Here is a 56,262-nt window from a genome sequence, read left to right as displayed (position 1 = left end):
CCGTAGGCATCTGTGCCGGTGCCGGCGCGCTGTGCCTGCATTCACCCTGGGCGGTGGCGCTGTCGCCGGAAGTTGGCGCCGGCATGGCCCTGGCCTATACCGCCTTCGGCCTCAAGCGCCTCAATGAGGCCCGCATTGTTTTGCGTTATCGACGCAACATCCGCCGCCTACCCCGCTACTCGCTGACCAGCCGACAGATCCCTATCAGCAGCAAGCGCCTGTTCATGGGCCGTGGTTTTCGCTGGAGCCGCCTGCACACCCAGCGTTTGCTCGAAGCGCAGGATCCCGCGCTGGCCCGCTACGTCAACCAGTCGGCCGCCTACCAGTGGGCCCGCCGCCTGGAGCATCTCCTGGAAAAAGCACCGCCAGGGCTCTCCATCTTGCCTTGGATAACCGCCTGGGACAGCCCACTCAACCCGGTACGACCACTGCCGCCCGTGGGTGGCTCCCCGCTGCTGCACGGCGTCGAGCCCAACGAACAGGAAGCCTCCTTGCCTTTGGGCGAGCGCGTGGGCCATACCCTGGTCCTGGGCACTACCCGGGTCGGCAAGACGCGCCTGGCCGAGGTCTACATCACCCAGGACATCCACCGGCCGAGCCAGGAAGTGGTGATCGTCTTCGACCCCAAAGGCGATGCCGACCTGCTCAAGCGCATGTACGTGGAAGCGCGACGCGCCGGCCGTGAGCACGAGTTCTACGTCTTCCATTTGGGCTGGCCGGAGATTTCCGCACGCTACAACGCCATCGGCCGTTTCGGTCGCATCTCGGAAGTCGCCACTCGGATTGCCGGCCAACTCAGCGGCGAAGGCAACTCGGCGGCGTTTCGCGAGTTCGCCTGGCGCTTCGTGAATATCATCGCCCGGGCGCTGATCGAGCTCGGCCGGCGCCCCGACTACCTGCAGATCCAGCGCCATGTGGTGAACATCGACGCGCTGTTCATTGAATATGCCCAGCACTTCTTCGCCCGCCATGACCCGCAGGCGTGGGAGACCATTGTGGATCTCGAAGCTCGGCTCAACGAGAAGAACGTGCCGCGGCACATGATTGGCCGCGAGAAACGCGTGGTCGCCATCGAGCAGTACCTGACTGCCAAGCGCCTTTTCGATCCAGTGATGGATGGCCTGCGCTCGGCGGTGCGCTACGACCGCACCTACTTCGACAAGATCGTCGCTTCGCTGCTGCCGCTGCTGGAAAAGCTCACCAGCGGCAAGACGGCGCAGTTGCTGGCCCCCAACTATGCCGACCTCGACGATCCACGGCCAATCTTCGACTGGCTGCAGGTCATCCGTAAACGCGGCATCGTCTACGTCGGCCTGGATGCACTGTCCGATGCCGAGGTCGCTGCCGCGGTCGGCAACTCGATGTTTGCCGACCTGGTCTCCGTGGCCGGGCATATCTACAAACACGGCATCGACCATGGCCTGCCGAGCTCCTCCAGAGCGGCCGAAAAGGTGCCCATCAACCTGCACGCCGACGAGTTCAACGAGCTGATGGGCGACGAGTTCATTCCGCTGATCAACAAGGGCGGTGGTGCCGGTATCCAGGTTACCGCGTACACCCAGACCTTGAGCGACATCGAGGCACGCATCGGCAGCCGGGCCAAAGCTGGCCAGGTGATCGGTAACTTCAACACCCTGCAGATACTCCGCGTGCGGGAAACCGCGACTGCCGAACTCCTGACCAATCAACTGCCCAGGGTCAATGTGCAGACGCGTACGCTGGTCTCCGGCGCTACCGACACGGCCGATCCCGATGCCCGTACCGACTTCACGTCGTCCTCGCAGGACCGGGTCACCACCACGGCCGTGCCGCTGATCGAACCCGCGCACATCATCGCCCTACCCAAGGGCCAGATGTTCTCGTTCCAAGAAGGCGGGCAGCTGTGGAAGGTTCGGATACCGCTGCCCAAACCCGCCAGCGACGACGCGATGCCAGCAGATCTGCAAGCGCTGGCTGCGCGCATGCGCGAGTCCTACAACGCCAATGCAGGGAGTTGGTGGAGCAGTGCCGGTGGCGCACCGACGGTCGATTTTGATCCAGAGATGCCACCACCCGGGCGTAAATACTCCTCGTGATCACCTGGCAGCCCACGACCACCTGGGAGCCTTCCATGCCTACTGCCCCAACCAACCCGACTCAAACACAACGACGACCGAGTCTGATCCTCGGCACGCTTGAGCTGTGCCTGCGATTGCTCGGCCTGCTGCTTGCTTCCCTGCTGTTCTCCATCCTGCTGGAGTTCGTAGGCATGCTATGGTTTTGGCCCGACCAAGGCTGGCATCACAGCCATGCCATGTGGCTCAGTGAACTTGGCTGGCTCAGCAGCCACTTTAGGAGCTCGCTCCTGGTGCAAGAGCCAGCACAAGCGGCCACGAAAATCCTCGAACGCCTAAACGATTGGGTTGTAGTCCGCTCAGGCTGGGCACAATCCGACATCCAGCTGAAATTGCTCAGTCGCGAGTCGTCGCTGCAAGGACAACTTGCTCAGGCGTATGTCGCTGGCCAGGATTACCTGCTGGCGGCTCTATTCACAGTTTTCACGTTCGTGGTGCGCTTGACTGTGCTCACTCTCGCAACGCCCCTTTTCTTACTCGCGGTAGTCACCGGACTGGTTGACGGGTTGATGCGTCGCGACCTCCGCAAGTTCGGGGCGGACAGGGAAAGCAGCTTCGTCTATCACCGAGCCAAGCGAACATTGCTGCCGTTGATGGTCAGCCCTTGGGTAATCTATCTATCGCTCCCTTGGTCGCTGAGCCCCAATTGGGTATTACTTCCATGTTCTGCGTTGCTGGGTTTTATGGTGGCCCTCACCGTTAGCACGTTCAAAAAATATCTTTGAATGCGAGCAATCGAAATCGCGCAGACACCCATACCACCGTTCTTATCATAACCCCTACGGCCAAAGAGCTCGCGGTACCATTGATAGCCGGGACTGGATATTAAACGACCTCACTACAACATCGAAGATCCTGTACGCAAAGTGGGGATCGTTCTTCAGGACTAAAGCTCTCTCTGCTCAGCTTTGCGCGTGCAGCCTCTGCAAGAGCTTTGGTCGGATAGGTTGGAACCAGTCTTATTTTTCTTAATTGTCATAAATATCGAAGCCGACCGAAATAGTTGCAGTATAACGCCAAACTGCTGAAAGAGCTTGCCCACTCTTTATTGGCATTGCGACAAACAATAACAAATTTGTTTGCATGCTCTGCACCTCTTCAGGCAGATAACTAAGTATTAGCCTGAGGATGGACAAGCGTCCATTCCTCGACTCAAGTCACTGACACGAAGACTCTCTACTGCAGATTATCTTCCTACTGAAATATCACTGCCGTTACAGGGTGGTTAATTATCCACACAATCTATTTAGAAATAGTTCTCACATCTCAGCTCTCATTAATTTGATCTGTAAGCCGACATCCCTCTACAAATTAAAGACTTACCCCCAAGCCTATGAGCTTGACTTTACATGTCATAACTGATGCTGCCATCAGGCTTCTGGCATCGCCGCCGTGGAAGGGAGAAGCCAGCCAATCGGTAGAAATTATCAGTTGCCTATGATAATAATTATATTTTCAAGCTAGTGCTCATTCATCATGTCAACGACTGACGGTGCTACCTCAACGGAATTTCACACCCTATATGTCAATCACCATGGTTGGTTGCAAGGGTGGCTGAGACGCAAGCTGGGCTGCTGCGCCAGCGCCGCAGACCTTACGCAGGACACGTTCGTACGCCTGCTGGCCAAGCATGAACCGATACAGATTCGCGATTCGCGCGCCGTTTTGGTGACCGTTGCGCGCAGCGTCTTAAGCAACCACTTCCGCCGGCAGAAGCTGGAGCGCGCCTACCTTGAAGTGCTTGCCAGCGTCCCTGAGCAATTGATGCCTTCGCTGGAAGAGCAGGCGATCCTGTTGCAGACCTTGCAGGAACTCGACCGTCTGATGGACGGGCTGGAAGTCCCGGTGCGTCAGGCCTTCCTCTGGTCCCAGCTTGACGGCATGGCGCATGCCGAGATTGCCGAGCGGCTCGGCGTATCGGTAACCACCGTCAAGCGCTACATCATCAAGGCCGGTGTGCAATGTTGCTTCGCCGAATGAGCAGGTGCCAGCCATGACCGCCAGAATCGCCCCGGCCATCGCTGAGCAGGCCGTGGAGTGGATGATCGAACTGCAGGCACCGTCGGTCTCGGCCGGTACGGTCGAGCAGTGGCAGCGTTGGTTGCATCAGCACCCTGAACACGCCCGTGCCTGGCAGCGCGTCGAGTCGTTTGCCGAGCGGCTGTCGGGTCTGGCCAATCATGCCCCCATCGCGCATGCCGCGCTGACCGCCACGCCCACGAGCAACCTGGACCGGCGCAGCGCACTCAAGGTACTGGTGCTCGCGGTGGCCAGCGGAACGCTGGCGTGGAATGGTCGTAATACTGCGCTGTGGCAGAACCTGAACGCTGACTATCACAGCGGTGTAGGCGAGCAGCGCAATGTCGTGTTGGCCGATGGCAGCCAGTTGCTGCTCAACACCGATAGCGCGGTCGACGTCAGATTTGACCAGGCCGGGCGCGATTTGCGGCTGCTGCGTGGTGAAATTCAAGTGAACGTGGTCGCGGCTCCTGCGCTGCGACCGTTCCGGGCGCAGACCGGGCAGGGCTGGGTTGAAGCTGCACAGGGGCGTTTTCTGCTGCGTCAGGAGTCGGGCTACAGCCGACTCGCGGTACGCGATGGCGTCGTCAGGTTGTACCCCGAACGCCTGGCCGGCATCAGCGTGCAGGCCGGGCAACAGCTAATGTTCACGCGCGACCAGGTCGGTCCGTTGCGCACGCTGAGCGAGGCTGACAGGGCCTGGACCGACGGCATGCTGATGGCCAGTGACATGCCGTTGGAGCAGTTCCTCCAGGAGCTTGGGCGTTATCGTCGTGGCCATCTGGGCTGCGCCCGCAGTCTTGCCGGCGTGCGCGTCGCGGGCACTTACCCGCTGGCCGACACGGACCGGATTCTGCAGACACTTGGGGTTTCGCTGGGTGCCGAGGTTCGCCGTTTCACCCCTTACTGGGTGACGCTGGAGCCGAAAAACATCCAGGTTTGAAAATAAATCGCGAAAAGGGTGGTCTGTTTGCCGCACTCGCGAGACTCCACCAGAAAGACCTCGATCATTCTTGTGGAGCACGGCATGAATCACCCCCTTCGCCTTCGGGCGCTGACCTTCGCCATGGCCAGCAGCCTGGTCCCCTCGCTTGCTGGTGTCGGCTTGCTGTCGGGTGCCGGTATCGTCAGTGCGGCGTCTACCAACCGCAGCTACGACATACCCGCTGGCACCTTGCGCGATGTGCTCAATCGCTTTGGTCACGAAAGCAAACTGCTGCTGTCGTACCCTGCCGATCAGGTGGCGGGCCTGCACAGCCAAGGCCTTCGCGGTGACTACAGTGTCGAGGCCGGTCTGGCCGTGCTGCTTTCGGGTACTGGCTTGACGGCGATAGCGCTGCCCAATGGCAGCTACACCCTGCAGCACCAAGCAGGCGTGGAGGGCGGTATGACGCTTCCGGTCTCGACCATCAGCGGCCGCGCCGAGCAGAGTATTACCGGCCCCATCGACGGTATCGTCGCCAACCGCTCCTCGGTCGGCACCAAGACCAATGCCGCCATCAGTGAAGTGCCGCAGTCGATCTCGGTGATCACCCGCGACGAGATGAACAAGCGCGGCGTGCAGGACTTCAACAGCGCCGTCGCCTACACCCCGGGCATTCGCGCGATCGATTACGTGGGCGGACAGGGCGCGCCGGATATCTACATGCGCGGTTTCCGTTCGTTCAACCTGTTCGGGGTGTACAGGGACGGCCTGCGCAGCGGCTTCAACCAGTACGACACCGACTTCGAAACCTACGGCCTGGAACGCATCGATGTGATCAAGGGCCCGGCGTCGGTGCTGTACGGCCAAATGGCGCCTGGCGGCATGGTCAACCTGACCAGCAAGCGGCCCACCGACGAAGCCATTCACGAAATCCAGGTTCAGGGCGGCAGCTTCGATCGCCAGCAGACGGCGCTGGATCTCGGTGGTCGACTGGATGACGAGGGCAAATTCAGCTATCGCCTGGTGGCGCTCAAGCGTGACAGCGGTACCCAGGTCGATCATTCGCCGGACGACCGTACCTATATCGCTCCGTCGCTGACCTGGAAGCCTGACGAGGACACCAGCGTCACGCTCCTGGCCAGCTACCTGAAGACCCGCAAGGGTGGCGCCGAACAGAGCTTCCCGGTGAACGGTACGCTGACCAACACGCCCTTCGGCCACATCCCGTCGAGTACTTACCTGGGCGATCCGCACGTGAGCAAGAACGAGGTGGGGAACACCTCGCTCGGCTACCTCTTCGAGCGCCAGCTGAACGACGACTGGAAATTCACCCAGAACGCCCGCTACATGAAGGTCGACGTCGACTACATCAGCAACGGTGCTCGCAACAGCGGCCAACTGGGTGCCGACGGCCGGACTTACACCTTCGGCTACCAGAAACGCCCGAAGAAAACCGATACGTTCCTGCTCGACAATAACCTGGGCGGCCACTTCGACACCGGCGCCATTGGCCACGATGTGCTGGTGGGCTTCGACTACGGCCATTATTCGGGCCGTGAATCGCGCCGGGGCGTTGCCGCCAACCAGACCGTCGATATCTTCGACCCGGTCTACAATGCCAGCCCGACCTGGAACAGCACGTTGCAGACTGACGGCAAGAGCGTCGTGTCGCAAAAAGGCCTGTACGCCCAGGACATGCTCAGCCTGAACCAGTGGCGCCTGACCTTGGGCGGGCGCAAGGACTGGGTCGAGGGGCGCGAGTACAGCTACCTGAACGACACCCGCAGCGTACAGAAGGACCACAAGTTCACCGGTCGCGTGGGCCTGGCCTATCTGTTCGACAACGGCATCACCCCCTACGCCAGCTACAGCACCTCCTTCCAGCCGACCTCGGGTACGGCTCAGGATGGCAGCTACTTCAAGCCCACCGAGGGGGAGCAGTACGAAGTCGGTATCAAGTACGAGCCGCCTGGCTACAACAGCTTCATCACCCTCTCGGCTTATGACTTGACCCAGAAGAATGTCACCACCACCGACCCGACCAACCCCAGCTTTCAGGTGCAGACCGGCGAGCAGCGCTCGCGTGGCATCGAACTCGAAGGCAAGGCCGAGCTGAGCCGCGGCCTGGACCTGATCGCTTCGTACGCCTACGTCGACGCCGAGGTGACCAAGGCCAATCCCGTGGGCACTGGCGCCGCCGCCTACAGCCTTGAGGGCAACGTGCCGATCTCGGTGCCCCGCAACACCGCCTCGCTGTGGCTTGACTACACCGTGCAGGCCGGCCCGCTGGAGGGGCTGGGCATGGGTGTCGGGCAGCGTTATGTCGGGTCCTCGTACAACGCCAAGAACACTGTCAAAGTCCCTCATTACACCCTCACCGACGCCAGCGTGCGCTATGACCTGGCGCACCTGAGAGAGGACCTTCAAGGGGTTTCGGTGGACCTGAGCGCAAGCAACCTGTTCGACAAGCGCTATTTCACCCCGGGGTTCTATGAGCAAACCGTATTCTACGGGAACCGCCGTACAGTGATTGGCAGCCTGACTTTCCGGTGGTGACCTGAAATGCAACAGGGTTAAAAGTTGCCCCGAGATGGAAACGGATATGGAGAGCTAGCTTGCCAGTACCGGGCGCAGCCAACGTTGACTGCGCCATGTAAGATACACCGTGCGTTAAACACCAATATGGATGCACGGGAAGGCCGCCGAGGCTAATACTCGACACAAGCCGTGTTGCAGATGCGGGACGAGCTTCTCATCAGGAAGAAAGCTGTAACCCGTCCAGTCGAGCCTACACATTTCAAGGCTAACACTTGGCATGAAACGGCTCAGCCAGTTTGACCAACTGCGCATTTTCCGCCTCAAGCACGAGCGCGGCATGGGCAAGAAAGAGCAGCCGCTCTGCATGCCTGCTCGCACTGCCTTCAAACAGTCGTGGATTGATTTGAGCCAGGCTCAACAACGCCTTGAGCAGTCGTATATTCACCTCCTGCAGCGCCGCCCCGTCTCGAGCGATCGGCCCGAAGAAATCATCGAACAAATCCTCGACCACAATACCGTGCAGATAAACTTGGGCACAGTCTCCATGAGACGGAGCCAGCGCCTGAGGCCGCCCCCAGTGCGACAAGCACCTGACACCTCGACCGATGACATCGATCGCAGTGCCGGGGTCATTGACTGCAGGCGACAACGCTCTGGAAGCGATCTCGGACAGCACTGACAGGCCGAAGCGCGGGTCATGCTCGAACGTCCGACGGGTGCCCACCGTAATGGCTGCATGTACGTCAAGCTCGAAGGCCGCCACCCCTCGTACGTCCTGGCCGGGTTGCGCCACGACGGTCGCAAGCGGTGCTCCTGGGTAGACGAATGTGCCAGGCAACACATCCATATAGATCATAACGTTGTGCCGCTGGGTGATGGCTGCCAAAGCCTCCACATCAATGTGCTGAACGTAACCGGTTCGATGACTGACCAAACGCTGGGCAGCAGGAGGGAAAACCATGCCTGGCGGGTATGCAGAGCCCCCCAGGTAAGGCCATTTGGCCCGATGCTAGATAGCCTCTATCGCAGCCCTCTCGACGCGGTCGATAGTCTCACCTACACGCCCGAGCCTGGAGAGGTGATCGATCCAGCGCAGCAAGGTATAAACGATCAGGATGACAACTGCGATGGTTACCGCGAACAGCAAGACACGCCCTTGATCACCATAGACGCCCGTACTTAAAGCAATCAGCCCGACCAGGCTGAACAGGAACGAGCCGATAAACGTGGCAAGCGCATTGTGCGTGGTCGTATCCTCCATCACCAGCGTCGTGGCACGAGGCGTTACCCCCGTGCTGGCCGCACCATATGCCGCCACCATGGTACTCAAGGAAAAGATGGTGACCGCCAACATGCTGGAGGCAATGATGCCGAGGATCTTGTCAACAGCGTCCGCGCCTATCCGAGCGGGCAAGGACGCAGGAATGAAGTCTTTTAACACCACCGCAATCAAGGCTGTCGCCACGCCGAGCAGCGAAAACAAAGTCGCCCGGAACCATAGTCGCTTAGTGACTCGAACAGCGATCCAACGCCAGCGCGCCATCATCCGTAGGCCCGCCTGGCAGCCCACGCCGTCAGCGCGCTCAGTTTCCCGCCCCCACCGTCATTGAATCTGCCCATCAACCTCGCCCATAACCGTGGCTACCACGCTGCTGCACCGGCGTATCGGCCTGCTCTGGTAAAGCCGTGACCTTGATGGAGCGCACCGGCAACGCGAACCTGGCGCCAATTCGGGAAAAACACTCAAGCAGCCGGAAATTGATAGCCTGCTGAATATCCATATACAGGTTGTAGCCAGGATCCTGAACGATGTAAACGCATTCGAACTCCAACGCCTCCTTTCCAAAGCCACGCAGGTGGGCACGATCGAAGCGTACCTGGTCCTGAGACTTGATGATCTCTTCCACGATGACGGGCGCTTTTTTCACAGCCTCAGTGGGGGTGTCGTAGGACAGGCCGAATTCGAAGACGATGCGCCGCTCCTGAAGACGCTTGTAGTTCTGTATGGTGCTGCTGATCATGCTCGCATTGGCCATGACGATCTGCTCACCCCCCAGGCTGCGAATACGGGTCGTTTTCAGCCCCACGTGCTCAACTGTCCCCGCCAATGGCCCAATCACGATGAAGTCTCCCACCTCGAACGGCTTATCGACGGCGATTGACAGCGAAGCGAAAAGATCGCCGAGAATATTCTGTACTGCCAGTGCTACAGCGATGCCGCCCACCCCCAAGCTGGCAACGAAGGCGGTAATGTTCACGCCCAGGTTGGACAACATCGCCAGCACGACTACCGACCACAACAGTACGCGTGCCCCCCAAGCCGACAAGGTCGCTAGTGCACTGCCTTGATAGAGCCCCTGCCCGCCATGGCGCGAGAAATAATGGACCAGCCCCAGGGCAATGGCGCGATTGAGCCACAAGCCAATCTGCAGTGCGGCGACCACAAACCACAAACTGCTGACCCTGGTCAGCCATCGTTCTGACAAATCGAGCATCCCCAGCCCCACCAGCAACGAAGCCAGCAGCAACAGGAGGTTGCTGGTACCTGCCAGAACCTTTACCAATACCTGACCGACGCTCCCAACAGCGCTGACCCGGCGTTGCATGAAGCCGATTGCAGCCCGTGACACCGTGAATGTGATTGCAGCAACACCTAGCGCCAGCAACAGGTTGAGCACCGATATGCCGAAAACCGTATTGCCTGTGATCAAATCAATGATGCGCTCGTACATGAGTGAAAGCCTCCTGATTTCGTCGAATGAGCGGGATCTGTTCTGTCTCTGACGGCAAGCTGGCCTCAGAGGTCGATCGGATCTTCCCGCTAGCGCGCTGGCCTGTCTCTTTCTCCCGCGCCGCGCTAGCCAAGGGATTACCATTGAGCTCTGGGCCTTTACGGTTTTTTTACTCGACATCGCCGTTACGCCGTCGATACTGCCCGGCATCACACCTATGAGTTTTTTTCGATGCCACTCCCTGCACTGCGTTTCATCGGCTTCATCATCGGCGTGTTCCTGATCACCTTGTCCATCAGCATGGTCATACCTATGACGACTTTGCTGGTGTATGGGCGCAACGACGATCTTGGAGCGTTCGCCTGGTCGAGCCTGATTGCCCTGTGCGCGGGGCTCTCGTTGATCGCCAGGGGGCTTCCTGATGCGCCGCAGATACGGTCCAGGGACATGTATCTGCTCACAACCGCGAGCTGGGTCGTGGTATGTGCCTTCGCAGCCTTGCCCATGGTGTTCATTCGGCACATCAGCTATACGGATGCGTTCTTCGAGACCATGTCGGGCATCACGACAACCGGCTCCACGGTATTGACCGGCCTTGACAGTGCGTCACCCGGGTTGCTGATCTGGCGCTCTCTGCTCCATTGGCTTGGGGGAATCGGCTTCATCGGTATGGCTGTGGCTGTGCTGCCACTGTTGCGTGTAGGTGGCATGCGTCTTTTCCAGACCGAGTCCTCTGACTGGTCGGACAAGGTCACGCCACGCTCGCATGTTGCGGCGAAGATGATCCTTGTGATTTACCTGGGACTTACCGCCTTCGCCACCCTGGCCCTATGGCTCGCCGGTATGACCCCATTCGAAGCCATCAATCATTCGATGTCATTGATTTCGACGGGCGGCTTCTCGACCTCGGATGCGTCACTCGGGCATTGGACGCAGCCTGCGGTGCATTGGGTAGCCGTCGTGATCATGATTCTCGGCAGTCTGCCCTTCACACTGTATGTGGCGACATTGCGGGGCCATCGTCGCGCCCTGATCAAGGACCATCAGGTACAGGGATTTCTGGGTTTTCTCGTGGTTGCGTGGATCTTGGTGGGTAGTTGGTTGTGTTGGCACAGCGGTCTGTCATGGTGGGATGCCTTACGAATCGTTGCGGTCAATGTCACGTCAGTGGTTACCACAACGGGTATCGCGGTTGGTGACTACACGCTGTGGGGCAGCTTTTCCGTACTGTTGTTTTTCTACCTGACGTTCATCGGAGGGTGCTCAGGATCTACGGCCGGCGGCTTGAAAATTTTCCGTTTCCAAGTGGCTGCATCGTTGCTGATCAGCAGCCTGAAGCAGTTGATTCACCCTCGGGCGACAATCTCGAAGAAATACAATGGCCACCCCATTGACGAGGAGATCGTGCGTTCGCTACTGACCTTTTCGTTCTTCTTCTCCATCACGATTGCAGTAATTGCCCTGCTACTGTCCCTGATCGGGCTCGACTGGACCACTGCCTTGAGTGCTGCGGCCACGGCCGTGTGCAACGTCGGTCCAGGCCTGGGCACGGTGATTGGACCAGCCGGCAACTTTGCCTCGCTGCCCGACTCGGCGAAATGGTTGTTGACCCTCGGCATGCTCCTGGGTCGCCTTGAAATCCTCACCGTATTGGTGCTCGTGGCACCTGCATTTTGGCGGTTCTAGGCATTTACAGCGACCGGTTCAGGGCCAAAAGATGGGCAAGCACGGCAGATTCGATCTAGGTTTATGCGCAGGATAAAAACAACAACTGGAGAACGACACCATGAACCGAGCCCTTCGCCTGGCATTGGCCGGCACTGTTTTAGCCGCTTGCGCCACAGCCCAGGCTGCACCCACCTTCATCAATATCCTTACAGGGGGAACCAGCGGCGTCTACTATCCCGTCGGCGTCGGTATCTCGCAGATCTACAGCCATGAGATCGAAGGCAGCAAGACTACAGTTCAGGCCACCAAGGCATCGGTAGAAAATCTCAACTTGCTGCAAGCTGGCCGCGGTGAACTGGCATTCGCCTTGGGCGACTCGGTGGCAGATGCCTGGAAAGGTGACGCCGAGGCCGGTTTCAAGGCCCCGCTGAAGAAACTCCGGGCCATTGCCGGAACGTACCCCAATTACATCCAGATCGTCGCCAGCCAGGAATCGGGGATCAAATCGCTTGAGGACCTCAAGGGTAAGCGCATTTCGGTCGGAGCACCTAAATCAGGCACGGAGCTCAACGCACGGGCCATCTTCAGGGCAGCGGGGCTCACTTACCAGGATATGGGCAAGGTCGAATACCTGCCTTACGCAGAGTCCGTCGAACTGATCAAGAATCGTCAGTTGGATGCCACTCTGCAGTCTTCGGGCCTCGGCCAGGCAGCTATCCGTGACCTGGCGGCGACACTGCCGGTGGTGTTCGTGCCCATCCCGGCCGACGTCGTGAAGAAAATCGGCAATTCCGCTTACCAAGCGGCCACCATTCCGGCCAATTCCTATGACGGCCAAGGGATGGAAGTGCCAACGGTAGCCATCACCAACATTCTGGTCACCCGGGCGGACCTGAGCGACGACCTGGCCTACCAGATGACCAAATCGATCTTCGAGAATCTGCCACGCTTGGTCACATCTCATGCGGCAGCGAAAGATATCCAAGCTGAGAATGCAGCCAAGAATTTGCCGATCCCGCTCCACCCTGGCGCTGAACGCTATTTCAAAGAGAAAAACCTGCTCCCCTGATCCTTTGTCGCGCAAAGTGGGAGCACTCCATGAGCGAATCGTCGCACGGCCTTCACGCCAGTACCGACCGCTGGCCCGCAACTCTATTCGCGGTGGCGTTGGCGTTTTCAATCTTTCAGGTCGCCACCGCGGCCTACCCACTCATCTCCACCCAGGTATTGCGATCGGTGCACGTGGGCTTCCTGCTGTTGGTCGTATTCCTAAGCTACCCGGTAGTCGGTCACCACCGGCCTTGGCAACCGCTTGCCTGGCTATTGGGGATTGCAGGAATGACGACGGCCGCCTATCAGTGGTACTTCGAAGGCGACCTTATTCAACGCTCAGGCGAGTTGATCAGCAGCGATCTGATCGTCGGCCTATTACTGATCGGCCTGGTTTTCGAAGCCGCACGAAGAGTCATGGGCGTTGCGCTTCCGTTTATCTGCGCCCTGTTTCTGGCCTACGGGCTCCTAGGCCAGTACCTGCCCGGTGACCTTGCGCACCGAGGCTACGGCGTTGACCAGATTGTCAACCAACTGTCCTTCGGTACCGAGGGGCTGTATGGCACCCCTACCTATGTTTCAGCCACGTACATCTACCTGTTCATCCTCTTTGGGGCGTTTCTGGAGCAGGCGGGCATGATCCGCCTGTTCACCGACTTTGCCATGGGCCTGTTTGGTCACCGTAGCGGTGGCCCGGCGAAAGTCGCGGTATTTTCCTCGGCGCTGATGGGAACTATCACCGGCTCCGGAGTGGCCAACGTGGTGACTACCGGGCAGTTCACCATTCCGCTGATGAAGCGTTTTGGCTACAAGCCGGCGTTTGCCGGGGGCGTCGAAGCGACCTCCAGCATGGGCAGCCAACTGATGCCACCGGTCATGGGTGCGGTCGCTTTCATCATGGCGGAAACCATCAACGTGCCCTACGCCGAAGTGGCCAAAGCTGCGCTCATCCCTGCCTTGCTGTATTTCGGCTCGATTTACTGGATGGTTCACCTGGAGGCTAAACGCAGCCACCTGCATGGCCTGCCCCGCGAAGAATGCCCCAGTGCCTGGGACGCGTTGCGCCAACGCTGGTTCTTGCTCGTGCCACTGGTGATATTGGTCGCGCTGCTGTTCTCGGGGCGTACGCCCCTTTATTCAGGCATGGTTGGCCTGGCCCTGACAGCTATCGTCATCCTGGGCTCGGCCATCATCCTGCGCGCTCAGGGCACCTGGCTACGCGCGGCCTTTTGGGTCGCATTGGGACTACTGTGCTCGGGCTTCTTCCGCATGGGCATCGGCGTCATCCTGCTGGTGATCGCGGCGCTTGCCCTCGCCTGCGTCTTCGTGCAAGGCGCAAGGGCCACCCTTAGCGGCTTTGTAATGGCGCTGGCGGAGGGGGCGCGGCATGCCGTACCGGTGGGCATTGCCTGCGCGCTGGTGGGGGTCATTATCGGCGTCATTTCCCTGACCGGACTTGCCACGACCTTTGCGGGGTACATCCTTGATCTCGGCCGCGACAACCTGTTCCTGTCACTGCTCTTGACCATGCTGACGTGCCTGGTGCTAGGCATGGGCATTCCCACCATCCCCAACTACATCATTACCAGTTCCATCGCCGCCCCCGCCCTGCTGGAGCTCGGTGTGCCACTGATCGTTTCGCACATGTTCGTGTTCTATTTCGGCATTCTGGCTGACCTCACCCCGCCGGTCGCGCTGGCGTGCTTCGCGGCCGCCCCCATTGCCAAGGAAAAAGGGTTACTGATCAGCTTCTGGGCGGTCCGCATTGCCCTGGCTGGTTTCGTCGTGCCATTCATGGCGGTCTACGACCCTGCGTTGATGCTGCAGGGCGACAGTCTCAGCGCCACCTCGTACATGGTGATCAAGGCCGTGTTTGCTGTTGCGCTATGGGGCTGCGCATCGATTGGCCACTTCCGTATGTCCATGACCTGGTGGGAGCGTCTACTGGCCTTCGTCGCAGGTGTATGCCTGATCCTGGCCTTGCCCGTCAGTGATGAAGTCGGGTTCGCCCTGGGTATTGCGGTATTGGGCTGGCACGTTTGGCGGAGTCGCACGACAGCCGAGCAAAGGGTATGAATGGTCTCTGCCTTGGGCTCGCCGGCGTGGTTTGGGCCAGCCTGCCCATTGAGCACTTCACCCTGGCTTGGCAGCACAGCATCGAGAAAATCCGCTGGGAAGAGGATTACCAGGTCGGCGCCAGCGGGCTGGTACTCATGGAGGCCCGCGTACGCGGCAGCGGCGCTGGCATGGAAATACCCGATGACGCCACGTTGCGAGATGGCACATGGCACTACCACCGCCAACTGCCGCCTCTGAACCCCTTGCATGCCGGGCGCACACCCGAAGCCGGAGACTATGAGCTGTGCTTTCAGGGCCATTGCCAGCCACTTGCAAACTGGCTAGGTCCACCTTCCAGGGACGTTGCCGCCGTTGACTTCTGGCCCTGCCGGCTTTCAATGCCCGCTAACGAGCGCTCTGCACTGCCCTGACGCCTTGTGCAGCGCAATACACCCCCAGTCTCAACTCACCACATGAAGGTAATGCAGGTGACGCTCGTATTGATCGAGGATATCGCCGATCACATCGTCACGACTCCAACCCATGATGTCATAGTCCTGGCCTCCTTCACGCAAATGCACCTCAGCCCGGAAATACTTGCGACCATCGGTTCCGTCTTCCGTATCACGCATGACGAAGCTAGGTGTGTTGAAAGCACGCGGACGGACTTCGTAGAGAAAGCGCCCTTCCCCAGCGTGTGAAAGCTCGAGGGTGACGCGGCCATCATCCCGCTCATTCACCGCGACGTCGTAGCCTTGCTTGCGCAACTCAAGTGCAACCTCTTCACAGGCCGGCTTGACCACCTCGGCAATAAAGCGCGTGACATGGGCGCGGCGCGGCATCATGGCAATATTGCGCAGCCGGCGCTGCCAGCCGCCTTGGTGCTGCCGGGTATGCCGAGTACCTGGAAGGGCCTGATTACGCAAGCCGCGACGGGTAGCATCCAGGCTCAAGGCCTTGAACAATCCCCAGATGGCAATCAACAGAATGGCGGCGAACGGCAACGCGCTGGCGATGGTGGCGGTCTGCAAGGCTTTGAGGCCGTTAGCCAAGAGCAACGCAATGGCAACAGCACCGATGCTGAGCGACCAGAAAATCCGTTGCCACAATGGGGAATGGCCTTGGCCGGAGGACGCGAGCATATCGACTACCAAGGCCCCCGAGTCTGCCGAGGTTACGAAGAACACCACCACCATCAGTACCGCGATCAGCGAGATCACCGTGGAAAACGGGAAGTGTTCAAGGAACGCGAATAACGCCAATGAGCTGTCTTGGCCAACGACAGTGGCCAAGTCCTTCACCCCATCGTTGAGGATCATGTGGATAGCCGAATCACCAAATACCGTCATCCACAGCAACGTAAAACCGGCCGGAACGAACAACACGCCACACACGAACTCACGGATGGTACGTCCACGCGAAATGCGAGCGATGAACAGCCCTACAAAAGGCGACCAAGACAACCACCAGCCCCAATACAGCAACGTCCACCCACCAATCCAGTCAGTCGGTTCATAGGCGTAGAGGTTGAAGGTCTTGTTGACGATGTCCGAAAGGTAAGCGCCGGTATTCTGTACATAAGCCTGCAGCAGGAACACGGTAGGCCCCAAGATCAGGACGAACAACATCAATATCACTGCCAGACTCAAATTGAGCTCGGACAGGATGCGAATGCCTTTATCCAGCCCACTGGCCACCGAAAGCGTTGCCAACCCACACGTGGCTGCAATGAGAATGACCTGAACCGTCGGGCTGACCGGCAGACCGAACACATGGTGAAAGCCGCTGTTGATCTGCAGTACCCCATACCCCAGCGAGGTCGCGACGCCGAACACCGTGCCGAGGATGGCGAAGATATCGACCGCATGACCAATCGGGCCGTAGATGCGTTCACCGATCAATGGGTAAAGTGCCGAGCGCAGGGTCAGCGGCAGCCCATTGCGGAAGCTGAAGTAAGCCAGAATCAATGCAACAATGGCGTAGATCGCCCAAGCATGCAGCCCCCAGTGGAAAAACGTGATCTTCATGGCTTCGCGTGCCGCCGCGACCGTGCCAGGGTCACCCACTGGAGGGGTGGTGAAATGCATCACCGGCTCCGCCACACCGAAGAACATCAAGCCGATGCCCATGCCGGCGGAAAACAACATGGCGAACCAGCTGCTCTTCCGGTAATCCGGCTCACTGTGATCGGGCCCTAACTTAATATCACCGTAACGACTGACGGCCAGGAACACCACACTGATCAAGACCAGCGCCACGGTAAGGATGTAAAACCAACTGGCATTGGTAATGATCCAGGTCTGGACGTGTTCGAACAGCGCCTGCGCATGCGCTTGGAATGCTGTGGCGTACAGCACGAGAAGAAAGATCAAAACCGCGCTGGTATAGAAAACGGGGGGATTGAGGGTGCTCCTGGGTTTCGGGGCTGCAGTCATTGCGGCAGTTCTCCTTGTAAGGCGATGAGCACAGGGGGCGAGCACGGCGACTTGGTCCAAGACTAGCAGCCCATGCAGTGCCTGATGGCGGCCCCTCCCCGCTCGAAGTTGACTTTAGACCCTACCCCCGCCGCAAAAAAATCTCAAATACCCACCATTTGAACCACTGACCGCTAATTGAGCATTCATCTGACCGCGATGATTGGGTAGACTGCCATCGGGTGCTAGCTGCACGGCGCAGTGAGGCAGGTTAAACAACAACGCTGGTCGGGCCGCCATGCGGGAGCCATTGCGCCTATGCCCCAGAAAGAATTACCTCGAGCCCAGGAATTGGCCGAACGGGCCTTTGCCAACTTTGAACGCTTTCTTCATATCGAAGCCGTCAGCGGCATTGTCCTTCTCGTGGCCGCACTCGCCGCGCTGGTCTGGGCGAATTCCCCGGCGGCGGAAAGTTATGAGCATCTTTGGCACACCCCGCTGACACTCGGCATCGGTTCGGTGATCTACGCCAAATCCCTGCATTTCTGGATCAACGATGGCTTGATGACCATCTTCTTCCTGGTCGTAGGCATGGAGATCCGTCGTGAGATTCATGAAGGCGCACTCGCCAGCCTGCGCCAAGCTGCTTTACCGATGGCGGCGGCAATCGGCGGTGTGGCCGTCCCTGCGCTCATTTACCTTGGTTTTGGCCATGCCCCCCAGGAACAACAAGGCTGGGCCGTGCCAACAGCCACCGACATCGCTTTTGCCGTGGGTGTACTGGCACTGCTGGGCAAATCGATTCCTTCCAATGTCCGCGTCTTCTTGCTCGCCCTGGCGATAATCGATGACATTATCGCAGTGCTGATCATCGCCCTATTCTACTCTGGCGGCCTCGATTACAGCGGCTTCGCGGTGGCTGCGGTTGGGCTGCTGCTGGTCATGGGATTGCAGAAAATCGGCGTGGGTAGTGCATGGGCCTACATCCTCCCGGGCGCCATTACCTGGCTGGGTATGCTGATGACCGGTGCTCACCCGACGCTTGCCGGTGTTGTGCTAGGTCTGATGACTCCAGTAACGGCGATGCCCATGCGCGAGCGTCCGCTGGATGCTGTCAGCCGTTTTACCAGCGAGCTGCTGGGCAATGCCAAGGCACCCGAGAAGGATGCCAGCGATCTGATGGACCCGTTGAAACGTCTGCGCTCAGCGCAACGCGAACTGGTACCTCCGGTAGTACGCATACAAGGCCTGCTGCACCCTTGGGTGGCATTTGGCATCATGCCGTTGTTCGCCTTGGCCAACGCTGGGGTGAGCCTGTCGGGCGCTGACCTTTCCGCCGAAACATCACGCTGGGTAATGATGGCAGTGGCCGCCGCCCTGATCGCAGGCAAACCGTTGGGAATCGTCAGCGTCAGCTGGTTGATGGTCCGATTGGGCTGGTGTGCACTCCCGGCCGAAGTCAACTGGCGGGGCATCATGTTGATCGGTCTTTTGGCAGGCATAGGCTTTACCATGTCGATCTTCATTGCCAACCTTGCATTCGTCGATCCTGCAGCGCTCGGCGCCGCCAAATTGGGGGTGCTGTCCGCTTCTGTCATCGCCGCAGCGCTGGGTTTGACGTGGGGTGTAATCGCCATGCGCAACCGTTCTTCAACTGGCGAGGTCCGGTCGACGTCATAACAAAACGGCGGATGTCTGGCAGATGCGAGATGACTCGCCTGCCAGACTGTGCGTGAGTACCACCTCGGTCGGGTATGCCCGCTCGACAAATCACGCCATACTCTCTGTCTGTTCCCATCACATGACAAACAATGGCCGATTTGAAAACCGCCACCCCTTCTTCCAGCACTTCATACTGGCGAGAATGGCGACAACGCCTGGCATTCTGGATCGGCGCACTTCTGGTCGGGCTGACGGCGTTGGCATTCGCGTGGCTGGCCGACGCCGCGTTCGCGTCGTTCAGGTGCTTGCTTGAATGGGCGCCTTGGTCCCCGTTGCTGATCACGCCCTTCGGTTTCGCGCTGCTGGCGTGGCTGACACAGCGCTGGTTTGAAAATGCCAAAGGCAGCGGCATTCCCCAAGTCATCGCCGCCCTTGAAATGCCCTCCCGCCGTTTACGAGCCAGATTGCTTTCACTGCCAGTCGCCGCTGCACGCATGAGCCTGACCCTCGGTGCACTCCTAGTTGGGGGCTCGGTAGGACGGGAAGGCCCAACCGTTCATATCGGGGCCGCCGTTTTGTATGCCTTCGGCCGCCGGCTGGGCCTACATGGGCGACGCACGATCGCTGGACTGATCCTCGCCGGCGGCGCCGCAGGCATTGCCGCAGCCTTCAACACGCCATTGGCCGGGGTGGTCTTTGCCATTGAGGAATTGAGCCGCACGTTTGAGCAACGTTTCAGCGGACTGGTGCTAACGGCAGTGCTGATTGGCGGCGTCGTGACACTGGGCCTGATGGGACACTACGCCTACTTTGGCGAAATCGGTGGACGGATGCCAACTGGATGGGGTTGGAGCGTGGTCCCTGCATGCGCAGCACTGGGCGGGTTGCTGGGAGGTTTTTACGCGAAGCTGGTGCTGCCCACCGATCACGGCATCCTCGGCCGTGTCTGCGGGCTGCGCAGTCGATATCCAGTCCGTTTCGCGGCCCTCTGCGGCTTTACTCTAGCAATACTGGGGTTGGTTTCCGGCAATCACGTGTTCGGTACCGGATATGAAGAAACGCGCGCCCTGCTTGGGGCACAACCCGTCACCGATCCAAGTTTTTTGCTGTGGAAATTTCTGGCCAACGTCGTGTCCTACCTCTCCGGTATTCCTGGCGGGCTGTTTTCACCTTCGCTGAGCATAGGCGCGGCGTTCGCGCCACTGCTGTCGTTGATACCCGATGTTGACCCGCAAGCATGTGCATTGCTGGGTATGGGGGCCTATCTGGCCGGCGTGACACGCTCACCGCTCACTGCCTCCGTCATAGTCCTCGAACTGACCCACAGCCCCGACCTTGCCATACCCATGCTCGCGACCACACTGATGGCTACCGCCATCTCGGGCTGGATTTCACCTGTCTCGCTCTACCATGCACTCGCGCGACAAATTATCGACAAACTGCACGCGTCCGGACGAGAATCGAACGACGGCACCGTTACGCAAATTCAGCTTAACGAAAAACCGTGAATCGCGTAGACATGACGCTGTAACCGGGGGGCGACTTCAATTGCTCACCCAAGTAGTTCAATGACGCAGGTTGTTGAGGGCCGATCTGCCACAAGCCAAGAATGCTCGTTGCAACGGTCGCGTCCAGTCATTTGCGCCAATCAACGTCGATGAGACGACAAGGTCGCTATACCTGCCTTATGTCTTAGGTAACTCAATGACACTAAAGTCATCGTTCGCTAACGTGCTTCGAGTACTACGCAGTCACCGCAACATCACCCAACGCGGATTTGCCGACACGACCAGCCGCACCTACTTGTCCAAGCTCGAATCCGGTAGATCGAGCCTCACGCTGGACAAACTTGAGAAGCTTAGCGAGCGATTGGAAGTGAGTCCCTTGACGCTGGTGGCTTTGACGCTGAGCGAGGATACAGGGCAGACGGCAAATGAGCTGATCGTCAGGACTAGGAGCGAGATTCGAGCACTTGAGTCAGAGGGTCGAATTCCTGGACTACAGGCCACACTGGGGGATGATCTAGCTGAGACTGCTTTGCCGGCCAACTCACGCAATCCCCGAACGAAAATGCCTTCGCGCGCACCGTGCGCACTTCAGGCGGAGCTGTCATTCTCCGAGTAATGCCTGGCTAGCCGTTCAGGTGCTCGCTGCAGCACTCGTAAGACCTCAGCACCAGCAGGTTCTCATCCTCCCTCAATGCCTTAACTTCAGGCTCACCCCGCTCCCTGCCCAACCTCGCCAGAAAACGAAACGCCGAGAATCCTTTTAACTCGTGCGTCAACTCCCCCGCGCAGTAATGGTGACGACCAGAGACCGCTCTGGAGCCCGCCATGAGGACATATGCCTTCCCGTCGCTTTTGATTTGTCTGGCAGCACTTCCGGCTGTCGCACAGGAAAGTCGCGAGCGCTCAGATCTGGGACTCGTGCAACGACAGTTCACTGCCATCGAACAGTTGGCCGATCGTGCCGAAAGCGGCTCAGACGACGCCGCAGGAACGCGCTATCGCTTCGACTATCCGAGGTTTACGGCGGACCTCGAACGAATACGTGAAGGCATCCATAAATACTTGTCGCCCTCCCGCGCTCAGCCAGCTGACCAGGTCGAAATGACCGGTCAGTATCGAGTTGATGCGCCTCACTCGAGCCCCTCCGATGAGCATGACTGACGCTCAACTCAGCGCGTTCTCGGCCGTGGCCGGCTTTGCCCCGCAACTCAGTTCGGTGCTGTGGCGCTCCTCGGTGCTGGTGTTGGCGTTGCTCTGGTGCACCTGGGCACTGTGGACCGGCTACCGCGGTTGGGCGGCCGGCAATCTCAATTTCGGTGCGCTCGGCGGCAGCACGCTGCGTCTGGCCCTAGCCCTGATCGTGCTGATGTTTTTCATGCTGTCGTAGTCTGGAGACCCTGCCATGAAACTCTCCCGTCACTGCCTCCTTCCGCTGCTCCGGCTGCGAGCTATCTATACAAAAGCCCTGTTCGGCGGCTCGGTGTTGCTGAGCTCGACGCTGGCCAGGGCTGATCTGCCGACCATGGAAGCCCCCTCCCGCGGCGAGGGCTCAGGCCTGATCGACACCATCAAGAACTACGCCTATGACGGCGGCATCCTGCTCGGTCTGTTGATCGCCACCCTCGCCTTCCTGGGCGTGGCTTGGCATTCGCTCACCGTCTACGCCGACGTGCAAAACCAGCGCAAGACCTGGAAGGACCTCGGCGCCGTGGTCGGCGTCGGCGCGCTGCTGGTGGTGGTGATCCTGTGGTTCCTCACCAAAGCTGCGACGATCCTGTGAGGTTGCCATGTCCGACGTCCCTGCCACTCTCCCAGACGGCACGCTGACCTTCCTGCCGGAACGCCTCAACCGCGACCCAGCCGTCCTGCGCGGCCTCACCAACGACGAGATGTGGGTCGCGCTGATCGTCGGTGCCGTACTAGGCCTGATTCTCGGCGCACCGCTGGCGGTGGCCACCGCCTCCATCGCCACCCTCCCCACCTGCATGTTCCTGTGCATGGCGCTGGTGCTGCTCGGTGGCGGCAAGTTGCTGCGCCGGGCCAAGCGTGCTCGTCCAGAAACTTGGCTGTACCGACGCCTGCAGTGGCAGCTGGCTGTGCACTGGGGCATCAGCAGTCACTACCTGATCCTACACTCCGGCCCGTGGACGGTCCGCCGTACGCGCCGACCTGCGAGGCCCACCCCATGAGCCGCTTCCGCAACAAGGTGGATGCGCAGCAGGCGCACATTCTCAGCCTGCGCCTGGCCGTGGCCGTGCTGGCGCTGCTGTGCACCGGACTCTGGTATGGCTGGCAGTCCGCACCATCCGAACTGACCATTCACGTACCACCGGACTTGCGCTCCGGCAGCACGCGCAAATGGTGGGATGTGCCGCCGGAAAACATCTACGCCTTTGCCCTGTACATCTTCGGCCAGCTTAACCGTTGGCCCACCGACGGCGAGGTCGACTACCACCGCGCGATCTTCGCCCTGCAGCCCTACCTGACACCCGCTTGCAAGACGTTTTTCGATGGCGACTTCGAGTACCGCAAGGCAGCCGGCGAACTACGTGGCCGCGTGCGCGGCGTGTACGAGGTGCTGGGTCGTGGCTACAGCGATGACCCCGACCTGCGGGTAAAGCAGCTGGATAAGCACAGCTGGCTGGTCAAGCTCGACCTCAATGCCGACGAGTACTACGCCGCCGAACCGGTGAAGCGCGTCGTCGTGCGCTATCCGCTACGCGTAGTGCGCTTCGACGTCGACCCCGAGCACAACAAATGGGGCCTGGCCCTGGACTGCTACGAAGGCACACCGCAGAAGCTGACGCTGCCTGGAGGTGCATGATGATGCGTTTCTTGATCTTGATGCTGGTGTCGGTGGCCGGGTGGTGTTCAGCCGCAGCCGCCGTCGAGGTCAAATACTGGGACCGCCTGCCGCTGGCCGTGCCGCTGACGGTGGGTCAGGAACGTATCCTGATGCTGGATGAGGATGTTCGCGTCGGGCTACCCAGCGCGATCACCAGCAAGCTGCGTGTGCAGTCAGTCGGCGGCACGGTGTACCTGCGTGCGTCGGAAGCCCTCCCTCCTACCCGCCTCCAATTGCAGTCGGTGAAGTCGGGGGACATCATCCTGATCGACATCGAAGCGCTCGAAGGTAATGAGTCGCTGGAGGCGGTCAAGATCGTTGCCCAGACTCAGGCCCCGGACGAGGAAACCGCGAAGGATGCAGCCCCCGCAGCGACGCCGGTACCGGTGGTGCTGACTCGCTACGCGGCGCAGAACCTCTATGCGCCGCTGCGCACCGTGGCGCCCTTGCCCGGTGTGCGTCGAGTCCCGCTGGACGAGTCCTCAGGGTTCAGCACACTGCTGCCGACCGAGCACGTATCCATAAAGGGGCTCGCCGCCTGGCGGCTGGGCGACTATTGGGTGACGGCGGTGAAGATCGTCAACCGTGGGTCGGCCAAGGTCAAGCTGGACCCGCGGCACCTGCAGGCCACGCTGTATGCCGCCACCTTCCAGCACGAATACCTGGGGCACGCTGGCACACCTGAAGACACCACCGTGGCGTACCTCGTCACCCGCGGCGGCGACCTGAGGCACGCGCTGTTGTTGCCACCGCCAGCGCCGGAGGCTGCCGATCATGAAAGCTAACGGTTTGCTGAAATGGCTGGTACCGGCGGTCCTGCTGGGAATTGTGCTGATCATCGGCAAATCCTGGGTGGCGGCGCCGGATGGTCAACCTGCCCATGATCCCGAAAACACCGCACTCAGCCCGGACCAGGCCAAGGCCCTCGGCATTGCTGGCGACACGCCGCGCGACACCGTGGCCACGCTGATTGGCCAGGTCAAGGCGATGCGCAGCGAGATGCTGTCACTGAAGAAAGGTAACGAGACGCTGCAGACCGAGAACAACCGCCTGCGCACGCGCGAAGGCAACATCGACAGCCGCATTCAGAGCACGCTGAGCAGTGTCACCCAGCAGGTCACCGAGCAGCGCCAACAGGCCAACGATGCCCGGCAGAAGGCCGAGCAACAGCACCGCGAGACCCAGGGTTTGCTGTCCCGGCTCAAGGACCAACTCACCAACAAGCCGCCCGCGAAGTCCGAAATACCTGTGGGCTTCGGTCTCGAGCCGGGTGACGAGCAACAATTCTCCGGGGCACAACTGCCGGCGGATGCGGTGCAGTGGATCGAGCCATCGAATGCCCGTGCCGGCCAGGAGGGCACCAGCAAAGCTGAGGGACCGTTGTCGTCGCTGACGTCGAAATTCAAAGACCTGCATGGCCTAGACAACAACGCGATTGACCGCGGCCAAGACCATCTCCGTGCCGTGGCCAAAGGCGAGCACGACCTGGAAGGCACTCAGGACCGGGCCGAGGGTGCCAAGCCCCTCTACACCATCCCGGAGAACTCGACCCTGATGGGCTCGATCGCTATGACCGCGCTGATTGGCCGCGTGCCGGTGGACGGCACGGTGAATGATCCCTACCCGTTCAAGGTACTGGTGGGACCGGACAACCTCACCGCCAACGGCATCGATCTACCGGACGTGGTCGGCGCGGTCATGAGCGGTACCGCGGCCGGCGACTGGACCTTGTCCTGCGTGCGCGGCCAGGTCGAGTCGCTCACCTTTGTCTTCAGCGACGGCACCGTCCGCACGGTGCCGCAGCCGCAGAAGGTGATCAGCCGCAACCGCGCCAGCACCCAGACCTCGGACACCGAAAAGATCCGCGGCGGCCTCGGCTACATCTCCGACCCTTACGGCATTCCCTGCATCGCCGGCGAGCGTCGCTCCAACGCCCAGCAGTACCTCGGCAGCCAGAGCCTGATCACCGCTGCCGGCGCTGGATTTGCAGCAGCGCTGGGCAGCGAACAGACCAACACCTCCTTCATCAACTCGGCCAGCGGCAGCTTGGGGCTGAGTCAGAACAGTGGCAACAGCGCACTGAACTCGGTCATCAGCGGTGGCATCGGCGACATTCGTGACTGGGTCAACAAGCTCTACGGCGAAGCGTTTGCCGCCATCTACGTCCCGCCGGGTGCCAAGGTGGCCTTGCACCTGGATCACGAAATCAGCATCGATTACGAACCCAAAGGCCGGAGAGTGAATCATGAAAGCCCACCCGTTTCGGTACTGGACCTGGATTAGCCTGCTGCTTTGCCTGCACCTGGCGGGCTGCACCACCAGCAAGGACGAAATGCTGCCCCACGGCGACCACACCATGCTGGATATTTGGAACAGCGGCGGCGCCGTCGGTACGCAGCAGCAGTTGCAGGAGGCCCGCGATGAGCTGCGCCGGCCAGTGCTTGATCCCGAGCGCCTGATCAAGGACCAGAGCGCCTACACCCGCACAGCCGCCAACGAGATCCGCGCCCAGTTCCCACGCCTGCCCAACCCTGATCTGGTGATGTACATCTACCCGCACCTGGCCGGTACCCAACAGACGCCCGTGCCCGGCTATTCGACCGTCTTCCCGTTGTACGAGAAGGTCCAGTATGCGCTGCCCGGCGAACGCTTGGACGATCTGTGATGGATGATGATGTAGATCGCACCCCGCCGCGCTGGAAGCCCTGGCGCGCGGCGCAGCGTCGGCGCGCAACACGTGCGGATGAGGCTGCACAGTATGCGCACAACCCCAGTTTCACCGACCACTTGCCCTGGGTCGAATACCTTGAGGAGGAGCAGTGCTTTCTGCTCGACGACAACCGCTCGGTCGGCGCCGTGTTCGAGTTGCAGCCGATCGGCACCGAGGGCCGTGAGCCGGAATGGCTGACGGCAGCGCGCGATGCGTTGGAAGATGCGCTGCAGGACAGCTTCGACGAGTTCGACCAGGCGCCATGGGTGGTGCAGTTCTTCTGCCAGGACGACAGTGACTTTTCCCCGTACCTGGAACGCTTGGAGCAATACGTTGCACCCCGAGCGACAGGCACACCCTTCACCGCTGCCTTCCTTGCTTTGATGCAGCACCACCTCGAAACCATTGCCAAACCGGTTGGGCTGTTTGACGACCCTGTCGTGTCGCACCTGCCCTGGCGCGGCAGCAATCGGCGGATTCGACTGGTGGTCTATCGCTGGCTCGGTGACCAGGCCGACGACGACGGGCAAAAACCCACTCAGCTGTTGGAAAGAACCTGTGACCGCCTGGTAGCGTCGTTGCAGGCCTGCGGCGTCAATCCTCGCCGGCTGACGGGGCGGGATTTCTATGCGTGGTTGCTGCCCTGGTTTAACCCGGCACCGACCCTCACCGGTGAAGCACCAGCAGCGTTCTATCGACGGGTGCCCTACCCGGAGACCGATGACGGCGAGGGCCTATCGCTGCCGTTCGACCATGCCTTTGCCGAGCGGCTGTTCTTCCAGGAGCCACACTCGGACAGCGAGCAGGGGCTGTGGTATTTCGATCAGCAGCCGCACGCGGTGATGGTAGTCGACAAGCTGCGCAGGCCGCCCCTTATCGGCCAGCTGACCGGCGAGACCCGCAAGGGTGAGGCGCTCAACGCCTTGTTCGACCAGTTGCCGGAGCAGGCCATCCTGAGCCTGACCTTGGTGATCACGCCCCAGGATGTGCTCGAGGAGCAGCTCAACCGCCTGGCGCGCAAAGCAATCGGCGAAAACCTGGCCTCGACCCAGACTCGCCAGGATGTGGAAGAGGCCCGCGCGCTGATCGGTCGCCAGCACAAGCTGTACCGCGGTACTTTGGCCTTGTACCTGCGCGGCGCCGATGAACAGCAATTGCGCCAGCGCTCGATCCAGGCAGCCAATGTACTGCTCGGCGCCGGCCTGCAACCGGTGCGCGAGGGCGATGAGGTGGCCGCGTGCAACAGCTACCTGCGCTGGCTGCCGATGGTCTACAACCCCGCACGGGATAAACGCAATTGGTACACCCGGCTCTTGTTTGCCCAGCATGTGGCCAACCTGCTGCCGCTGTGGGGACGCAGCATCGGTACCGGCAACCCGGGCATCACCTTTTTCAATCGGGGTGGCGCGCCACTATCGTTCGACCCGCTGTCACGCTTCGACCGTTCCATGAATGGTCACCTGCTGTTGTTCGGCCCGACTGGCGCCGGCAAGTCGGCCACCCTGGTCTCGATTCTGATGCAGATCATGGCGGTGTACCGGCCGCGGCTGTTCATCGTCGAAGCCGGCAACTCCTTTGGCCTGCAGGGCGACTACTTCGCCACCCTAGGTTTGACCGTCAATAAGGTCCAACTCAAACCGGGCAGCGGCTTGAGCCTGGCCCCTTTCGCCGATGCCCGCCGACTGATCGAACGCCCCGACCAGGTCGCCAGCCTGTCGACCGAGGTCCTGGATGAAGACGCTTCGGGCAGCGACGAGCAACGCGATGTGCTGGGCGAGCTGGAGATCACCGCCCGCCTGATGATCACCGGCGGCGAAGCCAAGGAAGAGGCGCGCCTCACCCGGGCAGACCGCAGCCTGATTCGCGAGTGCATTCTCGACGCCGCCAGGCACTGTGCGGCCAGCGATCAGCAGGTCATGACGCGCCATGTCCGTGATGCCCTTCGCACGGTAGCCAGCGACGCCCACCTGCCCGACAAACGTCGCGAGCGGGCCCAGGAAATGGCCGAGTCCATCGACCTGTTCTGCCAAGGTTTCGAGGGTGCGCTGTTTGACCGACCAGGCACCCCTTGGCCGGAAAGCGATGTCACCATCGTCGACCTCGCCACCTATGCCCGCGAGGGCTATGAAGCGCAGATGTCGATCAGCTACATCAGCTTGATGAACACCGTGAACAACCTTGCCGAACGCGACCAGTACCTCGGTCGTCCGATCATCATGGTCACGGACGAAGGCCACATCATCACCAAAAACCCGCTGCTGGCGCCCTTCGTGGTCAAGGGCACCAAGATGTGGCGCAAGCTGGGTGCCTGGTTCTGGCTGGCGACGCAGAACCTGGCCGACTTCCCCGATGCGGCGCAGACCATGCTCAACATGATCGAGTGGTGGATCTGCCTGAACATGCCGCCGGCAGAGATCGAAGAGATCGCGCGGTTCAAGAAGCTCACGCCGGCACAGAAGACTCTGCTGCTGTCGGCGAGCAAGGCCTCGGGCAAGTACACCGAGGGCGTGGTCTTGTCCAAGCAGCTGGAGACGCTGTTTCGCGCGGTACCACCAAGCCTGTACCTCGCCCTGGCCATGACCGAGCCCGAAGAAAAGGCTCAACGCTGGCGACTGATGGAAGAACAGCGCATCACTGAATTGGAAGCCGCCCTGAGCATCGCGGCGGAAATTGATCGGCGACGGGGTATAAAGCCGTAATCCAACAGCACGTGTCCTCAGCGGGGCGAACAAAGGCATTCAGCCTTGTTTTGATAGAGGGCTGTCTCCGGTGGAAGCATGTTCGAGGGATATCCGTCTGGCACGCCCAACGCCCCATGCCAACGCCCGCGTCATCGATTCGCCGGGTCGCGAGTCAAAAGCCTCCTCATGTACCGCCATGCCCTGTGGCGCGTATACGCCAATGAACATTTGCGTACTGCCGGTACGCGACAATCGCACCTGGACGTCGATAAAGGTTCCGTCGTCAAGGGTCTCGTCATGAGTGCGATGATGGAGCGTTTGATCCGCCCAATCCCAAAACACATCACCGCGAATTCTCATGTCGCCTCCTATAACTTTAGTTTTATACGGAGCGTGTAATGCCACGATAGCGAACGCCCCCCATTTCGCAACCGCCTATACCGGCCCTGAAAGGTACCGTCTGACAAGAGGTCAACGCCAGCTGCCATTTTCGAAATAAATCGCTAATCAACTGGTCATAATGCAACCCTTTGATTGTCCCCCATCGCGCCTTCGCATGTTCGGATTCGTTAATCGCCCAGCAACGCGCGCCGCAACTTTGGAAAGCGTGTTCTGCCATCTAGCCAGATGGAGAAGAACGCTCGGGCGAAGTCAGGGTCAAGCACCTCTCGGCTCAGTTGATCATTCACATAGAAACGACAACCGCGCCCAGGCAGGTACACCCCTATCAGCCGCTGTCCCGCCCGAACATCGCCAAACGCCCTGCGCATCTCAAAGCTCCATTTCGCCAATTGCTCTTCCTCAAGCTTGTCGCCGCCCAATCGGCGGAATTCGTCCTGAAGCATCTCGACAAGCGTGGCTCTGCTGACATCACGCAGGAACGTGACCTCCAGGGCCAAAGCGGTGTCTAGCGTCGGCTTAGGATGGCGGCTCCACAGACGAGCCTCATAGATAGTAAGGCCAAACCAGCGAAACTCGCCTGCCCCAATGGAGCGTGCTCCTGGGATATCATCAAATAGATCGGCGTCAGCCCCTGGCGCAGCAAGCAACAGCACGAGTGTCACCACCCGCAGGTTTCTAGACCAGTGTTCCAGGTGCGTGCCCATAGCAACCACGTCTTCTCCCCTTTCAGTAGTAAAGCTTATCCCTAAAACAGCTTGCCTTCGTTGCCCATGCCCCGAGGTTCGGACGTTACGCTGGCTTGAGAACCTGCAAAAACGATGCTTCGGCTCTCATTTAGTTGGTCCACCGCGTGAGTCAGACCTCAGACACTCAACCACGCCGTCGTCGTTACATCGATTAGGTGCTGGGTATAGCTATGAAAGACTCATTAGACAGATCGGTCTCTCTAGGTCGGCACTCCGGAGCACATCGCAGCAGCAGGCGCGGAAATGCCAAGCGGATATTTGCCGCATCTCTCACGATGTTCCTCACCGAACAATGCTTGGCACTGACCACCCCCGCCATCATTGCCTCGGTCGCGTCGCTGCAGTGTCTGGAGTACAGAATCGTCGGGATCTGCTATTGGCTACTGTGTACGCCGTTCGGCTGCACAGTGCGAACCTCACCCAAGGTCCGGCACTTCATTCCCGAGTTGGTGGTGTCGAGCTATTCCAACACCGGCAGTAACCCCTGGGGCGAGATGTCTGCCCTTTCGGTACCGACGCCCCTGTCGCAAGGCGGGGGCAACCTGATCACGCCCTCGTCGCAACGCGACAACCTGCCCCGTTTCAAGAATGTCGACGGCATCGGGCATCCCGGCGGCGCTGCCCTGACGGCCCTGGCCCAGAGTTTCGGCTTCGGCTATGCGTGTCCGAGCGGGGCGGTGCCGCTTGCGCCCTACTACCTGAGCACGCTCGATCCGCTGGCCTGGCGCCACGCCATCCCCGAGTCCGTTTACCCGCAGGCGCTGACTCCGGGCATGCGCGAGATCGGTAGCCAGGCCTTCGGCAACATGTGGGGTAGCGTCTACCCGCGGCAGGGATTCCTGGTACAACCCGATGACTTCAAGGCCGCCGCGGTGATGGCGCAGCGCGCCAGCGACTTCATCACCCGCGTTGGCCAGCCGCACGTCTACCTACCGTTGCAGCCGATGCCAGCGCCCGGATATTGGCCGCCGCAGCCGGTGATGGAGAACAACATCAACAACCACCGCTGGCAGTTGCTCACTCCGATGGTGCAGAGCACCTGCGCCATCTTCCCGAGCGCCACCCTCCAGAGTGCCGAGGGCGCCTACGCCTGGTCGCTGTGGCGCCCGTACAGGTGCTGCCAACGCATGGGACAGACCTTTCTGTTCAGCATCGACTTTGATGGAGGGCAGTGATGAACACCCTCTCGTTCGGGTTGGTATGTCTTTTCGTGTGCGCCGCTGGCCACGCCGCCGAGAGTGGCTACCACCTGGGCGACCAGGCACAGGTATTGGACGATCGGGTGATGTACACCATCGGTGGCGGATCGGCGGTGGGCGCGCCCTCCTCGCTCTACCGCCCCAGCGGACTCGGCGTAGGCCTGTCCTGGCGCGCGAACATGATGTGCGGAAACATGAACCTCTCCAACACCCTGCAGAACCAGCTCAATGGTGCCACGCAGGGTTTCCAACAAATCATGGGCAACGTCATCCAGAACGCCACCCAGGCGGTGATGTCGCTGCCGGCAATGATCATCCAGCGCGCCAATCCCGGGCTGTATGAGCTGCTGAGCAACGGCGTGCTCCAGGGGCGCATCGACTTCGACCGCTCCAAGCTCACCTGCCAGGCGATGGCGGCGAAGATGGCTGACAAGGTGGATCAGGCCGGTTGGGGAGCACTGGCACAGAACCAGGAAATGCAGCACAACCTGGAGCAGTCCGACGGTGATGCCGTGACCGCGGTGAAGGACACCGAATCCAACAACGGCAACAACGGTGTCAGCTGGGTCGGCGGGCAAAAGGCCGGCGGCTATGGCCAGGCGCCGATCCGAGTGACCTCGGACGTGGTCAAGGCGGGTTACAACCTACTGCACAACCGTTCGGTCGAGGACACCTCGGCCGTCGGCTCAAATTGTCAGAACGGCGCAATCTGCCAGGCCTGGGGGAGCCCCGACGAGGCCGCTGAGTGGGCCACACGTGTGCTCGGTGAGACCGAAGTGGAGACCTGTGATGACTGCGAGACGCTGCGCGTCAGCGCGGGTGCAGGTCTCACGCCATTGATCCAGGAAACCTACACCCAGCACCTTGAAGGCTTGCAGCGCATGTTGTCGGGCGCAGAGGAGCCCACGCCGGAGAACCTGGGCAAAGTCTCCAGCCCGTTGCTGCAGGTCTCCCGTGGGGTCATCGAGGGCCTGCGCGATGATCCCGACCAGAACCTGTTGGCCCGACGCCTGGCCAGCGAGACCGCGCTGTCGAGCGTGATCTACAAGGCGATGCTGCTGCAACGCACGCTGCTCGCCGGCAGCCACGAACCCAATGTGGCGTCGGCACAACCCGCTACCACTGCCCTCAACAGCAATGTCGAAACACTGGAGCGCGAGATCCGCTTGCTGCAAACCGAGTTGCAGGTGCGCCAAGCCCTGGCCACCAACACCGCCAGCCTGGTCCTTGATCGCCACGCCGGCGGCGCCGATGCCTCGCGCAGCATCGACCAGCGCGATCCGCAGCCAGACCGCCTACATCATGCGGAGCAAGGAAGGAGCACGCCATGATGCCGCGTTCTGTGAGGAGCACGGTTGCCCGAGTGCTGCTGATCTTCGGCTCAATGATCGTTACGTTGCTGGTTGCCTGGATGGCGCTGCAACTGAACGGCCCCCAAGTCGATTGGTTCGAGGATGCGCGGGGGAATACGCCCTACTTCGCCTACTGGCGAGCTCTGCTATACAGCCTGATCTTCGCCGGCTGGACCACAGCATTGCGCTCGCGGCCGTTACCTAAAGACCAGCAACGGCTCATGCGCTTGGGGCTGGTCGGCTTTGGCTCGATCGTCCTGGTCGAACTGTCACGAGTGTGAGGTGCAGTCATGAACATGAGCACCAACAGCTACCTCGAGTACTACCTGTCGCTGCTGGCGTGGATCATCAACAACGGGATCTGGAACACGCTGGCGGACACCGGACTCTTTGCCGCGCCGTTTGGCGCGATCATCTTGCAGGAATGGTTGTCGGCCCGCCAACAGGGCGCCGACGAGGGCAACAAGGGCTTGCTGTCAATCCCCCGCGTCGAGAACCGCCTGTGGATGAGCTACGTCGTCATCCTGTTTGGCTGCATGCCGTTTTTCCCGTTGAACCTCTCCTCCGTGACCTTCGACGATGCGGCGAGCCAGCGCTGTGGGGTGTCGATGGCCAAGCCCACAGACACGGCCTGGGGCATGACCTTCAACACCATTGGCGAAAAATCCGCCAACGTGCCGGTGTGGTGGTACCTGGTGCATGCCATGAGCAAAGGCATCACCGCTGCAGCGACTGCGTCCATCCCCTGCGCACCCGACATCCGCGCGATGCGCATGGAGATCGACAGCTCACGGATCAACGATCAAGTGCTGCTACAGGAAGTCGCCGATTTCACCCGCGACTGCTATGGCTATTCGCGCTCGCGGCTGTTTACTAACCGCCCCGAGCTGGACGAATCGCAGAGCTACGATGCGTCCTGGATTGGCTCGACTTACCTACTCGACACGCCGGGCTATTACGACACGGATCGCTCGCGCACGCCCCGGGTTGATTGGCCATATGACGAGACGCGAGACACCTCCCTGCCCCGGTTGGACAACGGTGCGGGCTACCCAACCTGCAAGCAGTGGTGGAGCGATGCCACGGTCGGCTTGCGCGACCGCCTGGTCGCCGAGGTCGATCCAAACCTGCTCACGCAATTGCGCGGTTGGCTGACCGGACACAGCTCCACCGAAATCGAAAACGCTACCCTGCGTGAACTGGTGAGCCCGCGCCAGCAGTCATTGAGCATGGCGCCTGGCCAGGTGTTCCAGGACTATGGCAGCAGTGCCCGAGGTGGATCGTTGACACAGGGGCTCAACAACCTGGCCACCAACACCGGCCTGGCCTTGGGCTCGTTCAGCAATTTCCCGGCGATGAATGCGCTGCGTGCGGCACTGCCAATGGTGCAGGCCTTCCTGATCATGGGCACGATCATCAGCCTGCCGCTGGTGCTGCTGATCAGCACCTATCAGCTCAAAGCGCTGATGACGATTACCTTCGCGCTGTTCACCCTACACATGCTGACGTTTTGGTGGGAGCTGGCCCGCTGGATCGACTCGAGCATGCTCGACACGCTGTATCACCAGGTCTCTGTCACGGACCAGGCGCTTTTAACATTACCAACGGCAGGGTTCATGGATGGGACGGTCACCGCACAGGTGATCGAGTACGTGATGGGGGCGATGTTTTTGGTGCTCCCGATGTTCTTTCTGGGAACCATGAGTTGGGCGGGGTACAACGTTGGCAGCAACGTCCAGAGCCTTCTTACTCAAGGTGCAGAGAGTGCCAAACTCCAAGCTGGGAAGGGAACATCACAAGTTGTTGGAAGCGTACAAAAGCTCAAGTAATCAGTTAACGAAGTGATCCGTGTTCGTCGTACATTTCTGGATACTTGAAACGATGCTGAGGATGGCTAACCTCGAATACATCGGGCTCATCATCACTCGCTTCAATAGGCTGCGCGGCAAACGCCCATAGGGCTACCATTCCGACCGCCAGGAAGAATGCAACTGATGCAACAGCAAGCAAAAGAATCACCTTAACAATCTGCATACCGAGCCGGCGATACCCAAACGGCACGCTCGCCAACATCGGTGAATGCAGCACGCTGGCTTCTAGCTGATTCACCAATCGACCCGCGCGAGTTGCGGCACGAATCAAATACTTGCCGAAAGAAGTCCGGTTGGAGTTTGAAGACGCTGGAGTCGCCATTTTCCTATCTCCATTTACTTCACCGCACGTGCGGTCAAACCGCTTTAAACAATTTGGATCCAAGCCTTAGCTTACTCCTCTCACGCAGTTTTCCATGACCGTTGATCACTTGGTTTACGCTGCTGATCACCAGTGGCACCGCATGGATTGACGCAGTACGCCCCCCTGAAAATCTTCATTGACGCAATGCCGGCCCGCTTGATACACCGGACATGCAAGCGCTGGAATTCCAGCACCCCAGGTGGCCTCAACCTTCAAGGCCACGTCACTCCCGTGACGGTTGTCCCAAGGGCGATTAGCGTTCGGTGGCTCGCCCGGTTACCGCTCCCGCGGTGATGAGCGCTCTTTTACATCGGCCTCACTGAGCCCTGCTCCGTTGAAGCTCCTTTTCCATTTCCGTGCTGGGAATTCTTCCCGCATGGGTGGCATTCCTCCGCACTGCCTGGAGGGGTCAAAGACCACGGTGTCTACCTCATGTCCGAGTTCGGCGAAAGCAAATCCGACGGAAGTAGCCGCAAACACATTGCCTACGCCATGGGTTGCAACCCTGACGTCGACGACTTTGACGCCTGGTGGAATCGCGCTCGCAGTGAATTCGGTGGCGACGATTTTGCCGAGTACTTCGACCTTGATGATCCCGTTCTGGAAAGCCTACGCGGCACCGACGGGGCATTGGTGATTGAGGCCACATCCACGCACCTGTACATCGCTGCTGAGATTGCCCTGCCCGGGAAATCCTGACTGCTCTGGAGACACATGCGATGTTCCAGGGAAGCACGAATTTGTGCCTCTCTGGGACATCGCTCCTTTCAATCTCCACGCCAACAACAGCGAGCGATTCATCTGAAGTTTTGGGATGGAAAAACTTCGCTGGAAGCGGCTGGAAACTCGACCTGCAAGGCAGGCTGGATTAGGCGTTGACCCCACGAGCAAGCGCGTTTTAATGCCTGGACACGCCAAGTTTTCAGTGAGCGCGGTGGCGATGGAACTTACCCGGGATGCTCCTGGAGGCCATCGCTGGATCAGCTCCCGGGAGGCACCAGTGTCCAGGAATAACCGCTCCTTACCTGCCATTGTCCTGAGCCCAGGGGTATGGCAATTCATCGCCGAGGTTGGTACGGCTACTGACACAGTTGAGCAATCAGGACAGCGCTTGCAGACCGTATTGGGCATCGCTCTGGCTTCGGTAGATCACCACTTGCGCCAATCGCTCGACTTGCTACTCGATCAAGCTTCCCAGAGTGAATCACGCTCCTCGGCGTCAGTCACTCAGTTTCAGGTAACTCACATCACGCCAGAAACCGGCCCTGTTTTTCTTCATATCAGGTTGCCACATGAGATCGGTGTGGACATCTCATCGGCCTGAACGCCCACCCTACCACTGTCCACTTACCCCACCGGGAACCCTTCCCGGCCGGGCAGCGTTCCCCTTCCTTGACTGGAGAACGCCATGTCCGATATCTACCTGGACGTCACCAACAAGATCGTCAACGCTCTGAATCAGGGGGTGATCCCGTGGATCAAACCCTGGACCACTTCAGGCTCAAGTGTTGACGCACCTTTCCCCATTAACGCGATTACCCGGCGCCCCTATGCCGGTATCAACATTCCACTGCTATGGGCCGAAGCGCGTCTGCGCGGGTACCGCCAGGATCGCTGGCTCACCTACAACCAGGCACGGAAAGCCGGTGGGCATGTGCGCAAGGGCGAACAATCGACCCTCGCAGTGCTGTACAAACCCATGAGCAAGGAAGCACACGACGAAGACGGCCAGGTCGTCCGTGATGAGCAAGGTAACGTCAAGATGGTGCAGTTCGCACTGCTACGAACGCATTGCCTGTTCAACATCGAGCAGACCGAGGGACTACCCAACGACGAGCAGTACCACGACGAGGGTAAAGATCCGATGGCATTCATCGATCATGCACCTGCCGAGCGTCTGTTGGCCGCCAGCGGCGCACGCATCGAACACCGCTACGGGGATGACGCGTTTTATCTACCGATCCGGGATCTCATTCAATTGCCCACCAAGGCCCAGTTCGTGGACGTCGGCAGCTACTACGCGACCGCGCTGCATGAGCTGACGCACTGGTCGGGTCACCACGCCCGCCTCAACCGGGAAGGCATCACAGGCGGACACGCATTCGGCTCTGCGGCGTACGCCTTCGAGGAGTTGGTCGCGGAGATGGGCGCAGCGTTTCTCTGCGCCCTCACCGGCACCCAGGGCGAGTTACGCCATGAGGAGTACCTGGCGTCCTGGTTGAAGATCCTCAAGGAGGATAAGCGAGCCATCTTCCGCGCCAGTGGGCTGGCCCGTGAGGCTTCCGAGTACCTGTTGGCGCTGCAGTTGGATCAGGCCAGCGAGACGACCGAACGGCTCACGGCGTGACTTTTCACTTCAAATAGAAAGGCCCCAACCGGGGCCTTTGTTTTGCCTGCAACGCCGACCATCGGCCGCTGCAATTGAGCAAGCGATTACTGCAGCCAGCTCTCGACGACATCCGAGCCGTGCTCCTGCTTCCACTGCTTGAGGATCTTGTGATTGCCGCCCTTGGTTTCGACGATCTCGCCGCTGTGCGGGTGCTTGTAGCGTTTGACCTCACGCGGCTTGCGCTGAGCGGCGGTGGAGCTGGAAGTACTCACGCTTGCGCCCTTGGACGGGTCGAGAATGGTGATGACCTGGCGCAGGTTCATGCCGTACTCGATTTCCTGCTTCAGGCCGGAATCGTTTTTCATCGCGTCCAGCTGTTGAAGTTGAGCAGCCAGTTGAGCTTCCAGTGCTTTGAATTCGGCAAGTTTGGACATGTGAAATCTTTCCTAGGGTTGGGGCATGTGCGGCGATATTACCTGAGGCACAACTACTAGCCGAGCGTTAACTGACTCTCCAGCTAACTTTTCATCCCTCAAAATGTGCACATATCCATGTGACTAATCAGTCCGGCAAGAACTGGCAAAGGTGCCCCACTAGTTCACGAGGTGCGGCACTGTTGCCGATCTTGAACAACATATCGCGCTGACTGCGTGGCAGCTGTTTCGCACAGCGCGTGGCGGCCGATCGAATGGCAGCATCGGTACCATGAATCCGGTCAGCCAGTAGCACGATCAAAATGGCATCGCTCAACGTCATCAGGCCACCTTCCTCGAAATAATGCCGGACAGTCTACCTCACAGGAAAAGGACAGGTCATTCCGGTACCACAGGTAACCCGATGCGCCAGGCTTCGAATTTTCGCGTTCGCGAAAAGGCTCAAGGCGTTAAAGGGTAACGGCGGCAATGGTAAGGGGGCACAAGGGTAAGAGGCCTATCCGAAAAGGCAAAAGGACCTTCTGAATACAAAGCAGGTAACCCGATGAAGCGCTGGTGGTTCAAGCATGAAAAAGGCAATGCTGCGGAGCCCATACTCGCTCCAGCGCCCGAGGGATTTCTCCTCCCACTACTCGCCGAATCCCTGCTCTGTGCCGACCACCGGAAAAAGTTGCTGCAGCGCATCTGGCAATACACGGCGCTCTCCGAGCCGCAGTTCAATCAGCTCTACCTTGACCCGATCCACCGCTACGCCAGCTATGTACAGCAACTCCCCGCCAGCGAAAGCCACCACCATGCCTATCCGGGCGGCATGCTGGACCATGGACTGGAACTGGTGGCCTGCAGTTTGAAGCTGCGCCAGTCGTACCTGCTACCCAGCGGCGCCGCACCGGAAGACCAGGCCGCCCAGGCCGACGCCTGGAGCGCGGCGATTGCCTACGGCGCCCTGCTTCACGACATTGGTAAGATTGCCGTCGACCTGCAGGTCGAGTATGAAAATGGTGAGGTGTGGCACCCCTGGCACGGTCCTCTGACCCTGCCCTACCGCTTTCGCTACGTAGCCGGCCGCGATTACAAGCTTCACGGCGCCGCCACCGGGCTGCTGTACACACAAGTTTTGACATCCCGTCAGCTTGACTGGCTCAGCAACTATCCAATCCTGTGGGGACACCTACTGTTCCTGCTGGCCAATCACTACGAGCACGCCGGCACCCTCGGGGAACTGGTGCTACAAGCTGACCGGGTCTCCACCGCGCAGAACATCGGCGCCAATCCCACCAAAGCCCTGCAGGCACCCAAACATTCGTTGCAGCATCACCTACTCACAGGCCTGCGTCACCTGGCCAAAAAAGAGTTCAAATTCAACCAGCCCGGCGCGGCTGGCTGGCTTACCCAAGACCATCTGTGGCTGGTCAGCAAGACCGCCACCGACAAACTGCGCGCTTACCTGCTCGCCCAGGCAGTGGATGGCATCCCCTCCTCCAACATTGCCTTGTTCGATGAGCTGCAGTCGCATGGACTGGTGGATGTGACACCAGAGGGCAAAGCGGTGTGGAGCGCCACCGTTTCAGAGGATGACTGGCAACATCGCTTTACCTTTCTTCGCCTGCAGCCGAGCCTGATCTGGGCCAATGAGCCGAGGCCAGATTACTTTAGCGGCACGGTAGAGCCGATGATGGATGGCCCACTACCGACCAGCGAAACCAACGAGTCGGCCCCGGATCAGCCGCCTGCAACACCAGAAGCAAAACAAGCCGGCGCCGTGCTGCAGAATCAGGAATTCGACTACCTCGACGACCTTATGGACATGTTGCAAGTGCAGGGCGAACGCGAGAGTGGATCAGCTGTTGAGATGGCTCAATCTGCCACTCCTCCACCACAGTATTCCGTGGGGCAGGCCTTTATCGAGTGGCTGCGCGAGGGAGTTAACAGTCATCGCTTAGTGATCAACGACAGTAAGGCCAAGGTCCATACGGTGGACGGTACTTTCTTCCTGGTCACACCGGGCATTTTCCAGCGCTATGCTGCCGAGCAACCGGAGCAGTCTGATGGAAGCAACCAGATCGAGCATTGGCGGCGCGTTCAGCGTCAATTTGAGAAACTGGGCATTCATCGGAAAAGGTCTAATGGGCAAAACATTTGGGCTTGCACTGTGAGAGGTCCTCGCAAAACGAACATTCTGAATGGATACTTACTGAACAGCTCAACAGATATTTTCGCTGCCCTGCCTGCGGATAATTCACATCTCGTACTGGTCAAGTAACTCCAACCTGCATCTAGCCACTTAAACAGATCCAAAATTATGGATTCTCGATGGAATCGTCATTGCAACTAATGACTCCCGCAAAACTATCGAGATCCAACAAGGGGACTTTAGCATTGCCTTATCTCCAGGCCATGAGAATGACAAAAACGCATTCAAAATTATCAAAAAATAAAGACATCACCACAGACAACCCCACAGATCAACCTCTATATTCGAGTAGCATCAGCGACTCGTGCACGCAAAGCCGAGGCCATACCCTGATAATAATTTTTCAAATCCGGATCCTTGTCTAGATCCGTATACTGAAAATGCTCAGCGACCAATACATCCGCCATTTCTCTATTCAGATTTTTTTGACCTGTAACATCACGAAAACACTCACAAAAAATCCCATACAAAAATTTTGCCCACAACTTACCGTAACAGTCGCGGGCTGCCACAACCCTATCGCAACCACTAAACTGAAATTTTTCCACTCTACCCGACTTAATGGTGCCAATTAACTTCCTAAAAGATTCTTTCTTGACTCTATATCTATTAGAATCACGAACATCAACATACGCCCAGAATTTTTCACGATGAATTCCCTGCACCCTTTTTAGCGAGCAGAGCACATCTACAAAAATCAACCTATTGAAATCCACCAAAAAATTACGACACTTAACTCTAATCACTTCTGCAGCTTCAGCACTAACGCCTTTCACAGAAATTCTCTCAAGCTTAGAGATAATAGCTTCAGCTTGCCAAGCATCGTTCTCCCAGCTGTAACCATATGTATAGAGAACAAACGGATGATCAATCAAACAATGGCGATGATGATCATGATCTCTATCCATAGCCACTATGGTATTGGATATTTTTGATGCGGCAACATCTTGAGCATAAGGCAATAAATTATCCTTTGAGCCAAGAGGTCTAATTTCATAACTCAGACCTGGTAAAAATCGTGAAAAAAATCCTTTCCAAAAAACCGCATCAATTGAACAGTCGCTTTGTTTTTTCTCTTTATTGAACTCGCCACCCTCTGTATAGACCACCATACTGACGCCCAAAAACGCAGGCAAATTCGATCGACCTGACACAGTTCTTGTAAATGTCATTTCACGCAGCGATCCATGTGAATCAAACGATCTTGGTTGGCCCCGACCACATCAGGGGAATGGGTAGCGAAGACAATCTGAGCGGCAGGATTAAGGCTTTTTATATTTTTTGCCAAACTTTCTTGCCAAGCTGCGTGAAGCGAAATCTCAGGCTCATCTGCCATATATATAAAGCTTTGACCTTCCTGCAGCAAAGCCTCACCAAGAATAACGATGATCTGCTTTTCCCCAGAAGAAAGCTGGGAGGGCTTCAAAATTTTTCCAGATTCAGTCTTAATCACTAACTCATTACGCTCATTGAGCGAAATGGTTTTCTTCAAAAGCAATTTATTCAGTATAGCTAAGAAAAGATCCCGAGAAGAAACAATCCGATTTTTCTCTTTGGTGATACCCTCCCAGACATCCACGGTACTTTCGATTCTGTGCAGGGAGAAAATCGCCATAAAGTCGGCCGGTTTGAGATCTGTACTTTTACCCCATCGCCCTCGGAGATCCTCCAGCATACCAAAATGTCCATCTAGCTTCTTTTGGTAACTTCTTTTGTCCAACTTAAATTCAGAAAATATTTGTAGGAGTGCCTGCTTTTCACTGTCGACCTTCTCACGCCCAGGAAGGGCTGCCACCTTGTCATTCTCCTTGACCAGCAAAGATAAGAATACATGTTCTTGAAAACGCTCATGCAGAGCATTCACCTGCTTACTCAAAGAGGAAAGGTATCTAACCAATCGATTCGAGAAATCATCCAACCTCAAATCAACCGGATCATTTCCACCTGGCCCCTTCAGCGAAGCGGCTCGCTGAACAGATAGCCAAGTCAAAGACACCATTTCAGAGAGATGCTTTGCTAGAGTACGGCTCGCGGCAGTACTCCCAGCTAACTGAGCTCTTATAAAAAACGAGCCCTTGCTAACCGTATCATAACCATCCACATCACTCAAAACATACGCATAGGGTTTTTCAGTAGAAGACTCTACAATCTTATAATCACAATGAAAGAATGGCACCCCAAGATTTTTAACTACTTCAATATATGGTTTTCGCTTGGAGCGTGGATCCTTCAAATTTATACGAACCGACTCAAAGTCAAGCTCAGAGAGGTAATCTTTGTCAGCGCGAAGAACGCCAGAGATTATTTTGAGCGTAGTGGATTTACCTGAACCATTTGGACCGATGAGGAAATTCAAATCCTCGCTTGCTTTGAAGGATACTTCGTGATTCCCCCAAAAACCTTTAATCATCACACTATCAATGAGATTCATAGCTTCCTACTATTTACAGGTCCGGTGGGCACAATGATGGCACAGCTTAGGCTTTGATGCATTACCTCCAAGACTGCTTAGGCCCCTATAGAGGCGTCTCGACCGGGTACCTAGATCCCCATACCTCTACCTCGCCGACGCGTTGATCGGTTGTGACGGACGGACCTTAGCCAAAAGCGAGGTAAATCGGCGCAGTTCGCCGAAGCTTAACGAAAGCCTAAAGCAACAGCGAGGAGTTCGCCCGCGACCATTTCCAGGCTTACGTTTCAAATACTGATGCTGAAGCCCTGAGGCTGGACTGAAAGCTAAAGCTGAAACCCACGAAAAGTGAGACCGAGTCAGGACTTCGGATGTGGATAGCCCGGGTGCTCGTTAAGGCAACGATGGTCAGCCCGGTCCAGAGGCGTTAACCGACCCAAAGCAGATGTTGATCAGAGACTTCATGTTGTCAGCGTAGGCGCCATAACCGATTTTAGCCGCCCAGCTTCCAGATCCGCGAAACACCTGTGGGAGTCGCGCTTGCAGGCGATGGGCCGAGCAGCGGCGCTAACATCCGGAAGTCCGCAATGGGGTCAAAAACAGACACTCAGCAGGACGCTTCATCTTCCGCGCAACTGCCAATCAGTGAACAGTTCCGCCGCCGTGGCCAAAGGCTTTCATTTGATAGTCGGTTACAGCTTGGAACAGAGATTCAGCTATCAGGCGTAATCTTTCCACCTCTATCGCAGGCGCGCCGGTATCCTGAGCTTCGTGGTAACGGCGCATTGCCTCAATTGCCTCGGTGTAGGCTGGGTGGTCGGGCGGCAAAATCTTCGACTGTTTGGGCATCAGTGCCTCGATATCAGTGAATTGATTCAGACAGACTGCCGGCTTCAAGCACCTGGAAATCCACTACCGCGTGATAAACGGAGTCAGCCAACACTCTAAGCCGCTCGATTGTCTCTGGAGATGCCCCGTTATCTTGCGCGGCCTGATGCGCCCTTATCGCATCAAGGGCTTCGCGCAGTAGCGGCTCGCCGGCTTTGGCCATGCCTTCCAAGGTTCGCTTCATGCTCTGCCCATTCTGCTACGTTGATCCATCATAGGACGATAGCGACGGTCTGATGGCCGGCATCGATCCAAGGCCTTGTGTTTAGCAGTTCAGGCCTCATCGCGGCAAACCGGTTCCCATAGGAATATCACCAGCTTCCAGACCTGCGCCAGCCTCTGTGAGAGCCGCGCGTATCGGCGATGTGTCGCGAAGCGACCCCAATATTCAGGCGCCGGGTCGATAGCTGCCGGCAAGAGCCAAGCATACCTAGGCTGCCTTGGAAAAATCGCTCCCTTCCAAACGTGAGTTGCTAGGCCATATGTCCATCACAATCCGCAGCAAACCAGCATAAGCCACACTAAAAATGGGGGACCAGATGGGGGACCAAAAACACACAGGCACAAAAAAGCCCCGAAAAATCAGGGCTTTAATGAGAATTAGTGGCGGAAGCGTAGGGATTCGAACTTTCTCGATTGCAGTGTGATCCGTTCCGAGCAAAAGTGTGCGCTATCATCCCAGGCTGTGTAAAAAAGCCCCAGTTCACGAAGAAGATATGCGGACCAGGCCTGTAGGTCTAGCAGATGGAGGCGTGGATCACCCTGGATCGGTCATAGGCATGGTGGTTGTGCCATCTGGACCGCGGCAGCTGGCCTCATGCCCTGATCGCTTACGTAGTCCTGCAATTCCGATTATCTTCATCATTCATTTGAGGTTGTAGGATAGCTTGAAGGTTCATCTCGACGATTACCCTCGGCAGGGTCTTGACCAGGAAGTGGGTGGTTCCCAGTTTGAGCGTTCCGAAAGGATGCTCCACCGTCTGCTGCCACCCGCGTCGGGTCATGCCCAAGGCGCGCGGCAGAGACATGCTTCCTTTCCATTGAGCCCACTGGTTGTACATGGTCGTCTTATGGGATGACGCGGTGTAGTGGTGGGTCGCGGATGACAACTATCCACCCATTACAGCCCCTCGACCGGTAAAGCAACACCATCCATGCGATGTAAACCCCTTCTGGTGAACAGCCTGACAGTAAGGATTGACCATCACCGCCCGCCGGTAGCAATCCGATCGGAACAGCTGCTTCGCCTGGTTCCTCCCGCACCTCAACTTCCAACCACTTCGACATCGAACGCCTTGCCCTCGGTCGCGACTCGCCTGGCATACCCGACGCCCCACACCATCGCCCGACTCATGGTTTCGCCAGGGCATTGGAAAAAGGCTTGCTCACTCATCATCGAGCCATCGGCGCGATAAACTCCGATGAACAACTGAGTGGCACCCGTTCGTGACAAGCGTGCCTGCACTTCGAGACAGGCTCCTGTGTCCAGCGTTTCCTCATGGATCTGGTGGTGCAGGATCGGATCGCACCATTGACGATAGGTTTCCCCTCTTCTTTTCATCTGCCTGTCCTCTGCTGTTGTCAGCGGTAGATAGCCTCGCGCGCGTAATCAGTCCAAATGAAACGACGCCATCGGACAGGCGGCCGAGTTATACAAAGCGGTTTTTTTGTACATCCACCATTCGTCGCCAATCCGCAAATCTCATACAACCTTCGTTTCGTCGCCGTCCTTCTAACGCCACAAGCAAAACAACTGGCAATCGCTACAGGACAAGATCATGGCCACGAGATTCACGTATGGCGCACGGTTGCTCGGTCTTATGTTGCTCAGCATCGGTGCTTTGCAGCTCTCGGGTTGCGACATGGTGTTGTTCAATCCAAAAGGTCAGGTCGGGTTGGAGCAGCGCAACCTGATCATTCTCGCCACGCTGCTTATGCTGATAGTGGTAGTCCCGGTCATGATCATGGCGCTGGTATTCTCGGTGCACTACCGCGCCTCCAATGAAAAGGCGCGCTACACGCCGGAATGGAACCATTCGCGCGCTATCGAGGCAGTGGTCTGGGGTGTGCCGCTTATCATCATCATTGTGCTCGGCGTGGTGACCTGGCGCTCGACCCATGCGCTGGACCCGTACCGACCACTCGTGGCTGACCGACCGGCGATAAAGGTTCAGGTGATCGCCACAGACTGGAAATGGCTATTCGTCTATCCCGAACTCGGCATCGCCTCGGTCAATGAGTTGGCCATGCCAGTGGATACCCCGGTGGATTTTCGGGTGACCTCCGATGGCGCCATTACTTCATTCTTCATTCCGGCCCTCGGCGGGCAAATCTATGCCATGGCGGGCATGCAGACCCAGCTGCATCTGATCGCCAACCACAAGGGTACCTACAACGGCATCGCTGCCAACTACAACGGGCCGGGTTTTTCCGATATGTATTTCGAGGCCTTGGCTTTAGACCAAGCCGGTTTCGACGCCTGGGTGACAGCGGTGCGCAGGTCACCGAATCGGCTTGACCAGGCGCGCTATGCACAGCTGGCCAAACCGAGCGTCGCCCATCCTGTGGAGCACTACGCCAAGGTGGACGACGGCCTGTTCCAGTCCCTGATCGACAAGTACCAGGGCATTGACCGGTCTAACGACGTCGAACGGCGCCTGAGCATCCCTGATGATGAAGCGCCGAAAGGCAGCAAGGAGTGACCCGCATGTTCGGAAAGTTGAGCTGGGACGCCATCCCCATGGACGAACCCATCATCATGTACACCCTTGCTGTAGTCGGCATGATCGGCGTTTGCGGCTTTGGGATGATTACCTACAAGCGCAAATGGACGTATCTGTGGAAGGAGTGGTTGACCTCGGTCGACCACAAGCGCATCGGCGTGATGTACATCGTGGTCGCCCTGGTGATGCTGCTGCGGGGTTTTGCCGACGCGCTGATGATGCGTACTCAGCAAGCCATGGCTTCGGACGGCTCGCCCGGCTATCTGCCACCGGAACACTACGACCAGATCTTCACCGCTCACGGCGTGATCATGATCTTCTTCATGGCCATGCCATTCGTGGTCGGCCTTATGAACATCGTCGTGCCGTTGCAAATCGGTGCGCGCGACGTGGCTTACCCGTTTCTGAACGCGGTGAGCTTCTGGCTGTTCGTATCGGGTGCGGTTTTGGTGAATCTCTCGCTGGGGATCGGTGAGTTCGCCCGCACTGGGTGGGTCGCCTACCCGCCCTTGTCCGGTATCGGCTACAGCCCGGGCGTAGGCGTGGATTACTACATCTGGTCCTTGCAGATCTCCGGCGTTGGGACGTTGCTGACCGGGCTGAATTTCTTCGTCACCATCCTAAAAATGCGCACCACCGGCATGACCTTGTTCCGCATGCCGGTGTTCACCTGGACGGTATTGTGCACTTCGATACTGATTCTGGCCGCATTCCCCATTCTCACCGCCACGCTGTTCATGCTCAGCCTGGACCGCTACCTGGGCATGCATTTCTTCACCAACGAGATGGGCGGCAACCCGATGATGTATATCAACCTCATCTGGGCCTGGGGCCACCCGGAGGTGTACATCCTGATCCTGCCGGCTTTCGGAATCTTTTCTGAGGTGGCCTCTACCTTTTCACGCAAGCGGCTGTTCGGCTACTACTCGCTGGTCTGGGCCACCATCGTCATCACCCTGCTGTCGTTCATCGTCTGGGTACACCACTTTTTCACCATGGGCGCCGGGCCGAACGTGAACGCGTTCTTCGGCATTATGACCATGATCATCGCCGTCCCGACTGGGGTGAAGATCTTCACCTGGCTGTTCACCATGTACCGCGGTCGGGTGCGCTTCGAGACACCCATGCTGTGGACGGTGGGCTTCATCGTCACCTTCAGCATTGGCGGCATGACCGGCGTGCTGCTGGCGGTGCCGGGCGCAGACTTCCTGCTGCACAACAGCCTGTTTCTCATCGCGCATTTCCATAACGTGATTATTGGCGGCGCGGTGTTCGGCTACCTGTGTGGCCTGACCTACTGGTTCCCCAAGGCGTTCGGTTTCAAGCTCTACGACCCGCTGGGGCGTGCCGCGTTCTGGTGCTGGCTGGCGGGTTTCTATTTCGCTTTCATGCCATCTTACTTTCTCGGTTTCATGGGCATGACCCGGCGCCTGAACCATTTCAATGTGCCTGAGTGGCGGCCGTTTCTGCTGCTGGAGATGGTTGGTGTGCTTATCATCCTCTGCGGCGTGGCCTGCCAGGTAATGCAACTGATTGTGAGCATCCGCAAGCGCCACGAAAACCGCGACCACACCGGCGATCCCTGGGATGGCCGCACGCTGGAGTGGGCCACTGCGTCACCGCCGCCGTTCTACAACTTTGCCGAGCAACCGGTGGTGCACGGCATCGACGCCTATTGGGGAATGAAGGAGCGTGGGGTCAAGACGCTGATCGAGGCGGATTTTCGCAGGATTCACATGCCGTGCAACACTAGCCTGGGCGTGTTGATCGGCGCATTGAGCACAGTGCTGGGCTTCGCCTTGGTCTGGCATATCTGGTGGCTGGCGATTGCCTCACTGCTGACCACGGTGGCAGCACTGATCGTACGCAGCTACGACCGGCATACCGAGTACTACGTGACGGCCGAGGAAGTCGAACGCGTGGAAACCCAACGGCGTCAGCTGATGGCGGAGGCCTGAGCCATGTCGCACATCATCTTGAACGAAAGCGCCCACCAGCAGGGGCAAGGCTACGAGGATGCGGGTTCGCTGAGCCTGTTCGGCTTCTGGATCTACCTGATGACCGACTGCATCCTGTTCGCCACGTTGTTCGCCACTTATGCGGTGCTGGGCCAGTCCGTGGCGGGCGGCCCTGGCCCTGCGGACATCTTTGAGCTGCCCTACGTCCTGGGCGAAACCAGCCTGCTACTGCTCAGCAGCATCACCTATGGCTACGCCATGCTGGCCAACCACCGCAAGGACAAGCGCCGGGTGCTGCAGTGGCTGGGGGTCACCTTTGTGCTGGGCCTGGCTTTCGTCGCCATGGAGGTGAACGAGTTCCACCACTTGATCGCCGAGGGCTACGGGCCGCAGCGCAGCGCGTTTCTCACCGGCTTCTTCACCCTGGTCGGCACCCATGGCCTGCACGTGCTGGTCGGCCTGGTGTGGATGGCCCTGCTGATGATCCAGGTCCAGCAGCGTGGCCTGTGCTGTGTCAACTCCACACGGCTGAGCTGCCTGAGCCTGTCCTGGCATTTTCTCGACATCGTGTGGGTGTGCGTGTTTACCGTCGTCTACCTGTTCGGAGTGATCTGATGAGCAACGAAAGCCAGATTCACAGCAGTGCCGGCGCCAGCCAGTCCAGCCACAGATCGTACAATATCGGCTTCCTGCTGGCTGCGTTGCTGACCATTGTGCCGTTCGGGCTGGCCATGTTTCCCAGCTTGCCGCGCGCCGCTACCTTCCTGTTGGCGCTGGTCTGCGCGGTGGTGCAGATTCTGGTGCACATGATGTTCTTCCTGCACCTGACCACCGCGCGTGAGCAGCGCTGGAGCCTGGTGGCGCTGGTGTTCTCCGTGGTGATCATCGTGCTGTTGGTGGGGTTGTCGCTATGGATCATGTACTACGTGCACTACAACATGCTCGGTTTGTGACCCGTCCTCGCCCACGGGCTTGTCCTGCCGGCTGGCGATGGTGTTGCTGAGCGGGTTAATGGATGAAACCATGCGTGCCGCCCCTGCTCAGGGCTGTTGGCAATGCCCCGGCGATGTGCCGCGCTCGTGGTCATGCTCAAGGCGCTGCACCTGCACGTCAGTAAACGACGACGCTTCACTACGATGCAGGCCTTGCAGGTAATCGCGCGCCGCTTCGCGACTCAAGTTTTCCTGTTCACTGCGCAGCTCGCAGGTGCCGGGTTGGTTGTCGAGGATGTAGCTGATCAAGTACAGGTAGTTGGCCATACGGATACTCCTTTTTTCAGATGGGGATGGACGACTCAGTAGGATTGATCGTTATCGGTTCGCATTCGTTCAGCCCAAAAGACGGCTGGCAGCCGGCAAGGGTGAACTCTGTTTGCCATCGTGCAAGGCTTTGGTGGTGCATGATTAAGGCTTCCTGCATGCTTGGTCGCCAGTTTTGTTTGCCACAAGATGAAAGGCCAACTTTCATTAGAGACTCTTGTCCGCCCGAGTGAAATTCTTTGCACGATGTGCCGCTTTCCATGGGTCACTGGTTAACACAGACCTTCCTGTGTAACTACCGACATGAGGTGTCAATCATGGCTAGCAATCAAGACGACCGCGGGAATCAAGGTGGCAACGCCAACACCAATCCAGGCAACTTTGCCAATGACCGGGAAAAGGCATCCGAGGCCGGGCACAAAGGCGGCCAGGTGTCAGGAGGTAATTTCAAGAACGATCCAGAGCGCGCCTCGGAAGCAGGTCACAAGGGTGGCCAGGCATCCGGCGGTAATTTCAAGAACGACCCTGAGCGGGCATCCGAAGCTGGCCACAAGGGCGGCCAGGCGTCCGGCGGCAACTTTGCCAATGACCGCGAAAAAGCCTCGGAAGCCGGACGGGTCGGTGGCCAGCATAGCCACGGTGGCGGTCGCAAGAGTGATGACAACCGCTAGTCATCCGTGAAAATCGCAGGGGCAGCCGGGCTGCTCCTGCGCGCTGATGTGGACGTCCCATGTTCATGCACAATAAGATTGCAACACACCGTGCCCGTGGCGCAGCCCAATCCGGGCATCATGGCGGCCTCACGCGCACCTGCCATCAAAACAGCTTGCTTGCGCCCCGTTGCCCATCACGCCACGCCAGTCGGACCATCTAGTACCTGTCTGACCCGGCAAGCCAGATCGTGTGGCTGGCAGGGCTTGGAGATGACCTCGAACTCGGCGCCGCCAATGTCAGTCCGCTCGATCGCGTTTTCCGCGTAGCCTGTCGTCAGCAAGACTTTGATCCCAGGTTGCAGGCGCCGCACGGCTCGGGCAAGCATTACGCCGTTCATGCCGCCCGGCATGATCAAGTCGGTAAACAGCAAGTCATATCGCTCCCCAGCCTGGATCAGTTTAAGCGCCTCGCGGGCGTTAAGCACCATGTCGGCGGCATAGCCGTAGTCCTCCAACACCATCTTCGCCAGCTCGGCCACATCCGGCCGGTCCTCGACGATCAGGATGCGCTCACTGCCAGCACTGCGCTTAGCCACTTTCGACGGTTGCTGCTGCACCAGCTGAGCGTCATCCACCGGGAAGTACAGGCGCAACGTGGTACCTTCGCCTTCTTCGGTGTAGATACGCGCCGCGCCCCCGGACTGGCGGGCAAAACCGTACACCATCGACAACCCCAGCCCCGACCCTTTTCCCTCTTCCTTTGTGGTGAAAAAAGGGTCCATCACACGGTCACGGATGCCCGCAGGCATACCGACACCGTTGTCGGTGATGGATATACTCACGTAGCCACCCGGCAGCAATCCGTCAAACGACAGGCTTGGATCGGTGATCAGGACGTTTCGGGTTGCGATGAATATGTGCGGCCGCTTGCGGCCTATCAGGGCATCCCTGGCGTTGAGGAAAATATTCAGCAGGGCCACTTCTGCCTGTGTCGCGTCGATCCGGCAGCTACGCAGCTGGTCCTCAAGATCAAACTCCACCGTCACCTCGGCGCCGAACGTACGCTCGATGATTGGGCGCGCATCGTCAATCAGGTGGTTCTGGTTCAGTACCCGTCCATGCAACTTCTGCTTACGGGCGAACGCCAGCAATTGCTTGGTCAAGGTACTGGCACGGTCGACTGCCGATTGCGCATGCCCGACGCTACGGCGAATACGGTTCAGGTCCGCCTGGGGCTTCTCGGCTTGACGGGCGATCAGGCCCAGGTAGCCACCCATGACCTGCAACAGGTTGTTGAAGTCGTGGGCGATTCCGCCTGTCAGCTGCCCCAACGCTTCCATTTTTTGCGCCTGACGCAGGGCGTCTTCGGCGTCGCGGCGTCGGCTGACATCCAGCTGAGAAGCAAAGTAATAGATCAGCTCACCGCGCTCATTGAAAATCGGCGAGAGAAACAAGGCATTCCAGAAGCTTGAACCGTCCTTACGATAGTTGAGGATCTCAGCCGCAATATCGACGCGCTGCTCTATGGCCTGACGCAGGCTGTCTACCACCGTGCGGTCGGTGTCGGGCCCCTGCAGGAATCGGCAGTTTTGGCCCAGAATCTCCTCCGCGGCATAACCTGTCATTTCCAGGAAGGCCCGGTTGGCGAAGATGATCGGGTTGTCGTCTCGGTTAGGATCGGTGACGATCATCGGCATCCGGGTAGTTTGCACCGCGGCGAAGAACATATCGCGGGCCAAGCCGGAAATGTCGCCCGAAGCCTGGTTGCTGACGCGCGCCTTCTTTTCGGTCACGAGAATCTCCTTGATCATTGCGCCTGGTTCGTTAAATCTGGACAACTTTCGTGGGCAGGTTGCTCCCGGTCAGCCGCCAAGTTGCACGACGTCGGCAGTTTCAGGGAACAGGCTATCCACTCGCTGCTGGACACCCTGGACGGCAACTACCTCAGCTGGTCGAGCACTGCTTTGGCCAGCGAAGAGGCCGTTATTGGATGGATTAGCCATTTGAAACTGACTCAGACCACTCGTCCGTTGGGCTGTCCGCTTTATTGGCCATGGTTGTCCTCTAAGGACACCAGCCAGAGCCTTTCTCATGCGACAGCTATTTCAAACGATAACCCTTCCCCTCGCTTGCTCTCTGCTGTGGGCCTGCTCCGCTCACGAAACGAAGTCTCCTGTGGAGACACCAGGCAGGCCCGAGTCTGCTAAAACCCAGCTGCTGGAAGCCGGCGCCGCGACGCTGCAGTCCAAGCCGCCCATTGAGGCCATCAACGCTTACCTGGATGGCTTTCACTTCTACAACGGGCATCCGGACGTGCAGATGGAAGCGCACCACTACTGCTCCATCCTCAACGAGGATGTCATTCAATGTGTGATATTCGACGGCAATACCAAGGGGGCGAAGATCATGGGCGTCGAGTACATCATCGACGAGAAGCTTTTTGCCGGCTTACCAACGAGGGAGAAGGCGATATGGCACAGTCATGGCTACGAGGTCTCCTCTGGGCAGTTGATCGCCCCAGGCATCCCTGATCCTGCGGAACATGCCCTGATGGCGCGACTGGCTCACACCTACGGGAAGACGTGGCACACCTGGCATACCGATCAGGACAAAGCGCTGCCGGTGGGGGTGCCGCAGTTGATGATGGGCTTTACCGCAGATGGGCAGGCTGACCCGGCGATGGTCGAACAGCGCAATGGGCGCTTGGGTGTGGATGCTGGGAAAACCAAAGGCGAGCGGGCTGACATCCGTATTCCTGATGCTGATCCCCAGGCGGATGGCTGGCAGCACGGTAATGTCATTCAAATCACCGATCCAACCGGTGCCCATGTACATCGTTCTTCAACAGCTACGCCATCCACTACGAATAGCCGGTCTAGCCAATAGCCGCCTGCAACAACTGTGTTAGATAAGGTCTTGGGCGCGCCCCCTTCGGGGAGAGGCTGTCGTGTTTGGCGATCATCATGATGGTGATCATCCCCCAAAATCCAAGGGAAAGTAAGGTGTGAAAAGCCCGGTGCATCGGCACCGGGCTTGCGCCTTCATTTTTCGAGTGTGGCCGCCTGGTTACCTCCTTCTTCAGCGATAGCAGAAAGCTTGTCGTCCGCCGCTTTTTCCTCGGCCAAGGTATCGCCCAGCAACGACACTGCTTCCTTCATTCCCAAGTGCTTGGCCATGGCGATCAGCGTTCCATAGCTGGCGATCTCGTAATGCTCTACCTTCTGGCAGGCGCCGATCAGTGCGGCATCCAGCACCGCGCCTTGTTCGATTTCATCGAGCAATTCCTTGCTCTCCTCCACCAGCCCCTCCATCGCAACGCACTTCATCCGCTTGAGCTTCAAACCTGCCGACTCCACCAGTTGGTCGATGCGCTCGATCTGACCCTGGGTCTCGGCCAGGTGGGATGTGAAGGCGTCGGCCAGTAGTGGATTGGTGGCGGCCCTGGCCAACCGAGGCAGCGCCTTGGTGATCTGCTTTTCTGCGCTATACACATCAGACAGTTCATGGATAAACAGGTCTTCAACAGTTTTCCGTGCAGCCATTGGTTATCTCCTAGACGGTAGTGATCAGTGCAGGGTGTTACTCAGAAAAGTTTCCGGGCGCTCGACTTCCGGCGCATCGCCGGGAAGGTCGTTGGGTAGAAGCGAGCCGACTCCGAAGGTCATTACGGCCATGCGTACACGCAGAGCTCGACAGGCCAGGCGGGACTCAGCTTCAAATTCGGCCAACGCTTGGCTCATGAGGTGCTCAACACCAAACAGGCGATGTAGCGAGGCTTTCTTGCGCAGAATGTTCATGATGCCTCCGACTTTCTCAGTCTTTGCCATTAATCAAGCCGGAGCCGAGATCTGCGCCTGTAACCGGGTTGGCGGTTGGATCAGACATTGTCCGAAGCTTCATCGCCTCAACTGTTTCAGCTTCGGCAGGAGTGAGCGTCACCGAAGCGGTGCCATCCCCACCATCCACAGCAGCTGATGGATTTTCCACGTACTCCCACTCACTGCCCTCGTTCCAAGGGCCACGCACATTGGGCTCACCAGACATATTGAAATACTTGTTGGTGAACTCCGGCATACCAGGGAGTTTGCCTTGGGGGAAGTTCGGCTGAATGGTATGAAGCGCCTTTTCAAAGGAAAGCTGATGGGCGATCTCCCGGGTCATGAGAAAGCCCAGCGCCTCTTTCACGCCCGGGTCATCGGTAACGTTCATCAGACGTTCGTAGACGATCTTGGCTCGCGCTTCAGCTGCAATGTTCGAACGAAAGTCTGCTGTAGGCTCGCCTATGGTATCGACATAGGCAGCGCTCCAAGGGACGCCAGCCGAATTGGTCAGTGGAGCACCGGCACCATACAAGATGCTGGTGATGTGGGAGTCGTTACCCGCACCATTGATTGCTCGATACAGCTCGCCTTCCTCTTCGACCCCTTCGGCCAAGCGGCCTTTGGCACCCTTGTTGAGCATGACGATTATGGAGCCGACGATCTCCAGGTGGCTGAGCTCTTCGGTTGCAATATCCATCAGCAGGTCTTTACGCCCTGGGTCGTCTTCCGCCAGTGCCTGGGTGAAATATCGGCTAGCAGCGGCCAGCTCGCCCTGAGCACCACCGAATTGTTCGAGCAACAGATTGGCCAGGCCGGGATTGGGCTGGGCGACACGCACGGTATATTGCAAGCGTTTGTTATGGATAAACATGGTTTGCTCCTCGCGGCTAGTAAGCAGGCGCCCTCTAATGTAGGCACCATCAATGCTTAGGAGCGAACAGATGTTATTACGTGCTAAATCTATATCCGCTTTCTGGATGAATGGACCGGGAAGATAAGTTCAATCGAAATTTCACATCACTCGAAAATACCTTAACTCTAATCTTTAGCGTACCCATCCATTCGTCGACCGAAACGAACCCCTGAGACAATCCGGATTCCCAATAACTCATTTCCGAGGATATTGACCATGACGACCCCGACTGAAAACTTACTCGATTGGCTGCGAGATGCTCATGCAATGGAGCAGCAAGCGGAGAAAATGCTCAAAGCACAAGCAGAGCGGTTAGAAAATTATCCCGAGCTTCGTGAGCGGATCGTTCAACACATCGCAGAGACGGAGGGACAACAACGTCTACTTGGGGAATGCATTAAGCGTTTGGGAGGAAGTCCTTCAACTTTGAAAGATCTTGCAGGAAAGCTCATGGCATTCGGGCAGGCTGTGGGTGGTATGACCATGAGTGATGAAGTCGTCAAAGGGGCTATGTCTGGTTATGTATTTGAGAACCTTGAAATCGCCTCCTATACCGTGCTTATTGAGGCAGCAACGGCCTCAGGTGATGAGCTTACTGCCGAAGCGTGCCGAGCGATTTTGAAGGAGGAGGTCGCGATGGCCGACTGGTTGAGGGAGCACTTGCCAGAAATCACCCGCGCATTCCTGAGCCGGTCGGCAACACCTGGCGAAGAAGCGAAACGATGACCCAATATTTGCGCCGTCTGCGATACCCGGCGGCGCAAACAACTGATAAAGGGGCGCCAATGCGAAGCCTATCTGACACACGCTGCTGCTCCGGACGAACGAAAGGCCCATTATGGAAAACGTTCAGCTTTAGCATTCTTCACTTCACCATTGCATTCACAGTTGCATATTTACTTACCGGCTCAGCGCTCACAGGCGGACTGATAGCTGTAATTGAGCCGGCATGTAACACCTTAGCATTCTATTTTCACGAAAAACTATGGCGCCAGCTAGAGCGCAGATGAAAACAAGCGGCGCAGATCGCCTGCCCCTGCCCCTGCCCCCAACGTGGGCACTCAAATGTAAAAGTGCGAGATCGCCCACCTGACCCACCTTCTCTGAATATTATGTACCTGCTCAAGCACGTCAGGTCGTGAGGCAGCGAACACCATGAATGCCAACATCCTGTCGTCCATCGCCACGCCCCTCGTTTGAACGGCCTGGCTCTTCTGGCACGGGCTCAGATCGTTCGATAGCGGTGGGATCAGGAAGGGTTAGCTTGAAATGGTAGGGTCGAGAATGAGTTTTAAGTACCACTGGACTTGTTGGTCTGAACTTTGCCATCTGTCATGGCTTCCCCTGCATACCTATCACGGAAAAACGACTGCAGGAGCTGACCTTATGCGAGCATTGACCTACCACGGAGCACACGACGTCAGGGTCGATAACGTCCCCGATCCCATCATTGAGCAGGAAGACGACATCATCCTCAGGGTCACCGCCACAGCCATTTGCGGCTCTGACCTGCACCTCTACCGAGGCAAAATTCCAGAAACCGAAGCGGGCGATATCTTCGGCCATGAGTTCATGGGCATCGTCGAAGATACCGGCAGTGCCGTCACCAATCTGCAGATCGGCGACCGCGTAGTGATTCCCTTCGTGATCGCTTGCGGCAGCTGTTTCTTCTGCCAGCACGACCTGTTCGCTGCCTGTGAAACCACCAACACAGGCCGTGGCGCGATCATCAACAAGAAGGGCATGGCGGCCTCAGGTTCCAAGTGCAACAGTCAGTTGATAATGTTGAGCCGATTGGTTGCCAGCAGTTGCAGATGATCCG

At 58.5% G+C, this 56,262-nt stretch carries 53 protein-coding genes and 4 pseudogenes (1 of these 57 only partly in view); 39 read left to right on the top strand and 18 right to left on the bottom strand.

What is annotated here, in order from left to right:
- From traD to LU684_RS09015, 5 genes are all read left to right on the top strand, one after another.
- Window positions 1-2,075 carry the 3' portion of a type IV conjugative transfer system coupling protein TraD gene (gene traD, locus LU684_RS09035; protein WP_016488067.1) on the top strand. 52 nt of this gene lie to the left of the window's left edge, so the window shows 2,075 of its 2,127 coding nt (coding positions 53-2,127); its start codon lies beyond the left edge, outside the window; it ends in the stop codon at window positions 2,073-2,075.
- 35 nt (window positions 2,076-2,110) lie between these two features.
- Window positions 2,111-2,839 (top strand): TIGR03747 family integrating conjugative element membrane protein, encoded by a 729-nt coding sequence (locus tag LU684_RS09030; protein ID WP_024717422.1) that lies wholly within the window; start codon window positions 2,111-2,113, stop codon window positions 2,837-2,839.
- A 751-nt stretch (window positions 2,840-3,590) separates the two neighbouring features.
- Complete coding sequence (locus LU684_RS09025) at window positions 3,591-4,094, top strand: sigma-70 family RNA polymerase sigma factor (protein ID WP_016488069.1); 504 nt, start codon at window positions 3,591-3,593, stop codon at window positions 4,092-4,094.
- A 13-nt stretch (window positions 4,095-4,107) separates the two neighbouring features.
- The gene (locus LU684_RS09020) at window positions 4,108-5,076 is read left to right on the top strand and encodes a FecR domain-containing protein (RefSeq protein ID WP_016488070.1); all 969 of its coding nucleotides are present in this window, start codon (window positions 4,108-4,110) and stop codon (window positions 5,074-5,076) included.
- An 84-nt stretch (window positions 5,077-5,160) separates the two neighbouring features.
- Complete coding sequence (locus tag LU684_RS09015; RefSeq protein WP_016488071.1) at window positions 5,161-7,614, top strand: TonB-dependent siderophore receptor; 2,454 nt, start codon at window positions 5,161-5,163, stop codon at window positions 7,612-7,614.
- Window positions 7,615-7,861: 247 nt separating this feature from the next.
- Here LU684_RS09015 and LU684_RS09010 read toward each other — a convergent pair.
- Window positions 7,862-9,139: pseudogene (locus tag LU684_RS09010) on the bottom strand (DUF2254 domain-containing protein).
- A gap of 76 nt (window positions 9,140-9,215) precedes the next feature.
- Window positions 9,216-10,328 (bottom strand): mechanosensitive ion channel family protein, encoded by a 1,113-nt coding sequence (locus LU684_RS09005; RefSeq protein WP_232894461.1) that lies wholly within the window; start codon window positions 10,326-10,328, stop codon window positions 9,216-9,218.
- Window positions 10,329-10,559: 231 nt separating this feature from the next.
- Here LU684_RS09005 and LU684_RS09000 point away from each other — a divergent pair, with 231 nt between their 5' ends.
- The 4 genes from LU684_RS09000 to LU684_RS08985 all read left to right on the top strand — a co-directional run bounded on the left by LU684_RS09000 (window position 10,560) and on the right by LU684_RS08985 (window position 15,535).
- On the top strand, window positions 10,560-12,014 hold the full coding sequence (locus LU684_RS09000; protein WP_016488075.1) for a TrkH family potassium uptake protein: 1,455 nt from the start codon (window positions 10,560-10,562) through the stop codon (window positions 12,012-12,014).
- 100 nt (window positions 12,015-12,114) lie between these two features.
- Complete coding sequence (locus LU684_RS08995) at window positions 12,115-13,065, top strand: TAXI family TRAP transporter solute-binding subunit (protein ID WP_016488076.1); 951 nt, start codon at window positions 12,115-12,117, stop codon at window positions 13,063-13,065.
- A gap of 29 nt (window positions 13,066-13,094) precedes the next feature.
- Window positions 13,095-15,122, top strand: coding sequence for a TRAP transporter permease (locus LU684_RS08990; protein WP_016488077.1), 2,028 nt, complete (start codon window positions 13,095-13,097; stop codon window positions 15,120-15,122).
- Window positions 15,119-15,535: a DUF1850 domain-containing protein gene (locus tag LU684_RS08985; RefSeq protein ID WP_016488078.1), complete on the top strand. Its 417-nt coding sequence runs from the start codon at window positions 15,119-15,121 to the stop codon at window positions 15,533-15,535. Before LU684_RS08990 ends, LU684_RS08985 begins: the two co-directional genes overlap by 4 nt.
- A 30-nt stretch (window positions 15,536-15,565) precedes the next feature.
- On the opposite strand, the gene LU684_RS08980 is transcribed toward LU684_RS08985, so the two are convergent.
- Window positions 15,566-17,539 (bottom strand): BCCT family transporter, encoded by a 1,974-nt coding sequence (locus tag LU684_RS08980; RefSeq protein ID WP_016488079.1) that lies wholly within the window; start codon window positions 17,537-17,539, stop codon window positions 15,566-15,568.
- A gap of 297 nt (window positions 17,540-17,836) precedes the next feature.
- Here LU684_RS08980 and nhaA point away from each other — a divergent pair, with 297 nt between their 5' ends.
- From nhaA to LU684_RS08920, 12 genes are all read left to right on the top strand, one after another.
- Window positions 17,837-19,198 (top strand): Na+/H+ antiporter NhaA, encoded by a 1,362-nt coding sequence (gene nhaA, locus LU684_RS08975; protein WP_024717420.1) that lies wholly within the window; start codon window positions 17,837-17,839, stop codon window positions 19,196-19,198.
- 131 nt (window positions 19,199-19,329) lie between these two features.
- A complete protein-coding gene (locus LU684_RS08970) occupies window positions 19,330-20,688 on the top strand; it encodes a chloride channel protein (protein ID WP_016488081.1) in 1,359 nt (452 codons plus the stop codon).
- A 196-nt stretch (window positions 20,689-20,884) separates the two neighbouring features.
- Complete coding sequence (locus LU684_RS08965; RefSeq protein ID WP_016488082.1) at window positions 20,885-21,304, top strand: helix-turn-helix domain-containing protein; 420 nt, start codon at window positions 20,885-20,887, stop codon at window positions 21,302-21,304.
- A gap of 209 nt (window positions 21,305-21,513) precedes the next feature.
- Window positions 21,514-21,849: an integrative conjugative element protein, RAQPRD family gene (locus LU684_RS08960; RefSeq protein WP_016488084.1), complete on the top strand. Its 336-nt coding sequence runs from the start codon at window positions 21,514-21,516 to the stop codon at window positions 21,847-21,849.
- Window positions 21,836-22,075: a TIGR03758 family integrating conjugative element protein gene (locus tag LU684_RS08955; protein ID WP_016488085.1), complete on the top strand. Its 240-nt coding sequence runs from the start codon at window positions 21,836-21,838 to the stop codon at window positions 22,073-22,075. Before LU684_RS08960 ends, LU684_RS08955 begins: the two co-directional genes overlap by 14 nt.
- A 15-nt stretch (window positions 22,076-22,090) precedes the next feature.
- The gene (locus LU684_RS08950; RefSeq protein ID WP_016488086.1) at window positions 22,091-22,468 is read left to right on the top strand and encodes a TIGR03745 family integrating conjugative element membrane protein; all 378 of its coding nucleotides are present in this window, start codon (window positions 22,091-22,093) and stop codon (window positions 22,466-22,468) included.
- Window positions 22,469-22,475: 7 nt separating this feature from the next.
- Window positions 22,476-22,877 carry a TIGR03750 family conjugal transfer protein gene (locus LU684_RS08945; RefSeq protein WP_016488087.1) on the top strand — a complete coding sequence of 134 codons (402 nt, stop codon included), beginning with the start codon at window positions 22,476-22,478 and terminating at the stop codon, window positions 22,875-22,877.
- Window positions 22,874-23,512, top strand: a complete 639-nt coding sequence (locus LU684_RS08940) for a PFL_4703 family integrating conjugative element protein (protein ID WP_016488088.1) — start codon at window positions 22,874-22,876, stop codon at window positions 23,510-23,512. The genes LU684_RS08945 and LU684_RS08940 overlap by 4 nt, the downstream gene beginning before the upstream one ends.
- Window positions 23,512-24,318, top strand: a complete 807-nt coding sequence (locus LU684_RS08935; RefSeq protein ID WP_016488089.1) for a TIGR03749 family integrating conjugative element protein — start codon at window positions 23,512-23,514, stop codon at window positions 24,316-24,318. Before LU684_RS08940 ends, LU684_RS08935 begins: the two co-directional genes overlap by 1 nt.
- The gene (locus tag LU684_RS08930) at window positions 24,308-25,816 is read left to right on the top strand and encodes a TIGR03752 family integrating conjugative element protein (RefSeq protein WP_016488090.1); all 1,509 of its coding nucleotides are present in this window, start codon (window positions 24,308-24,310) and stop codon (window positions 25,814-25,816) included. Before LU684_RS08935 ends, LU684_RS08930 begins: the two co-directional genes overlap by 11 nt.
- Window positions 25,779-26,198 carry a TIGR03751 family conjugal transfer lipoprotein gene (locus LU684_RS08925; protein ID WP_016488091.1) on the top strand — a complete coding sequence of 140 codons (420 nt, stop codon included), beginning with the start codon at window positions 25,779-25,781 and terminating at the stop codon, window positions 26,196-26,198. Before LU684_RS08930 ends, LU684_RS08925 begins: the two co-directional genes overlap by 38 nt.
- Window positions 26,198-28,942: a conjugative transfer ATPase gene (locus LU684_RS08920; RefSeq protein WP_016488092.1), complete on the top strand. Its 2,745-nt coding sequence runs from the start codon at window positions 26,198-26,200 to the stop codon at window positions 28,940-28,942. Before LU684_RS08925 ends, LU684_RS08920 begins: the two co-directional genes overlap by 1 nt.
- Before the next feature lie 39 nt (window positions 28,943-28,981).
- Here the strand turns inward: LU684_RS08920 and LU684_RS08915 are convergent, their stop codons facing one another.
- Together LU684_RS08915 and LU684_RS08910 are read right to left on the bottom strand one after the other, a co-directional pair.
- Entirely contained in the window at window positions 28,982-29,284 is a 303-nt protein-coding gene (locus tag LU684_RS08915; RefSeq protein ID WP_016488093.1) for a hypothetical protein, read from the bottom strand.
- A gap of 209 nt (window positions 29,285-29,493) precedes the next feature.
- Complete coding sequence (locus LU684_RS08910) at window positions 29,494-30,030, bottom strand: chalcone isomerase family protein (protein WP_016488094.1); 537 nt, start codon at window positions 30,028-30,030, stop codon at window positions 29,494-29,496.
- Window positions 30,031-30,347: 317 nt separating this feature from the next.
- On the opposite strand from LU684_RS08910, the gene LU684_RS08905 reads away from it, so the two are divergent.
- Genes LU684_RS08905 through LU684_RS08890 form a run of 4 tightly spaced genes read left to right on the top strand, consistent with a single transcriptional unit; the run spans window position 30,348 to window position 34,452 of the window.
- A complete protein-coding gene (locus LU684_RS08905) occupies window positions 30,348-31,247 on the top strand; it encodes a TIGR03756 family integrating conjugative element protein (protein WP_016488095.1) in 900 nt (299 codons plus the stop codon).
- Window positions 31,247-32,602, top strand: a complete 1,356-nt coding sequence (locus LU684_RS08900; protein WP_016488096.1) for an integrating conjugative element protein — start codon at window positions 31,247-31,249, stop codon at window positions 32,600-32,602. The genes LU684_RS08905 and LU684_RS08900 overlap by 1 nt, the downstream gene beginning before the upstream one ends.
- On the top strand, window positions 32,599-32,904 hold the full coding sequence (locus LU684_RS08895) for a hypothetical protein (RefSeq protein ID WP_016488097.1): 306 nt from the start codon (window positions 32,599-32,601) through the stop codon (window positions 32,902-32,904). Before LU684_RS08900 ends, LU684_RS08895 begins: the two co-directional genes overlap by 4 nt.
- Before the next feature lie 9 nt (window positions 32,905-32,913).
- Window positions 32,914-34,452, top strand: a complete 1,539-nt coding sequence (locus LU684_RS08890) for a conjugal transfer protein TraG N-terminal domain-containing protein (protein ID WP_016488098.1) — start codon at window positions 32,914-32,916, stop codon at window positions 34,450-34,452.
- A gap of 4 nt (window positions 34,453-34,456) precedes the next feature.
- Here the strand turns inward: LU684_RS08890 and LU684_RS08885 are convergent, their stop codons facing one another.
- The gene (locus LU684_RS08885) at window positions 34,457-34,816 is read right to left on the bottom strand and encodes a hypothetical protein (protein ID WP_016488099.1); all 360 of its coding nucleotides are present in this window, start codon (window positions 34,814-34,816) and stop codon (window positions 34,457-34,459) included.
- Window positions 34,817-35,254: 438 nt separating this feature from the next.
- On the opposite strand from LU684_RS08885, the gene LU684_RS08880 reads away from it, so the two are divergent.
- The 3 genes from LU684_RS08880 (at window position 35,255) to LU684_RS08870 (ending at window position 37,205) form a co-directional block, all read left to right on the top strand.
- A complete protein-coding gene (locus LU684_RS08880) occupies window positions 35,255-35,557 on the top strand; it encodes a DUF3085 domain-containing protein (RefSeq protein WP_200867647.1) in 303 nt (100 codons plus the stop codon).
- A 115-nt stretch (window positions 35,558-35,672) separates the two neighbouring features.
- Window positions 35,673-36,182 carry a hypothetical protein gene (locus tag LU684_RS08875; RefSeq protein ID WP_139139547.1) on the top strand — a complete coding sequence of 170 codons (510 nt, stop codon included), beginning with the start codon at window positions 35,673-35,675 and terminating at the stop codon, window positions 36,180-36,182.
- 84 nt (window positions 36,183-36,266) lie between these two features.
- Window positions 36,267-37,205, top strand: a complete 939-nt coding sequence (locus LU684_RS08870) for an ArdC family protein (RefSeq protein WP_016488101.1) — start codon at window positions 36,267-36,269, stop codon at window positions 37,203-37,205.
- Between the two features lie 86 nt (window positions 37,206-37,291).
- On the opposite strand, the gene LU684_RS08865 is transcribed toward LU684_RS08870, so the two are convergent.
- Together LU684_RS08865 and LU684_RS08860 are read right to left on the bottom strand one after the other, a co-directional pair.
- Complete coding sequence (locus LU684_RS08865; protein WP_016488102.1) at window positions 37,292-37,621, bottom strand: histone-like nucleoid-structuring protein, MvaT/MvaU family; 330 nt, start codon at window positions 37,619-37,621, stop codon at window positions 37,292-37,294.
- Between the two features lie 127 nt (window positions 37,622-37,748).
- The gene (locus LU684_RS08860; RefSeq protein ID WP_016488103.1) at window positions 37,749-37,943 is read right to left on the bottom strand and encodes a DUF7740 domain-containing protein; all 195 of its coding nucleotides are present in this window, start codon (window positions 37,941-37,943) and stop codon (window positions 37,749-37,751) included.
- Between the two features lie 222 nt (window positions 37,944-38,165).
- Here LU684_RS08860 and mobH point away from each other — a divergent pair, with 222 nt between their 5' ends.
- Window positions 38,166-39,884, top strand: a complete 1,719-nt coding sequence (mobH, locus tag LU684_RS08855; protein ID WP_016488104.1) for a MobH family relaxase — start codon at window positions 38,166-38,168, stop codon at window positions 39,882-39,884.
- A 209-nt stretch (window positions 39,885-40,093) separates the two neighbouring features.
- Here the strand turns inward: mobH and LU684_RS08850 are convergent, their stop codons facing one another.
- The 5 genes from LU684_RS08850 to LU684_RS08830 all read right to left on the bottom strand — a co-directional run bounded on the left by LU684_RS08850 (window position 40,094) and on the right by LU684_RS08830 (window position 44,674).
- Window positions 40,094-40,987, bottom strand: coding sequence for a DUF4435 domain-containing protein (locus LU684_RS08850; RefSeq protein ID WP_139139546.1), 894 nt, complete (start codon window positions 40,985-40,987; stop codon window positions 40,094-40,096).
- Entirely contained in the window at window positions 40,984-42,246 is a 1,263-nt protein-coding gene (locus LU684_RS08845; RefSeq protein ID WP_054888280.1) for an AAA family ATPase, read from the bottom strand. The genes LU684_RS08850 and LU684_RS08845 overlap by 4 nt, the downstream gene beginning before the upstream one ends.
- A 621-nt stretch (window positions 42,247-42,867) precedes the next feature.
- Entirely contained in the window at window positions 42,868-43,074 is a 207-nt protein-coding gene (locus LU684_RS08840) for a hypothetical protein (RefSeq protein ID WP_016488106.1), read from the bottom strand.
- Between the two features lie 13 nt (window positions 43,075-43,087).
- Entirely contained in the window at window positions 43,088-43,297 is a 210-nt protein-coding gene (locus tag LU684_RS08835) for a hypothetical protein (RefSeq protein WP_016488107.1), read from the bottom strand.
- A gap of 1,080 nt (window positions 43,298-44,377) precedes the next feature.
- Window positions 44,378-44,674 carry a hypothetical protein gene (locus LU684_RS08830; protein WP_054888278.1) on the bottom strand — a complete coding sequence of 99 codons (297 nt, stop codon included), beginning with the start codon at window positions 44,672-44,674 and terminating at the stop codon, window positions 44,378-44,380.
- Between the two features lie 217 nt (window positions 44,675-44,891).
- Here LU684_RS08830 and cyoA point away from each other — a divergent pair, with 217 nt between their 5' ends.
- Genes cyoA through cyoD form a run of 4 tightly spaced genes read left to right on the top strand, consistent with a single transcriptional unit; the run spans window position 44,892 to window position 48,747 of the window.
- Window positions 44,892-45,815, top strand: a complete 924-nt coding sequence (cyoA, locus tag LU684_RS08825) for a ubiquinol oxidase subunit II (RefSeq protein ID WP_054888277.1) — start codon at window positions 44,892-44,894, stop codon at window positions 45,813-45,815.
- Window positions 45,816-45,820: 5 nt separating this feature from the next.
- On the top strand, window positions 45,821-47,794 hold the full coding sequence (gene cyoB / locus LU684_RS08820; protein WP_054888276.1) for a cytochrome o ubiquinol oxidase subunit I: 1,974 nt from the start codon (window positions 45,821-45,823) through the stop codon (window positions 47,792-47,794).
- A 3-nt stretch (window positions 47,795-47,797) separates the two neighbouring features.
- Window positions 47,798-48,409 (top strand): cytochrome o ubiquinol oxidase subunit III, encoded by a 612-nt coding sequence (gene cyoC / locus LU684_RS08815; protein ID WP_054888275.1) that lies wholly within the window; start codon window positions 47,798-47,800, stop codon window positions 48,407-48,409.
- Window positions 48,409-48,747 (top strand): cytochrome o ubiquinol oxidase subunit IV, encoded by a 339-nt coding sequence (cyoD, locus tag LU684_RS08810; protein WP_054888274.1) that lies wholly within the window; start codon window positions 48,409-48,411, stop codon window positions 48,745-48,747. Before cyoC ends, cyoD begins: the two co-directional genes overlap by 1 nt.
- A gap of 87 nt (window positions 48,748-48,834) precedes the next feature.
- On the opposite strand, the gene LU684_RS08805 is transcribed toward cyoD, so the two are convergent.
- Window positions 48,835-49,053, bottom strand: a complete 219-nt coding sequence (locus LU684_RS08805; RefSeq protein ID WP_054888273.1) for a hypothetical protein — start codon at window positions 49,051-49,053, stop codon at window positions 48,835-48,837.
- A 260-nt stretch (window positions 49,054-49,313) separates the two neighbouring features.
- Between LU684_RS08805 and LU684_RS30520 the strand changes: the two are divergent.
- Window positions 49,314-49,631 (top strand): annotated as a pseudogene (locus tag LU684_RS30520) (general stress protein); the annotation flags it as partial.
- A pseudogene (locus LU684_RS08790) lies at window positions 49,632-49,724 on the top strand (general stress protein); the annotation flags it as partial.
- 176 nt (window positions 49,725-49,900) lie between these two features.
- On the opposite strand, the gene LU684_RS08785 reads toward LU684_RS08790, so the two are convergent.
- Window positions 49,901-51,499, bottom strand: a complete 1,599-nt coding sequence (locus LU684_RS08785) for a hybrid sensor histidine kinase/response regulator (RefSeq protein WP_054888305.1) — start codon at window positions 51,497-51,499, stop codon at window positions 49,901-49,903.
- Between the two features lie 298 nt (window positions 51,500-51,797).
- Here LU684_RS08785 and LU684_RS08780 point away from each other — a divergent pair, with 298 nt between their 5' ends.
- On the top strand, window positions 51,798-52,592 hold the full coding sequence (locus tag LU684_RS08780; protein ID WP_054888271.1) for an OBAP family protein: 795 nt from the start codon (window positions 51,798-51,800) through the stop codon (window positions 52,590-52,592).
- Window positions 52,593-52,747: 155 nt separating this feature from the next.
- On the opposite strand, the gene LU684_RS08775 is transcribed toward LU684_RS08780, so the two are convergent.
- From LU684_RS08775 to LU684_RS08765, 3 genes are read right to left on the bottom strand one after another with little or no spacing between them, the layout of a single operon-like run.
- Complete coding sequence (locus tag LU684_RS08775; protein ID WP_054888270.1) at window positions 52,748-53,248, bottom strand: YciE/YciF ferroxidase family protein; 501 nt, start codon at window positions 53,246-53,248, stop codon at window positions 52,748-52,750.
- Window positions 53,249-53,272: 24 nt separating this feature from the next.
- Complete coding sequence (locus LU684_RS08770; RefSeq protein WP_054888269.1) at window positions 53,273-53,503, bottom strand: hypothetical protein; 231 nt, start codon at window positions 53,501-53,503, stop codon at window positions 53,273-53,275.
- A gap of 16 nt (window positions 53,504-53,519) precedes the next feature.
- Window positions 53,520-54,398 carry a manganese catalase family protein gene (locus tag LU684_RS08765; RefSeq protein WP_054888268.1) on the bottom strand — a complete coding sequence of 293 codons (879 nt, stop codon included), beginning with the start codon at window positions 54,396-54,398 and terminating at the stop codon, window positions 53,520-53,522.
- A 258-nt stretch (window positions 54,399-54,656) separates the two neighbouring features.
- On the opposite strand from LU684_RS08765, the gene LU684_RS08760 reads away from it, so the two are divergent.
- From LU684_RS08760 to LU684_RS08750, 3 genes and pseudogenes are all read left to right on the top strand, one after another.
- The gene (locus tag LU684_RS08760; RefSeq protein WP_054888267.1) at window positions 54,657-55,166 is read left to right on the top strand and encodes a ferritin-like domain-containing protein; all 510 of its coding nucleotides are present in this window, start codon (window positions 54,657-54,659) and stop codon (window positions 55,164-55,166) included.
- Window positions 55,167-55,225: 59 nt separating this feature from the next.
- Window positions 55,226-55,450, top strand: a complete 225-nt coding sequence (locus LU684_RS08755) for a DUF2061 domain-containing protein (RefSeq protein WP_080641021.1) — start codon at window positions 55,226-55,228, stop codon at window positions 55,448-55,450.
- A gap of 376 nt (window positions 55,451-55,826) precedes the next feature.
- Window positions 55,827-56,186: pseudogene (locus tag LU684_RS08750) on the top strand (alcohol dehydrogenase catalytic domain-containing protein); the annotation flags it as partial.
- Between the last annotated feature and the right edge of the window lie 76 nt (window positions 56,187-56,262).

The organism is Pseudomonas sp. NMI542_15, from assembly GCF_021283425.1.
Classification (GTDB): Bacteria; Pseudomonadota; Gammaproteobacteria; order Pseudomonadales; family Pseudomonadaceae; genus Aquipseudomonas; species Aquipseudomonas fortuita.
This window is presented reverse-complemented; position numbering and strand designations above follow the sequence as displayed.

What these genes read in the sequence shown, in the direction of transcription:
- LU684_RS09030 (WP_024717422.1), top strand. Translation starts at nt 2,111, where the DNA reads ATGCCTACTGCCCCAACCAACCCGACTCAAACACAACGACGACCGAGT.
- LU684_RS09025 (WP_016488069.1), top strand. Translation starts at nt 3,591, where the DNA reads ATGTCAACGACTGACGGTGCTACCTCAACGGAATTTCACACCCTATAT.
- LU684_RS09020 (WP_016488070.1), top strand. Translation starts at nt 4,108, where the DNA reads ATGACCGCCAGAATCGCCCCGGCCATCGCTGAGCAGGCCGTGGAGTGG.
- LU684_RS09015 (WP_016488071.1), top strand. Translation starts at nt 5,161, where the DNA reads ATGAATCACCCCCTTCGCCTTCGGGCGCTGACCTTCGCCATGGCCAGC.
- LU684_RS09005 (WP_232894461.1), bottom strand. Translation starts at nt 10,328, where the DNA reads ATGTACGAGCGCATCATTGATTTGATCACAGGCAATACGGTTTTCGGC.
- LU684_RS09000 (WP_016488075.1), top strand. Translation starts at nt 10,560, where the DNA reads ATGCCACTCCCTGCACTGCGTTTCATCGGCTTCATCATCGGCGTGTTC.
- LU684_RS08995 (WP_016488076.1), top strand. Translation starts at nt 12,115, where the DNA reads ATGAACCGAGCCCTTCGCCTGGCATTGGCCGGCACTGTTTTAGCCGCT.
- LU684_RS08990 (WP_016488077.1), top strand. Translation starts at nt 13,095, where the DNA reads ATGAGCGAATCGTCGCACGGCCTTCACGCCAGTACCGACCGCTGGCCC.
- LU684_RS08985 (WP_016488078.1), top strand. Translation starts at nt 15,119, where the DNA reads ATGAATGGTCTCTGCCTTGGGCTCGCCGGCGTGGTTTGGGCCAGCCTG.
- LU684_RS08980 (WP_016488079.1), bottom strand. Translation starts at nt 17,539, where the DNA reads ATGACTGCAGCCCCGAAACCCAGGAGCACCCTCAATCCCCCCGTTTTC.
- nhaA (WP_024717420.1), top strand. Translation starts at nt 17,837, where the DNA reads ATGCCCCAGAAAGAATTACCTCGAGCCCAGGAATTGGCCGAACGGGCC.
- LU684_RS08970 (WP_016488081.1), top strand. Translation starts at nt 19,330, where the DNA reads ATGGCCGATTTGAAAACCGCCACCCCTTCTTCCAGCACTTCATACTGG.
- LU684_RS08965 (WP_016488082.1), top strand. Translation starts at nt 20,885, where the DNA reads ATGACACTAAAGTCATCGTTCGCTAACGTGCTTCGAGTACTACGCAGT.
- LU684_RS08960 (WP_016488084.1), top strand. Translation starts at nt 21,514, where the DNA reads ATGAGGACATATGCCTTCCCGTCGCTTTTGATTTGTCTGGCAGCACTT.
- LU684_RS08955 (WP_016488085.1), top strand. Translation starts at nt 21,836, where the DNA reads ATGAGCATGACTGACGCTCAACTCAGCGCGTTCTCGGCCGTGGCCGGC.
- LU684_RS08950 (WP_016488086.1), top strand. Translation starts at nt 22,091, where the DNA reads ATGAAACTCTCCCGTCACTGCCTCCTTCCGCTGCTCCGGCTGCGAGCT.
- LU684_RS08945 (WP_016488087.1), top strand. Translation starts at nt 22,476, where the DNA reads ATGTCCGACGTCCCTGCCACTCTCCCAGACGGCACGCTGACCTTCCTG.
- LU684_RS08940 (WP_016488088.1), top strand. Translation starts at nt 22,874, where the DNA reads ATGAGCCGCTTCCGCAACAAGGTGGATGCGCAGCAGGCGCACATTCTC.
- LU684_RS08935 (WP_016488089.1), top strand. Translation starts at nt 23,512, where the DNA reads ATGATGCGTTTCTTGATCTTGATGCTGGTGTCGGTGGCCGGGTGGTGT.
- LU684_RS08930 (WP_016488090.1), top strand. Translation starts at nt 24,308, where the DNA reads ATGAAAGCTAACGGTTTGCTGAAATGGCTGGTACCGGCGGTCCTGCTG.
- LU684_RS08925 (WP_016488091.1), top strand. Translation starts at nt 25,779, where the DNA reads ATGAAAGCCCACCCGTTTCGGTACTGGACCTGGATTAGCCTGCTGCTT.
- LU684_RS08920 (WP_016488092.1), top strand. Translation starts at nt 26,198, where the DNA reads ATGGATGATGATGTAGATCGCACCCCGCCGCGCTGGAAGCCCTGGCGC.
- LU684_RS08915 (WP_016488093.1), bottom strand. Translation starts at nt 29,284, where the DNA reads ATGAGAATTCGCGGTGATGTGTTTTGGGATTGGGCGGATCAAACGCTC.
- LU684_RS08910 (WP_016488094.1), bottom strand. Translation starts at nt 30,030, where the DNA reads ATGGGCACGCACCTGGAACACTGGTCTAGAAACCTGCGGGTGGTGACA.
- LU684_RS08905 (WP_016488095.1), top strand. Translation starts at nt 30,348, where the DNA reads ATGTTCCTCACCGAACAATGCTTGGCACTGACCACCCCCGCCATCATT.
- LU684_RS08900 (WP_016488096.1), top strand. Translation starts at nt 31,247, where the DNA reads ATGAACACCCTCTCGTTCGGGTTGGTATGTCTTTTCGTGTGCGCCGCT.
- LU684_RS08895 (WP_016488097.1), top strand. Translation starts at nt 32,599, where the DNA reads ATGATGCCGCGTTCTGTGAGGAGCACGGTTGCCCGAGTGCTGCTGATC.
- LU684_RS08890 (WP_016488098.1), top strand. Translation starts at nt 32,914, where the DNA reads ATGAACATGAGCACCAACAGCTACCTCGAGTACTACCTGTCGCTGCTG.
- LU684_RS08885 (WP_016488099.1), bottom strand. Translation starts at nt 34,816, where the DNA reads ATGGCGACTCCAGCGTCTTCAAACTCCAACCGGACTTCTTTCGGCAAG.
- LU684_RS08875 (WP_139139547.1), top strand. Translation starts at nt 35,673, where the DNA reads ATGGAAAAACTTCGCTGGAAGCGGCTGGAAACTCGACCTGCAAGGCAG.
- LU684_RS08870 (WP_016488101.1), top strand. Translation starts at nt 36,267, where the DNA reads ATGTCCGATATCTACCTGGACGTCACCAACAAGATCGTCAACGCTCTG.
- LU684_RS08865 (WP_016488102.1), bottom strand. Translation starts at nt 37,621, where the DNA reads ATGTCCAAACTTGCCGAATTCAAAGCACTGGAAGCTCAACTGGCTGCT.
- LU684_RS08860 (WP_016488103.1), bottom strand. Translation starts at nt 37,943, where the DNA reads ATGACGTTGAGCGATGCCATTTTGATCGTGCTACTGGCTGACCGGATT.
- mobH (WP_016488104.1), top strand. Translation starts at nt 38,166, where the DNA reads ATGAAGCGCTGGTGGTTCAAGCATGAAAAAGGCAATGCTGCGGAGCCC.
- LU684_RS08850 (WP_139139546.1), bottom strand. Translation starts at nt 40,987, where the DNA reads ATGACATTTACAAGAACTGTGTCAGGTCGATCGAATTTGCCTGCGTTT.
- LU684_RS08845 (WP_054888280.1), bottom strand. Translation starts at nt 42,246, where the DNA reads ATGAATCTCATTGATAGTGTGATGATTAAAGGTTTTTGGGGGAATCAC.
- LU684_RS08840 (WP_016488106.1), bottom strand. Translation starts at nt 43,074, where the DNA reads ATGCCCAAACAGTCGAAGATTTTGCCGCCCGACCACCCAGCCTACACC.
- LU684_RS08835 (WP_016488107.1), bottom strand. Translation starts at nt 43,297, where the DNA reads ATGAAGCGAACCTTGGAAGGCATGGCCAAAGCCGGCGAGCCGCTACTG.
- LU684_RS08830 (WP_054888278.1), bottom strand. Translation starts at nt 44,674, where the DNA reads ATGAAAAGAAGAGGGGAAACCTATCGTCAATGGTGCGATCCGATCCTG.
- cyoA (WP_054888277.1), top strand. Translation starts at nt 44,892, where the DNA reads ATGGCCACGAGATTCACGTATGGCGCACGGTTGCTCGGTCTTATGTTG.
- cyoB (WP_054888276.1), top strand. Translation starts at nt 45,821, where the DNA reads ATGTTCGGAAAGTTGAGCTGGGACGCCATCCCCATGGACGAACCCATC.
- cyoC (WP_054888275.1), top strand. Translation starts at nt 47,798, where the DNA reads ATGTCGCACATCATCTTGAACGAAAGCGCCCACCAGCAGGGGCAAGGC.
- cyoD (WP_054888274.1), top strand. Translation starts at nt 48,409, where the DNA reads ATGAGCAACGAAAGCCAGATTCACAGCAGTGCCGGCGCCAGCCAGTCC.
- LU684_RS08805 (WP_054888273.1), bottom strand. Translation starts at nt 49,053, where the DNA reads ATGGCCAACTACCTGTACTTGATCAGCTACATCCTCGACAACCAACCC.
- LU684_RS08780 (WP_054888271.1), top strand. Translation starts at nt 51,798, where the DNA reads ATGCGACAGCTATTTCAAACGATAACCCTTCCCCTCGCTTGCTCTCTG.
- LU684_RS08775 (WP_054888270.1), bottom strand. Translation starts at nt 53,248, where the DNA reads ATGGCTGCACGGAAAACTGTTGAAGACCTGTTTATCCATGAACTGTCT.
- LU684_RS08770 (WP_054888269.1), bottom strand. Translation starts at nt 53,503, where the DNA reads ATGAACATTCTGCGCAAGAAAGCCTCGCTACATCGCCTGTTTGGTGTT.
- LU684_RS08765 (WP_054888268.1), bottom strand. Translation starts at nt 54,398, where the DNA reads ATGTTTATCCATAACAAACGCTTGCAATATACCGTGCGTGTCGCCCAG.
- LU684_RS08760 (WP_054888267.1), top strand. Translation starts at nt 54,657, where the DNA reads ATGACGACCCCGACTGAAAACTTACTCGATTGGCTGCGAGATGCTCAT.
- LU684_RS08755 (WP_080641021.1), top strand. Translation starts at nt 55,226, where the DNA reads ATGCGAAGCCTATCTGACACACGCTGCTGCTCCGGACGAACGAAAGGC.